Annotated in this window: 50 protein-coding genes and 1 riboswitch; of the genes, 27 read left to right on the top strand and 23 right to left on the bottom strand. The window is 67.8% G+C overall.

The window, feature by feature from the left end; translation table 11 throughout:
- Nucleotides 1–247: 247 nt before the first annotated feature.
- Nucleotides 248–2,425 (top strand): hypothetical protein, encoded by a 2,178-nt coding sequence (locus tag AB0H84_RS17040; protein ID WP_357604250.1) that lies wholly within the window; start codon nt 248–250, stop codon nt 2,423–2,425.
- A 188-nt stretch (nt 2,426–2,613) separates the two neighbouring features.
- Here the strand turns inward: AB0H84_RS17040 and AB0H84_RS17035 are convergent, their stop codons facing one another.
- The gene (locus AB0H84_RS17035) at nt 2,614–3,426 is read right to left on the bottom strand and encodes a methyltransferase domain-containing protein (RefSeq protein WP_357604248.1); all 813 of its coding nucleotides are present in this window, start codon (nt 3,424–3,426) and stop codon (nt 2,614–2,616) included.
- Nucleotides 3,427–3,487: 61 nt separating this feature from the next.
- A complete protein-coding gene (locus AB0H84_RS17030) occupies nt 3,488–4,360 on the bottom strand; it encodes an FkbM family methyltransferase (RefSeq protein ID WP_357604246.1) in 873 nt (290 codons plus the stop codon).
- A gap of 634 nt (nt 4,361–4,994) precedes the next feature.
- Here AB0H84_RS17030 and AB0H84_RS17025 point away from each other — a divergent pair.
- On the top strand, nt 4,995–5,885 hold the full coding sequence (locus AB0H84_RS17025) for a glycosyltransferase family A protein (RefSeq protein WP_357604244.1): 891 nt from the start codon (nt 4,995–4,997) through the stop codon (nt 5,883–5,885).
- Nucleotides 5,886–6,151: 266 nt separating this feature from the next.
- Nucleotides 6,152–7,429, top strand: coding sequence for a UDP-glucose/GDP-mannose dehydrogenase family protein (locus AB0H84_RS17020; protein ID WP_357604289.1), 1,278 nt, complete (start codon nt 6,152–6,154; stop codon nt 7,427–7,429).
- Here the strand turns inward: AB0H84_RS17020 and AB0H84_RS17015 are convergent.
- Entirely contained in the window at nt 7,417–8,451 is a 1,035-nt protein-coding gene (locus AB0H84_RS17015) for an NAD-dependent epimerase/dehydratase family protein (protein ID WP_357604242.1), read from the bottom strand. The genes AB0H84_RS17020 and AB0H84_RS17015 overlap by 13 nt on opposite strands.
- 321 nt (nt 8,452–8,772) lie before the next feature.
- Between AB0H84_RS17015 and AB0H84_RS17010 the strand changes: the two genes are divergently transcribed.
- From AB0H84_RS17010 to AB0H84_RS17000, 3 genes are all read left to right on the top strand, one after another.
- On the top strand, nt 8,773–9,930 hold the full coding sequence (locus AB0H84_RS17010) for a glycosyltransferase (RefSeq protein WP_357604240.1): 1,158 nt from the start codon (nt 8,773–8,775) through the stop codon (nt 9,928–9,930).
- Nucleotides 9,931–9,991: 61 nt separating this feature from the next.
- Complete coding sequence (gene asnB, locus AB0H84_RS17005) at nt 9,992–11,881, top strand: asparagine synthase (glutamine-hydrolyzing) (RefSeq protein ID WP_357604238.1); 1,890 nt, start codon at nt 9,992–9,994, stop codon at nt 11,879–11,881.
- Nucleotides 11,882–11,946: 65 nt separating this feature from the next.
- A complete protein-coding gene (locus AB0H84_RS17000) occupies nt 11,947–13,113 on the top strand; it encodes a polysaccharide biosynthesis C-terminal domain-containing protein (RefSeq protein WP_357604236.1) in 1,167 nt (388 codons plus the stop codon).
- Nucleotides 13,114–13,156: 43 nt separating this feature from the next.
- On the opposite strand, the gene AB0H84_RS16995 is transcribed toward AB0H84_RS17000, so the two are convergent.
- From AB0H84_RS16995 to AB0H84_RS16985, 3 genes are all read right to left on the bottom strand, one after another.
- Nucleotides 13,157–13,948, bottom strand: coding sequence for a formyl transferase (locus AB0H84_RS16995; RefSeq protein ID WP_357604234.1), 792 nt, complete (start codon nt 13,946–13,948; stop codon nt 13,157–13,159).
- Nucleotides 13,945–14,793 (bottom strand): polysaccharide deacetylase family protein, encoded by an 849-nt coding sequence (locus tag AB0H84_RS16990; RefSeq protein ID WP_357604232.1) that lies wholly within the window; start codon nt 14,791–14,793, stop codon nt 13,945–13,947. Before AB0H84_RS16990 ends, AB0H84_RS16995 begins: the two co-directional genes overlap by 4 nt.
- Before the next feature lie 138 nt (nt 14,794–14,931).
- On the bottom strand, nt 14,932–16,197 hold the full coding sequence (locus tag AB0H84_RS16985; protein ID WP_357604230.1) for a hypothetical protein: 1,266 nt from the start codon (nt 16,195–16,197) through the stop codon (nt 14,932–14,934).
- A gap of 369 nt (nt 16,198–16,566) precedes the next feature.
- Here AB0H84_RS16985 and AB0H84_RS16980 point away from each other — a divergent pair, with 369 nt between their 5' ends.
- The 6 genes from AB0H84_RS16980 to AB0H84_RS16955 all read left to right on the top strand — a co-directional run bounded on the left by AB0H84_RS16980 (nt 16,567) and on the right by AB0H84_RS16955 (nt 23,544).
- Nucleotides 16,567–17,739: a glycosyltransferase gene (locus tag AB0H84_RS16980; protein WP_357604228.1), complete on the top strand. Its 1,173-nt coding sequence runs from the start codon at nt 16,567–16,569 to the stop codon at nt 17,737–17,739.
- A gap of 222 nt (nt 17,740–17,961) precedes the next feature.
- Nucleotides 17,962–19,119 carry a glycosyltransferase gene (locus AB0H84_RS16975; protein WP_357604226.1) on the top strand — a complete coding sequence of 386 codons (1,158 nt, stop codon included), beginning with the start codon at nt 17,962–17,964 and terminating at the stop codon, nt 19,117–19,119.
- Entirely contained in the window at nt 19,116–20,069 is a 954-nt protein-coding gene (locus tag AB0H84_RS16970; protein WP_357604224.1) for an NAD-dependent epimerase/dehydratase family protein, read from the top strand. Before AB0H84_RS16975 ends, AB0H84_RS16970 begins: the two co-directional genes overlap by 4 nt.
- Before the next feature lie 46 nt (nt 20,070–20,115).
- The gene (locus tag AB0H84_RS16965; protein ID WP_357604221.1) at nt 20,116–21,105 is read left to right on the top strand and encodes a GDP-mannose 4,6-dehydratase; all 990 of its coding nucleotides are present in this window, start codon (nt 20,116–20,118) and stop codon (nt 21,103–21,105) included.
- Nucleotides 21,102–22,142 (top strand): MraY family glycosyltransferase, encoded by a 1,041-nt coding sequence (locus AB0H84_RS16960; protein WP_357604219.1) that lies wholly within the window; start codon nt 21,102–21,104, stop codon nt 22,140–22,142. The genes AB0H84_RS16965 and AB0H84_RS16960 overlap by 4 nt, the downstream gene beginning before the upstream one ends.
- Nucleotides 22,143–22,146: 4 nt before the next feature.
- The gene (locus tag AB0H84_RS16955; protein ID WP_357604217.1) at nt 22,147–23,544 is read left to right on the top strand and encodes a polysaccharide biosynthesis tyrosine autokinase; all 1,398 of its coding nucleotides are present in this window, start codon (nt 22,147–22,149) and stop codon (nt 23,542–23,544) included.
- Here AB0H84_RS16955 and AB0H84_RS16950 read toward each other — a convergent pair.
- From AB0H84_RS16950 to AB0H84_RS16940, 3 genes are read right to left on the bottom strand one after another with little or no spacing between them, the layout of a single operon-like run.
- Nucleotides 23,522–24,097, bottom strand: a complete 576-nt coding sequence (locus tag AB0H84_RS16950) for a hypothetical protein (protein ID WP_357604215.1) — start codon at nt 24,095–24,097, stop codon at nt 23,522–23,524. The genes AB0H84_RS16955 and AB0H84_RS16950 overlap by 23 nt on opposite strands.
- A 53-nt stretch (nt 24,098–24,150) precedes the next feature.
- Entirely contained in the window at nt 24,151–25,929 is a 1,779-nt protein-coding gene (locus tag AB0H84_RS16945) for a DUF4012 domain-containing protein (RefSeq protein ID WP_357604213.1), read from the bottom strand.
- On the bottom strand, nt 25,919–26,422 hold the full coding sequence (locus AB0H84_RS16940; RefSeq protein WP_357604211.1) for a hypothetical protein: 504 nt from the start codon (nt 26,420–26,422) through the stop codon (nt 25,919–25,921). Before AB0H84_RS16940 ends, AB0H84_RS16945 begins: the two co-directional genes overlap by 11 nt.
- A gap of 1,077 nt (nt 26,423–27,499) precedes the next feature.
- Here AB0H84_RS16940 and AB0H84_RS16935 point away from each other — a divergent pair.
- Complete coding sequence (locus tag AB0H84_RS16935; RefSeq protein WP_345001363.1) at nt 27,500–27,883, top strand: cell division protein SepF; 384 nt, start codon at nt 27,500–27,502, stop codon at nt 27,881–27,883.
- Nucleotides 27,884–27,909: 26 nt separating this feature from the next.
- Here the strand turns inward: AB0H84_RS16935 and AB0H84_RS16930 are convergent, their stop codons facing one another.
- The 5 genes from AB0H84_RS16930 to AB0H84_RS16910 all read right to left on the bottom strand — a co-directional run bounded on the left by AB0H84_RS16930 (nt 27,910) and on the right by AB0H84_RS16910 (nt 35,080).
- A complete protein-coding gene (locus tag AB0H84_RS16930) occupies nt 27,910–29,241 on the bottom strand; it encodes a hypothetical protein (RefSeq protein ID WP_357604209.1) in 1,332 nt (443 codons plus the stop codon).
- Nucleotides 29,242–29,354: 113 nt separating this feature from the next.
- On the bottom strand, nt 29,355–31,082 hold the full coding sequence (argS, locus tag AB0H84_RS16925) for an arginine--tRNA ligase (protein WP_357604208.1): 1,728 nt from the start codon (nt 31,080–31,082) through the stop codon (nt 29,355–29,357).
- On the bottom strand, nt 31,079–33,361 hold the full coding sequence (locus tag AB0H84_RS16920) for an HAD-IC family P-type ATPase (protein ID WP_357604206.1): 2,283 nt from the start codon (nt 33,359–33,361) through the stop codon (nt 31,079–31,081). Before AB0H84_RS16920 ends, argS begins: the two co-directional genes overlap by 4 nt.
- A gap of 52 nt (nt 33,362–33,413) precedes the next feature.
- The gene (plsX, locus tag AB0H84_RS16915; RefSeq protein WP_357604204.1) at nt 33,414–34,433 is read right to left on the bottom strand and encodes a phosphate acyltransferase PlsX; all 1,020 of its coding nucleotides are present in this window, start codon (nt 34,431–34,433) and stop codon (nt 33,414–33,416) included.
- 107 nt (nt 34,434–34,540) lie between these two features.
- The gene (locus AB0H84_RS16910; protein ID WP_357604202.1) at nt 34,541–35,080 is read right to left on the bottom strand and encodes a DUF1707 domain-containing protein; all 540 of its coding nucleotides are present in this window, start codon (nt 35,078–35,080) and stop codon (nt 34,541–34,543) included.
- A 196-nt stretch (nt 35,081–35,276) separates the two neighbouring features.
- Here AB0H84_RS16910 and AB0H84_RS16905 point away from each other — a divergent pair, with 196 nt between their 5' ends.
- Complete coding sequence (locus AB0H84_RS16905) at nt 35,277–36,593, top strand: lysine 2,3-aminomutase (RefSeq protein ID WP_357604200.1); 1,317 nt, start codon at nt 35,277–35,279, stop codon at nt 36,591–36,593.
- 330 nt (nt 36,594–36,923) lie between these two features.
- On the opposite strand, the gene AB0H84_RS16900 is transcribed toward AB0H84_RS16905, so the two are convergent.
- Nucleotides 36,924–37,340 (bottom strand): hypothetical protein, encoded by a 417-nt coding sequence (locus tag AB0H84_RS16900; protein ID WP_357604198.1) that lies wholly within the window; start codon nt 37,338–37,340, stop codon nt 36,924–36,926.
- 24 nt (nt 37,341–37,364) lie between these two features.
- Between AB0H84_RS16900 and AB0H84_RS16895 the strand changes: the two genes are divergently transcribed.
- Nucleotides 37,365–38,132, top strand: a complete 768-nt coding sequence (locus tag AB0H84_RS16895) for a hypothetical protein (protein WP_357604196.1) — start codon at nt 37,365–37,367, stop codon at nt 38,130–38,132.
- A gap of 767 nt (nt 38,133–38,899) precedes the next feature.
- Here the strand turns inward: AB0H84_RS16895 and AB0H84_RS16890 are convergent.
- The 3 genes from AB0H84_RS16890 to AB0H84_RS16880 form a co-directional block, all read right to left on the bottom strand.
- Nucleotides 38,900–39,055: a hypothetical protein gene (locus tag AB0H84_RS16890; RefSeq protein ID WP_345001379.1), complete on the bottom strand. Its 156-nt coding sequence runs from the start codon at nt 39,053–39,055 to the stop codon at nt 38,900–38,902.
- A 172-nt stretch (nt 39,056–39,227) separates the two neighbouring features.
- Entirely contained in the window at nt 39,228–40,094 is an 867-nt protein-coding gene (locus AB0H84_RS16885) for an ABC transporter ATP-binding protein (protein ID WP_357604194.1), read from the bottom strand.
- Nucleotides 40,087–41,022 carry an ABC transporter permease gene (locus AB0H84_RS16880; RefSeq protein ID WP_357604193.1) on the bottom strand — a complete coding sequence of 312 codons (936 nt, stop codon included), beginning with the start codon at nt 41,020–41,022 and terminating at the stop codon, nt 40,087–40,089. Before AB0H84_RS16880 ends, AB0H84_RS16885 begins: the two co-directional genes overlap by 8 nt.
- Before the next feature lie 472 nt (nt 41,023–41,494).
- Between AB0H84_RS16880 and AB0H84_RS16875 the strand changes: the two genes are divergently transcribed.
- From AB0H84_RS16875 to AB0H84_RS16855, 5 genes are all read left to right on the top strand, one after another.
- A complete protein-coding gene (locus tag AB0H84_RS16875; protein ID WP_357604191.1) occupies nt 41,495–43,132 on the top strand; it encodes an ABC transporter substrate-binding protein in 1,638 nt (545 codons plus the stop codon).
- Nucleotides 43,133–43,241: 109 nt separating this feature from the next.
- Entirely contained in the window at nt 43,242–44,204 is a 963-nt protein-coding gene (locus tag AB0H84_RS16870; protein WP_357604190.1) for an ABC transporter permease, read from the top strand.
- Nucleotides 44,197–45,171 (top strand): ABC transporter permease, encoded by a 975-nt coding sequence (locus tag AB0H84_RS16865; RefSeq protein WP_357604188.1) that lies wholly within the window; start codon nt 44,197–44,199, stop codon nt 45,169–45,171. Before AB0H84_RS16870 ends, AB0H84_RS16865 begins: the two co-directional genes overlap by 8 nt.
- Nucleotides 45,172–45,185: 14 nt before the next feature.
- Nucleotides 45,186–46,220 carry an ABC transporter ATP-binding protein gene (locus tag AB0H84_RS16860; protein WP_357604186.1) on the top strand — a complete coding sequence of 345 codons (1,035 nt, stop codon included), beginning with the start codon at nt 45,186–45,188 and terminating at the stop codon, nt 46,218–46,220.
- Complete coding sequence (locus tag AB0H84_RS16855) at nt 46,207–47,220, top strand: dipeptide ABC transporter ATP-binding protein (RefSeq protein WP_357604184.1); 1,014 nt, start codon at nt 46,207–46,209, stop codon at nt 47,218–47,220. Before AB0H84_RS16860 ends, AB0H84_RS16855 begins: the two co-directional genes overlap by 14 nt.
- A gap of 53 nt (nt 47,221–47,273) precedes the next feature.
- Here the strand turns inward: AB0H84_RS16855 and AB0H84_RS16850 are convergent, their stop codons facing one another.
- From AB0H84_RS16850 to AB0H84_RS16835, 4 genes are all read right to left on the bottom strand, one after another.
- Nucleotides 47,274–48,458 carry a lipid-transfer protein gene (locus tag AB0H84_RS16850; RefSeq protein WP_357604182.1) on the bottom strand — a complete coding sequence of 395 codons (1,185 nt, stop codon included), beginning with the start codon at nt 48,456–48,458 and terminating at the stop codon, nt 47,274–47,276.
- Nucleotides 48,455–48,859, bottom strand: a complete 405-nt coding sequence (locus AB0H84_RS16845; protein ID WP_357604180.1) for an OB-fold domain-containing protein — start codon at nt 48,857–48,859, stop codon at nt 48,455–48,457. The genes AB0H84_RS16850 and AB0H84_RS16845 overlap by 4 nt, the downstream gene beginning before the upstream one ends.
- A gap of 52 nt (nt 48,860–48,911) precedes the next feature.
- Complete coding sequence (locus tag AB0H84_RS16840; RefSeq protein ID WP_357604178.1) at nt 48,912–50,051, bottom strand: S8 family serine peptidase; 1,140 nt, start codon at nt 50,049–50,051, stop codon at nt 48,912–48,914.
- Nucleotides 50,052–50,233: 182 nt separating this feature from the next.
- Nucleotides 50,234–51,040: an SAM-dependent chlorinase/fluorinase gene (locus AB0H84_RS16835; protein WP_357604176.1), complete on the bottom strand. Its 807-nt coding sequence runs from the start codon at nt 51,038–51,040 to the stop codon at nt 50,234–50,236.
- Nucleotides 51,041–51,151: 111 nt separating this feature from the next.
- Between AB0H84_RS16835 and AB0H84_RS16830 the strand changes: the two genes are divergently transcribed.
- Genes AB0H84_RS16830 through AB0H84_RS16820 form a run of 3 tightly spaced genes read left to right on the top strand, consistent with a single transcriptional unit; the run spans nt 51,152 to nt 52,869 of the window.
- Nucleotides 51,152–51,451: a DUF3263 domain-containing protein gene (locus tag AB0H84_RS16830; protein ID WP_357604174.1), complete on the top strand. Its 300-nt coding sequence runs from the start codon at nt 51,152–51,154 to the stop codon at nt 51,449–51,451.
- Nucleotides 51,452–51,490: 39 nt separating this feature from the next.
- On the top strand, nt 51,491–52,261 hold the full coding sequence (gene otsB / locus AB0H84_RS16825) for a trehalose-phosphatase (RefSeq protein WP_357604172.1): 771 nt from the start codon (nt 51,491–51,493) through the stop codon (nt 52,259–52,261).
- 35 nt (nt 52,262–52,296) lie between these two features.
- Nucleotides 52,297–52,869 (top strand): hypothetical protein, encoded by a 573-nt coding sequence (locus AB0H84_RS16820; RefSeq protein ID WP_357604171.1) that lies wholly within the window; start codon nt 52,297–52,299, stop codon nt 52,867–52,869.
- A 6-nt stretch (nt 52,870–52,875) separates the two neighbouring features.
- Here the strand turns inward: AB0H84_RS16820 and AB0H84_RS16815 are convergent, their stop codons facing one another.
- Nucleotides 52,876–54,306: a trehalose-6-phosphate synthase gene (locus AB0H84_RS16815; protein WP_357604169.1), complete on the bottom strand. Its 1,431-nt coding sequence runs from the start codon at nt 54,304–54,306 to the stop codon at nt 52,876–52,878.
- Nucleotides 54,307–54,337: 31 nt separating this feature from the next.
- Here AB0H84_RS16815 and AB0H84_RS16810 point away from each other — a divergent pair, with 31 nt between their 5' ends.
- The 4 genes from AB0H84_RS16810 (at nt 54,338) to AB0H84_RS16795 (ending at nt 57,104) form a co-directional block, all read left to right on the top strand.
- Nucleotides 54,338–54,892, top strand: coding sequence for an RNA polymerase sigma factor (locus tag AB0H84_RS16810; RefSeq protein ID WP_237106268.1), 555 nt, complete (start codon nt 54,338–54,340; stop codon nt 54,890–54,892).
- A gap of 79 nt (nt 54,893–54,971) precedes the next feature.
- Nucleotides 54,972–55,113, top strand: a riboswitch (SAM riboswitch).
- Between the two features lie 13 nt (nt 55,114–55,126).
- Nucleotides 55,127–56,359, top strand: a complete 1,233-nt coding sequence (gene thrC / locus AB0H84_RS16805; protein ID WP_357604167.1) for a threonine synthase — start codon at nt 55,127–55,129, stop codon at nt 56,357–56,359.
- A gap of 24 nt (nt 56,360–56,383) precedes the next feature.
- Nucleotides 56,384–56,659, top strand: a complete 276-nt coding sequence (locus tag AB0H84_RS16800; RefSeq protein ID WP_357604165.1) for a MoaD/ThiS family protein — start codon at nt 56,384–56,386, stop codon at nt 56,657–56,659.
- Nucleotides 56,660–56,903: 244 nt separating this feature from the next.
- Nucleotides 56,904–57,104: a cold-shock protein gene (locus AB0H84_RS16795; protein ID WP_238503559.1), complete on the top strand. Its 201-nt coding sequence runs from the start codon at nt 56,904–56,906 to the stop codon at nt 57,102–57,104.
- The last annotated feature ends 315 nt before the right edge of the window (nt 57,105–57,419 follow it).

The raw sequence follows: 57,419 nt of genomic DNA, 5'->3' as shown, positions 1-57,419 counted from the left end.
ATGGCAAGGACTCACCCAGCGGCGGGGGTCCCGGACTCGTGATGATCCTTAGCGCGGACACACTCCATTCATGGCCACATCTCAACAAGGATCGCTAACAAACGTCCAACCCGCCTGGTTCCCAGGGCAGAGGAGACATTCCGTCCGCTCCGGGTGGGCACGGCGTGCCTTCGCCTGGTCGCCGGCGGTGCTCACGCTCGGCTTCACCGCGGCCGTGCTGAATCGCTATGGCGTTTCCTTCTCGGACATGGGTTTCTACAGTGCGTATCTTGCGCTGTGCGTCGCGCTTCCGGGCCTGCTCTTGATCCGTGCGCTCTATGGCGGCACGCGCACTCTGGCGGAGGAGATGGCGCTCGGCCTGGCGCTCGGACTCGCCGTGGAACTGGCGGTCTACATTCCGGCTCGGGCGGTGGGATTCCCGCTGCTCGTCGTGGTGTGGCCGATCGCCACGGTCCTCACCTTCCTCGTCGTCCCTAGGCTCCGCGCGCACTGGAAGGGCGGCCCCAGGCACTCCACACCACCGGTCTGGTGGCCATGGGCGCTCGCGCTGATCGTCTGCTATCTGGTGGCCGACAGCGCCTACGGTCACTTCAGCATCGAACCGCTCACCTGGCCGGGATTGGCGCAGTATTCCCCCGTTGACACCTCTTTTCACATGGGCCTTGTCGGTGAGTTGAAGCACCACATGCCGCCGATGAGCCCCGCGGTCGCCGGCGAGCCGCTCTTCTACCACTGGTTCGTGTACGTGCACTGGGCTGCCGCCAGCTGGATCAGCGGGGTGGAGCCGATGGTGCTGCTGCTTCGTCTGGGCGTGCTGCCCATGCTGGCCGCGTTCGTCATCCTGGTGGCGATGCTCGCCCGGCGGGTGATCGGCTCGTGGAAGGGTGGCGTGGTCGCTGTCGTGGCCACACTCGGCCTTGGCGCCCCCCGCTTGTTTCTCGGCTCATTCGCGGGATTCACCTGGGGCGGAATCCGTGATGCCGCATGGACCAGCCCCACGTTCACCTTCGGGGCGCTGCTGTTCGTGCCCGCCATCCTGATCTTGATCGAGCTGCTCGAGCGGCGCAGGCACGACCTTGTGTCATGGCTCCTCCTGGGCGTCTTCCTCATGGCGGTGATGGGCGCCAAAGCCACTTATCTGCCCATGCTCCTCGTGGGGCTCGTGATGGTGGCGGCGATGGCGTGGTGGAAGCGGCGCCGGCTGCCGCGGCCCGCGCTCGCCGCGCTCGGGATGACGGTCGCCTGCCTGCTCTTCGCGCAGTTCGTGCTCTACGGCGGGGCTCGGCAAGGAATGATCATCGCGCCCTTCTCCTACATGGGCGCCATGTGGCACGACCTGACCGGCACGTCAGCGGAGATCGACCCACCGCTGATGTCCTTGCTCGGCGTGATAGCGGTGTACCTGCTGGCGTGGGCCATCACCTGGAGTCCGGTTCTCGGGCTGCTGAGCCGGCCAAGGTTGCTCATCCGCTCCGATGTGGTGCTCATGCTCGGTATAGCCGCCGCGGGCCTCGGCGCGGCGGTGATGTTCGACCATCCGGGCAGGAGTCATTTGTACTTCCTGTGGGGGTCCTACCCCTACCTCGCGATCACCGCGGTGTTCGGGGCCTTCGTCATGCTGCGGGAAGCACGCGTGCCGCTCCGCATCGCCCTGTGCGCGATCGGGGCAGGACTGGCCGGCGCCTACTCCATCCCCCTCCTGTGGGGCATCCGGCCGCCGCTCGCTCCCGGCCAGCTGGACACCGTCCTTTACCTGCCATACGTCGCGCTGCTGGTCGTCGTGGGACTAGGGGCCACTGTCGTGGTGGCCACGAGGTCGGGACTCCGCGGATGGGCTCTCGTGATCTCGGCGGTGGCCGCACTTGGCCTGCCTGCTGCGTACCACGTGCGTGTTTTCACCTTCCTGTCACGCGGCGGCCAGCAGCGGCCGGCCTCCGTGGAGCAGGCGTCGGCGAACCCGCAAGGCGCTCTCGCAGCGGCACGCTGGATACGCGCCCACTCGGACCCCGATGATCTGGTCGCCACGAACGTGCACTGCCGGTGGGGCTTCGAGAACCCATGCGACGGCCGGCAGTTCTGGCCCTCCGCGCTGACCGAGCGGCACATGCTCGTCGAAGGATGGACGTACACGGTGAAGAACGTGGACCGCTGGAAGCCAGGGGAACTGGCGCGGTTCCAGCCCTTCTGGGATCGCGAACGACTGGAGGCGAACGAGGCGGCCTTCCTGTCGCCGTCATCGGCCACGATCCAGCGTCTGCGAGTGCAGTACGGCGTGCGGTGGCTCCTGGCGGACGAACGCCGTCTGCCCCCTGGATCCAGACTCGGGGAGTTCGCCGAGCTGCAGTACCGTGACGGCGACTACGCCGCTTACCGTCTTCCTGCGCCGAACGGCGCAGCCGTGCCTGAGCCCGGAGCCGCGACCTGATTTCTCGCGATCATTCTGTCCGATTCCTCGATGAGGACGGCTCTCGCTAGTAGAGTTCCGCGACCCGGGCGTGAGCGGCCTGCCACGCTCGGGTCGCGGTTTGTCCAGGGGTTTGTGGATCGTGGCGAGGGTGGCCGGCGGGCGACCGCTGCCGATTGTCAGGACAGAACGGTCCCCGCCTTCTCTCTTTACGATCGATCCGGCGCCTTGAACACGTACTCGTTGCAGCCCAGTCCACCAGCACACGTCGTAAGGTGCCGGAGCTCGAAATGACGCTCCCTGAGGAACGCGAACACCTGCTCCGGTTTCGCCACTTCGAAGGGGAAGCCCCCCATCCAGTCGATGAGATCGTGCCTCCTCGACATACCTCGGCGCGTGACCTCACGTGGGGGAGACCCTCCGGCCGCGACCCGTAGCAGGCGTCCCGTAAGGCCGCGGCTTCGGAAGTACGCGTCGCCGGACAGGATCAGGGACTTCCGCATCAGCGGTCCTGCCTGTACATATCGGCGCTTGAGCCGCCACCACAGCCGGCTGGCGGCACCTTGGTCGTTGTAGATCGCGATGTACAGCAGGCCCTCTGGCTTGACGAGGGAGGCGGCAGCGTCGATTGCCCGCCACATGTCTCCGGTGTGGTGCAGCACTCCCCAGGAGTACACAATGTCGTGGCGGCCGAGCGTCTGGATGTAGTCGTCGTCCAGGATCGAGCCCCGGTCCACCGTCCATTCGCTGACAGGAGCGAACTTCCGCCGCAGTTCCGCTGACGCGGCGACCGACATGGGATCGTAGTCGAACGCGCGGACTCTCGCACCGAGCCGGTGAGCGGCCAGCGAGAAGAGGCCGCTGCCGCAGCCGACGTCCAGGAACGACAGACCGGTGAGATCGTTGACGCCGAGCGCCCGGGTCAACGACTCCGTTGCGCGCCCGATGCGGGTATCGTCCACCAGCTTGACATAGGCCAGCCAGTTGTCGCCGAAGGCGAAGCGGTTCTCGTCGGGTTTCATGCAGCTCGTGGCCATCAGGTGATTCCGATCGTGCTCGATGTCGCCGCGCGACTGAAGAGATTTATGCATTGCTTTCCGGGATGCGCGGACGCGGGGTTATCAGGAAATTGTGATCCCCGCCCGGATGCTGATAGCCGTCGCCGGCCGGAACCAGGCGCCCGCCGCGCACGTGGTAGAAGAATTCGTAACCGAATTTCCTGGCCATCTCGGTGACCTCGTCCAGAGTGCGCTGGTTGAGGCACTCGGCGATTATGTGTGGCTGGTGCAGTTCGATGACGTTCGACATGCCCTCGAGCACGCGCGTCTCCAGACCTTCCACATCCATTTTGACCAGACCGACCGGCAGGCCTTCGAGAGCCTGGTCGCCGGTGGTCATCTCAATGCGGACGACGGCCTGGCCGGCCGCAACGGGAAGCAGGCTCGCTGCGCTGTTGTCGGAAGGGACGCTGAGTTCGGCGTGACCGCACGAAGAGGACAGTGCCTTGTTCACCACGGTCACCCGGTCGCCCAGACCGTTGGCGGCGATGTTCGCCATCAGGCTCGGGAGCATCTCCGGATTCGGCTCGAAGGCCACCACTTTCAGCCGGGGGTTCGCGATGCAGGCGAGAATCGAGTAGATCCCTGAATACGCCCCGACGTCGACGAAGACGTCAACGCCCCTGGCGAGGTCGAAGAGCAAACGCTGCGTCGACCGCTCCCAGTCCCGCATATCGGTCCATACGATGCTCCTGGCCAGGAGATCGGTGGTGGAGACGGAATGGTAGAGGAATGGCGTCCCATCGGGTGCGTGCATCTTCCAGATGCCGGAAGGATGCAGCCTTCGCCAAACGGTGGAGGGGATGTGGCCGCGAAGTGCGGCCTTGCGTACGAGCCGCTGAACAGGCGCTCTGAGGACAAGATGGCGCATTCCCAGAAGGAGCCGCTTCGACAGCATACATTTCCTCTGGTTGTATTACGAAAAGGAGTTTCTGCGTAGGAAGATACTCCAGCCAGAAGGCCGGACACCGTGCTCGCCGGTCAACGGCGGACGCGGCTTCAGTAAAGGATCGACGTACGCTGCGGCGCCTGGCGGGTGTATGCGGAGCTCACGCTGGTCGAGGCTGGAGGCCGGGACATGGCGCGATGGTCATGATGATGGCTCGTAACTCACGCCGGATGGCGGGCCGGGGGTGGGCGAAGAGCAGCGTGGTGTGCATCCGTGAACGTCGGCCCGATATGCCAGGACTTTCGTGCAAATATGGCTACGACCGTCCTCTCAGATCGTTCCCGGCTATTTAAGGTGCATATTACGGCCCGAAAGCCCTGCGCTTGGCACGGTGTGCCTTCGGGGCATCTGGGCCGAGAGGTGTTAGCTTGCTGGGCAAGGTCGCTGATGATAATTCTTCAGGACCATTCGGAAAACTTGCAGCCCCTTGCCGGCCGGATGTCGGCCCGTGCGAGGAAGCGAGCGGCACACAGGCTCGGAGCCTCGAATGGTGTTCGAGGCAAGCGTGACCGGCGGTGTCACTTGTGCCTGGGGTGTCTCGACGGGAGTCAATTGCTCTGAGGACCGATGACGGGAGCAGTGCATGCGTGTAACCGTTCTCACGCCCAGCTTCAACCGGGCAGATTACCTGCCGGAGCTGTATCGAAGTCTCATGTCCCAGGACGTTGATCTGGAGTGGCTGATCATCGATGATGGTTCGGAGGACGGCACCGGGGAGGTCGTCCGGGAGCTCGAAGCGCAGAGTCCGTTTCCGATTCGCTATCGCCACCAGCGCAACCTGGGTAAGCATTGGGCATTGAATCATGGGGTCGCGGTCGCCGAAGGCGAAGTGATCGCCCAGGTGGACTCGGACGATCTGATGTGCCCTGGGGCCCTGCGTCGGCTCCTCGAGCACTGGCATGACCTCTCCGACCCGCGCGTCATCGGGCTCCTGGGGCACTGCGTGGACGAATCGGGCCGTTTGATCGGAACCAGATTTCCCGCCGATCCGATCGACGCGAACTGGCAAGAGATGGCATATCGGTATGGGGTTAAAGGGGATAAGTCGGGAATTTTTAGAACTGATATCCTTCGATCCCATCCGTTTCCGGAAATTCCGGGCTATGTCGCCGAAAGTGTGGTCTGGAGGCGGATAGGGCAGAGATATCTGACGCGCCACGTCAACGAAGACATTGTCGTCTGCCGGGCGTCCGCGGCGAACCGCATCACCGGACGGCCTTTCGCGGAGATAGCTTCCGGAGCGAAGCTGCAGCATGGCATCACCCTGACTGACGACATGGCCTGGTTCCGCGCGCGGCCGGCGGCGTTCTACCGGGCCGCGGTTCACTACTCGCGAGCCTGTTTCCATCTGAAGGAGCCGGTGTGGTCCCGCGCCCGGGAATTCGACATCGCGATTTCCAAGGCTATGGTTCTCGGCGGCATGCCGCTCGGGTGGCTCCTCTACCAACGGGATGTACGGCGCTCCTCGCGTTGAAGCCGGCGACCCAGGCGGGCCCCGTATGAAGGGTCCGGGACGTGCTCGCATCGGCTTCCGCCTGCGGGCCGGACGGCAAACTCACGACCCTCGGTGAACGAGCGGCAAGAACACCGGCAGCACCGCTGCCGGGGACCGCTGTTCAAGAGGCTGACAGACATGGCGAAGAATCGATAGAGGGAGATACCTTGCAGCAGGACATCGCAACGAGTGCCCGAGCCGCGTCGTCGCAATCCCCAGAATCGCCGGGCTGCCTCCGTATAAGCATCATCGGCTGTGGATATCTGGGCACGAGCCACGCCGTGGGCATGGCTCAACTCGGCCACGACGTCATCGCCCTGGACATCGACGAGGACAAGATCGCCGCTCTGTCGGCGTGCGAGCTCCCCTTCTACGAGCCCGGTCTCGGCGAATTGCTACGCAAGAACGTGGAGTCCGGCCGGCTACGCTTCACCACCAGCTATGACGAGATCGCCGGCGCCGACGTCCATTTCGTATGCGTCGGAACACCACAGCTCGCCGGCTCGTTCAACGCGGATCTGCGATGGGTCGAATCGGCGTTCGCCGAGCTGGCGCGGCGGCTGACCGAACCGGCGGTCATCGTGGGCAGGTCAACGGTGCCCGTGGGAACAGCGCGGCGCATGGCGGACCTCGTGCGCGGCCACACGGGCCGCGTCGAGGTGGCGTGGAACCCGGAGTTCCTTCGCGAAGGACGCGCGGTCGAGGACACGCTCCAGCCTGCTCGCCTGGTCTTCGGCGTGGAGTCGCCGCAGGCCGAGCGGCTGCTCCGGGCCGTCTATCGGCCGATCATCGAGGACGGCTGTCCTGTCGTGGTCGGCGATTACGCCACCGCCGAGCTGGTCAAAGTTTCGGCGAACGCGTTTCTCGCGACGAAGATCTCGTTCATCAACGCCATAGCCCAGATATGCGAGGCGACAGGCGCTGACGTCCTGCGGATCGCTGAGGCACTCGGCCATGATGTGCGGATCGGCCGCGACTTTCTCGGTCCTGGACTCGGTTTCGGCGGCGGCTGCCTGCCCAAGGACATTCGAGCCCTGTACGCGTGTGCGGCAGATCTCGGCCTCGCCGACGTCGCGACGCTCATCAGGCAGATCGACGTCGTCAACACGAGCCGGAGGGAGCGCGCGTTCGCCGTCGGGCGGGAGCTTCTGGGTGGCTCCTATGCGGAGAAGCGGGTCTGCGTTCTCGGCGCCGCCTTCAAGCCGAACACAGATGACGTTCGAGACTCTCCCGCTCTCGCGGTGGCGGTCGCCGCTCATGAAGCGGGCGCGCGGGTCGTCGTGCATGACCCCGTCGCCATGGAGAGTGCGCGGCGAGTGCATCCCGAGATCGAGTACGCCGACACGGTCCTCATGGCCGCACGGGATGCCGATGTCATCATGCTGCTCACGGAGTGGACCGACTTCGCGGACATTGATCCCGTCCAGCTCAGCGGCGTCGTGCGCTGCCGGAACATGCTGGACGGGCGCAATGCCCTCACCCCAGAGCGCTGGCGTTCAGCGGGCTGGACCTACCGAGCCTGAGGGCCGTTCGAAGTCGCCGACATGACAGCCGCTCTGCTTCGAATGGCTGACTCCACCTGCCTCGCCAACCCGGTACGCAAGTCGATGGTGGGTTGATAGCCGATCAGGTCCTTCGCGTGAGAGACGTCGGCATGCGTTTCCCGCGCCTCACCGACCTGTGCCTGCGCGAAATTGAGGGATACCGGCCGGCCGACGATGTCCCCGACGAGGTCGGCCACCTCGAGCACCGATGTCGTGACACCTGTGCCGATGTTCAACACCTCGGCCTCGGCATCCGCCTCCATGGCCAGCAGGTTGGCCCGCACGATGTCCGCTACGAACGTCAGGTCCCTTCGCTGCTTCCCATCGCCCAGAACCGTGAAGGGTTTGCCGGACAGCGCCGATTCGATCAGCCTGCTTATCAGCATGTCACCGCGTTGCCTGGGACCATAGACCGTGAAGTAGCGCAGGGCCACGACCGTCGGCCCCGATGGTGTGCATCTGGCGTGGGCGAGGGCCAGCTGCTCCGCTGCGAGCTTCGTCACCCCGTACGGCGACAGGGGAGTGGGCAGGTCTTCTTCGGTGACCGCGCCATCGGGCGCACCACCGTACACGCTCGACGAGGACGACACCACGACACGGCGGACCCCGGAACGGGCAGCCGCTTCCATCAGGAGGTGGGTGGCGACGATGTTGCTCGTCGCATAGCTGGAGAACTCCGCCCCCCATGACGAGCGAACCCCGGGCCGAGCGGCGACGTGAAAGACGGTGTCGGCTCCCTCGAGTTGCGGCTCCAGAGATATGTCGGCGAGATCACCGCGAATCAAGGAGAAGAGCTCACTGTCCATGTTGGGCTGGAGGTTCCGCTCGGTGATCTCGGCCGGGTGCCCCTGGCAATGATCGATTCCCACCACCTGATGGCCGGCGTCCAGCAGCGTCCTCGTGATGTGTGAACCGATGAATCCGGCGGCCCCCGTAACCACAATGCGTTTCCCCGGCGCTGTCTTCGAAACGTCTACAGAGGCGGCCGTCGCGCGCGTCATGGAATTCCCTCCACTGTCCCGAGAATCTCTTGTCGGGGGGCCTGCTGATACTCTGCCAGGCAGTCGCGCCGAGAATGAGCGTAGCCGGCTTTCTCGCGGAGGCGTGTCGCGAGACGCTCGGACGGCAATCTCCAGGAATGCGCGTCACCGGAACAGGCACCGTCAACTCACCTTAATTATTTCGGCAAGATCGCTCGTTTTCGGCTTGCCGTTCCCGGTCCTCCGGGAGATTCCCGGTTCATCCTGTTCAGGTGGCGGAGCCGGCGCCGCTATTTCTGGTGCTGATTTCATGATGAGAGCAACAGGTCGAAAGGCTGAGTCATGCCGAAACAAGACCGTTCGGTTCTCCGCCGTGTCACACTTCTCATCGGGCAGTTGGGACGGGGCGGCGCCGAGACGCAGATAGTCCTGCTTGCTCAGGGCCTGCATGCCAGGGGCATCGAGGTCCACGTGGTGCTCATGTCCAAGGGGGGACCGCATGAAAGGACCCTCCGTGACGCCGGGATCAAGGTGCATCGTCTTGGTTTTGCCCGCAGGGCCAACGGAGCGCCTGATCTGCTGCGATGCTTGCGGGGTTTCGCGCGCCTCGTCCGCATCCTGCGGAACGTCCGCCCTCAGGTTCTGCACGCATACCTCTTCGAGTGCCGCCTTCTAGGGGCCCCCGCGGCTCGGCTGGCCGGCGTTCCGGTCATGGTCGCCGGCTGGCGCAACTCTGGTGAGCCACGGCGGCGGAGTGTGCTCGCGCTCGAGCGAGCAGCGGGCTGGATGGCCGATCATGTTGTGGCGAATGCCGTCGCCGTGGCCGAGGACGCGCGAACCGTCCTGAAGAGCCCAGCGCACAAACTGAGTGTGATCTACAACGGTCTCCGGCCCCGCGCGTTCGATGCGGCCGAGCCGCAGGTCGTCGACACCGATCTGCCTGTGGTGCTGTGCGTGGCGAGCCTGACGTCCCAGAAGGGGCACAGTTTCCTGCTCGAGGCTGCTGCATTGTTGCGGCGGCGCAGCCGGCCGTGCACGTTCGTGCTCATCGGTGAGGGCCCGGAACGTCGCTGCTTGAGTGAGCTGGCGCGCGAGTCGGGCGTGGACGCTCGATTCCTTGGGGAACGCTCGGATGTCCAACCGTTTCTGGCCCGTGCTGACGTGGTGGTTCTTCCTTCGCTGTGGGAAGGCATGAGCAACGCCGTCATGGAGGCGATGGCCATGGGGCGGCCGATCGTCGCCACCGCGGTAGGCGGCACACCGGAACTGCTGGAAGACCGCGGTGTCCTGGTGCCGGCCCGTGATGCTGGCGCCTTGGCCGACGGCATCGCCCGGGTGGTCGACGACCCGGACCTCGCGGCGGCGCTGGGACGCGCCGCCCGCGCCTGGGCGCGCAAGAACCTCGACGTCGATGCCATGGTCGATCAGCACATCGAACTGTATCGGCGGCTCGCGGACACGCGACTGCGACGAAGGGCTGGGGATGGTCGCCGAGCGTAACATCTCATGCATGATCCGTTAAGTGGTGAGTCGCCATGTCCCGACGATTTCTGGAGGCTTGATGTGCGGTATAGCGGGTGTCGTCTCCTCCGCAGGCGTCAACCCCGAGCTGGTGCGGGAGATGTGCGAGGTCATCACCCATCGTGGGCCGGACGGCGAGGGCTATCACGTGGAGCCCGCCGCCGCACTGGGCATGCGACGCTTGGCGATCATCGACGTTGACGGCGGACAGCAGCCCGTCTCGAACGAGGACGGCACTGTGGTCGCCGTCTTCAACGGCGAGATCTACAACTTCCCGGAGTTGCGCCGGGAACTCTTGTCGCGGGGGCATCGCCTGTCGTCGTCGGGTGACTCGGAGTGCCTGGTGCACCTCTACGAGGAGTACGGTGACGATCTCGTGCACCGGCTCAGGGGGATGTTCGCCTTCGCGATCTGGGATCGTCCCCGGCAGCGACTGCTCCTCGCCCGTGACCGCGTCGGGAAGAAGCCCCTTTACTGGCATGCGGATCACTCGTCGATCCGGTTCGCGTCGGAACTGAAGTCCCTCCTGCTCGATCCCGCAGTGCCCCGTGACGTCAATCTGGTCGCCCTGCACCACTACCTCACGTACCAGTATGTCCCGGCGCCCTGGTCGATCACGGAAGGCGTCCGCAAGCTCGCTCCCGGCCACCTGCTCGTGTGGGAAGGAGGCACCGCGGAGGTGCGCCGTTACTGGCAGCTGGACTCCACCCCGCGCCCCGTCGCCGACGAGCGGGCGGAGGAGGAGCGCCTTCGCGAACTGCTGCTGGAGGCGACCAGGATCCGGATGGTCAGCGAGCGCCCGCTCGGCGCGTTCCTCTCCGGCGGGATCGACTCGTCCGCCGTGGTGGCCGCCATGGCCATGCAGACCAGCGAGCGCATCAAAACCTTCAGCATCGGCTTCGAGGACCCCCGCTTCGACGAGCGCGGCTACGCTCGATCGCTCGCCAAACATTACGGCACCGACCATCACGAATTCGTGGTCTCGCCCGATCTCCTCGACATGCTTCCACGTCTCGCCTGGCACTTCGACGAGCCGTTCGCCGACTACAGCGCCATCCCCAGCTTCTACGTCGCCCAGCTCAGCCGCGAGCACGTGACGGTCGTGCTCAACGGTGACGGCGGCGACGAGTGTTTCGGCGGCTACCGGCGGTACGTCCTCGCCGCTCGGTCCGTGAGGATTCCCACGGCTCCGCCCTCCGTTGCGCCCGTGCTGGCCCGGCTAGGTGCCAGGCTTGCCCGGCGCCACTCGCAGCTCCTGCGACGGCGGGCAGGAAGAGCACTGCAATACCTGAGCCTGCCCACACCCCGGCGACACGCACAGCTCATGTCATCCTTCACTTCCGAGCAGAAGACCTGGCTTTACAGCGAGTCACTCCGCTCGCGGCTGCGCGAGATCGACAGCCACACCCTGCTCGACGACGCTTACCTGTCCTCGAAGGCCGGCACCGATCTGGCCCGCATCCTGGACGTCGACGTCAACACCTACCTTCCCGGGGACCTCCTCGTGAAGGTCGACACCACGACGATGGCTCACTCGCTCGAAGCGCGCTCGCCACTGCTCGACCACGAGCTCATGGAGTGGGCCGCCGGACTTCCTGTCGACCTCAAGGTCCGGGGAGGCGAAACCAAACGGATCTTCCGGCGAGCTGTCGCATCGTGGCTGCCGGACGAGCTCGTCACCCGGCCGAAACAGGGCTTCGGCATCCCACTCGCGGCGTGGCTCCGGGGCGAACTGCGCGAGCTGGCCTTCGACACCCTTACGGATCACACAGCGAGAACCAGGGGCTACTTCCGGCCCGAAGCCGTTCGTCAGCTGCTCGAGAGCCACCAGAAGGGCGCCTCCCACAGCGGCAGGATCTGGGCGCTCCTCCAGTTCGAACTGTGGCATCGGGCCCATGAGCACACGGCGGCCACGTGCTCCGCGCCGTGATCTCTTCGCATCTCTCACCTGCCACCTCATCACGAGCCTCCGACAAGGCGAAGGTCGCCTTGACCATGGCCACCCAGGTGCTCCGGCTGGTCCTGGGCATGGCCACCGGCGTGGTCCTCGCTCGAGCGCTCGAGCCGGAAGGCCGTGGCGTCTACGCCGTGATCACCACCACGGGGATGACCGCGATCATTATCGGCCATCTCTCTGTGCCGTACTCGCAGATCGCCTTCTGGAAGGAAGGCCTGCTGAACCGGGTTCTTGCGGCGAACGGCCTTCTTCTCGGCCTGCTCTCGGGTTCCGTGGCCATGATCGGGGCTCTTGCCCTGAGTCCGATCATCCTGCCGGGTGCGCCGGCTCTGGTCACGGCGGCAGTGACGGTGGTGCCCTTGGGCGTCGTCATCAGTAACCTGCGAGGCATCCTTCTCCTCCAGGGCCAGGTGAACCTGGTGAACCGGAGCAACCTCACCTCGGCCGCGATCCAGTGCGTGGGGGTGGCACTGCTGGCCGGGGTCGGTCACGTGCACATCGCCGCCGTGGTCGCTCTGTGGTGGGTGTTCACCGCGGCTCCGCTGTTCCTGTACGTTCGTGCGCTTCGCCCGCGCCTCGCTCATGCCGATCGAGGACTCGCGCTGCGCCAGCTCGGCTTGTCCGCCCGCTATCACGGTGGCCCGATCGCGGTGCACCTGCTGATCACGTGTGATGTCCTGCTGCTCAACGCCATGGTCTCGCCGTCGGAAACGGGGCTCTACACCGTGGCGGCCAGCGTGCTCGCGCTCGCCTATGTTCCCGCGGACGCCATAACCATGGTGGTGCTTCCACGGCAGGCCGGCGACGACCCGGCGGGCTCCAAATCCGCCACCGCCCGAGCGCTCTGGGTCACGCTCCTGTCATCCTCCGCCTGCGTGGGGTTGCTCGCCGCCGCGTCTCCCATCCTGGTTCCCTTCGTGTACGGCGACTCGTACGCGAAAAGCGTCACCTCCCTCTTGCTGCTGGCTCCGGGAGTGGTCGCGCTGTCCATGGTGAGGCTGACAGAGCAGTATCTGGTCCGGCTCCGCCGTCCCTTGGCGATGGCCGGAATCTGCACGGGGGCGCTCATCTTCAATGTCGCGCTCAACCTCTATCTGATCCCCCGCTGGGGAGCGCCCGGCGCCGCCGTATCGTCGACCCTGTCCTACGGTCTGCTGGCGCTCACCGAGTTCGTGTGGTTCCGTCGGACGCGCGGGACTTCCTGACGCCGGCGCCGCGACGGCCAGGACGCCGCGATCACGGCAGATGTCACAGTGCCGCAGCTTGCTGCTCCGGTTGCCGCAGCCTTCTCATCTCGCGCAGGAAGCGCAGGTACTCGGACGGTGTCGGGGAATACCACTGCTTGCTCTCGAGATCCGTGCGCTGGAAGGGTCGCGCGCGGCCGTCCAGGACCTCCCGCACAGCCCTCGCCATGGAGTCGAGAGCGCCCAGGTACTGCTTCACGGGCAGCGTGCGGTAGGTGTCCGTGAACGGATCGACGGCGATGGTGGCCTGCGCCAGCACCTCACCGGTGTCCACGCCGGGATCGACCAAGTGGATCGTGGTGCCGACGAGATCGGGCCGTCCCTCGTACACCGCCCAGAAACCACCGTGCACGCCTCGGTAGCGTGGCGTGATCCCGACATGGATGTTGACGAAGGCGGGCGCGCACGCAAGGATGCGCCGCGCGATGATGCCCGTCCCCGAGACGACGACCGCGCCGGGCCGCTTTTCGCGCAGCACCTCGGCTACTTCCGCACTGTTCACCGAATCCACGTCAAGCACGTCGATCTTGCTGTCGGGCGGACGGCAGTCGTGCCCGGCGAGCAGCGCCGCATTGCGGGCCCGCGAGCGTGGCTTGATCACCAACCGGTCGTAGCCGAGGAAGGCCAGCTGGGCGGCGACGGCGCGGGGACCCAGCTTCCGCAGCCGGTGCCGCAGCATCTTGCTCTGCCGCGGCCTCTCGAAAACGACCATCGACACGTCGAACCGCGCCGCCAGGTGGTTGATCAGCAGATACGACGTCTCGCTCCGGGTTGCCAGGATGACGAGCCCGCTCACTGGTGCTCTCCCGGCAGGCCGGCGCCGGCGAGGACATGATCGGCGGCCTGCGCCATGGTCATGACGGCCAGATCTTCCCTGTCACGGCGCAGGGAGACGTGACGCAGGATGCGCTCGAACGTGTCGAGCATCCTGGGGTCCCCGCCCAGGTTGAAGGGGTGGAACCACAGATGGTAGATCTCCCCGCGGCGGACCGCCCGATCGAGGCCGAGCCGGGCCTGCCTGATCCGTGACGAGTGGGGGATGAGTCTTCGCGGCCCGTTGCTGCCGATGAGAAATTGCGAAGCCGGCAGGTTGACCAGGCGGTCGCCCGCAAGCAGCGTGCGCGGAGCGTAGGTCGGCGCGGGAGTGCCCGCGGCGCGATCCAGGAAATGCAACGCGCCGAGTCGATGTCCGTACCAGTTCTGCTCGAGGCCCCGGTAGGCGATTATCCCGAAACTCGGGAGTAGATCGAGATAGGCAATCTGGTTGCGTGGGTAGACGATCGAGCGCATGAGAATGCCGAACTGCTCGCTCACCTCCGCGGCGGCCCGAAGCTCCTCCTTCCACACCTCGCGCGTGGTCGCCCTGTCGTGTGCGTAGACGTGCGAGAAGGTGTGCGTGCCGATCTCGTGGCCGGCCCGCGCGCCGCCCAGCCAGTCCAGCAGGTACGGCGCGCTGTACCAGCGCTCGGGTGTTCGGCCATGTCCGTTCGGCAGGAGCAGCCGGCCCACCACGGCCCAGGTGGCGGGGATTCGGTAGATGTCGAAAAGGTCGATTATCCGCCGTATGACCTGTGGTTCTTCGTCAAAAATTCGCGCCAGCGCGGGCAGGTCTTCTGCATTCGTTCCCCACGCGAGTTCCATGTCGATGGAGATTATGCATATTCCGGGCATGTGGCGAGGCTATCAAGCTGCCATTCCGGGATCGACGAGCCTCGGCCTGATTCGCGCGTGCATTTGGTTAAGTAATTGCCATGCACATGCGCATGCCGACGGTCCGGTTCACATGCTGGACCGGCTGAGGGGAATCCTCGCGGATGCGGCGGCATCCTCCGCCTCGGAGGCGAGGACCTGCGACCGCTCTCGAGGAATCCGGCTCCACGCCACCGCGGACAGCACACTGGTGGCGAGGACGATGGGGATGCGCTGGCGGAAGATCAGCCCCATGTTGGCCATGGTCGTGGCGTAGGCGATGGTGCCGGGCACGATGAAGAGCAGGAGCACCAGAAGCGCCCTGCGGCTATGGCGCCAGAGCCGGGAGGCACCGCGTGCCGCGTGGAAGAGCAGGAAATACCAGATGGCCACGTCGATCTTGCCCAGCTGCAGCGCGAGGCTGCCCGGTGTCCACGGGAACGGCGACAGGACCGTATAGACCAGCTTCGTCCCGAGCGCGCTCCAGGGATCGCCGCCGTCGTGGAAGGTGACCCCGGACCCTCCGTAGGCGTTGGCCCGGCGGACGACCTCCGACTGGCCGCCGTCCAGCTGGTGCTGCATCTGCTCGAGGGGCGTGTCGCCGAGGACGTCGCCGACGAAGAGCACGGCCACGGCAAGCAGCGCGCTGAAGGCGGAGAGCTTGCGAATGGACATGTTCGACCGGGAGATCGTCAGTCCGAAGAGCAACGGTATGGCGCACATGAAGACCATGTAGGGACGCACGTACCAGAGGCACCACAGCAACGGTGCCACCCACAGGAGCCTGCTCATTTTGAAACCCGTGGCGAGGGACGTGGCGATGCCGACGCAGGAAACCACGAGGAAGGCGTTGAACCCGTCCTTGTACGTGTCCGAGGTGTGCAGGAGGAACGCGGGCATGAAGGCGGTCAGAAGCAGGAGCCGAAACGCCGCACGCTCGTCGGCTCCCACCAGCCTGGCGAACCTGTAGACGACAACGCAGAGGGCGCAGGCGAGGAGTGCCACGACGGCTGTACAGGCCAACGGCGCGGGCCCGCCGCACAGATAGACAATCATGGCGAAGACATTGCAGGGCACGGCGACGGAACGAAGCAGAGCCATGTCGTCGGACGTGATGAACGAGACACCGTCGATCCGCCAGTGGTTCGCGATCTGCATGGACAGGGCCTCGTAGTCCAGGTTGTCGCCGCCGTAGTCGATGAGGCCCGCGCGAAGCACCAGGGTATGGACGATCAGCCGCACCGCGAAGGCGGCGAGCAGAGCCGGCAACACGCGCCTCGCCGTCACCACGTCCAGGTTCGCTTTGACCAGCAGAACGAGCGTCACAGCTGCGGCGGCGACGATGACATATTCCATGAGAGCGACCTTCTGGCACAAGTAACACGGCAACGACGACGCTAACGCCGAGGGTCGCTCCATAGCGCTTTCCGCAGACCGGCATGGCCCGCTGTATCACTCCGCTTTGTGAACTCTTTTCGACCAGGTCGCTTCCTGGTGACGCCCGACGATCATCTCCAGGTAGGCCACGGGAAAACATTTCACCACTCCCCGCGACGGCGTGGGCGGAACTGACCGATTCGCTGGATAGCTTCGCGGAAGTGGGCCGCGCCCATCGGCCGGACGACGTGCTCCCCGATGACACCGTACGCGGCAGGGCCGGTTGAGCCGGCGGCGGAATCCGCCTTTCTCCCGAGCTGATTAAGTGATTCAACGAAAGGTCCCGCAGTGCAGTCAGAAAAGGAATCCGGTCCTCGGCGTATCGCGCTCCTGATCGGCCAGATAGGTTTCGGCGGCACCGAGACGCAACTGTCACTCCTGGCGCGAGAACTGCACAACAGGGGCTTTGTCGTTGACGTGCTCGTCCTGTTCGAGGGCGGCGTTCATGAGCCGGCCCTGCGCGCAGCCGGCATAGGCGTTCACCACCTCGGCTTCTCCCGGCGGCCGTCAGGTCCGGCCGCGGCGCTCAAGACGCTACGAGCCTTCGTCCGCATGGTCGCGCTGTTGCGCAGGCTCCGGCCCGACGTGCTGCACGCGTTCCTCATGGCGAGCAATCTGGTCGGGGCGCTGGCCGCGCTGCTGGCCAGGGTTCCCGTCATGATCGCCGGTTTTCGCGTGCTGAGTGACGTCGGACATGGCAGACGTTCGCCGCATTGGCGGTTGGCGCTCGGAGGCGCGCTGACGCCGATCACGAATCACGTGGTCGGCAATGCGGTCGCCGTAGCCGACGACGCCAGGACCGCCTTCGGCATTCCGTCGCACAAGATCAGCGTCATTTATAATGGAATGCCGGACTCGGCGTTCGATTCCGTCGAACCGGAGGCCATCGAGACCGACCTGCCCGTGGTGGTGTGCCTGGCCCGCATGCGCCCGGAAAAAGGGCACGCTTTCCTGCTCGACGCCGCCGCCCTGCTCTCCAGGCAGGGCACGCCCTGCACGCTGGTGCTCGTCGGCGATGGCCCGGAAGAGAACAGGGTCAAGGAACACGCGAGCAGCCTGGACATCGACGTGCGGTTCGCGGGACCCGTCAAGGACCCCAGAGCCTGGCTGGCCCGCGCCGACATCGTCGTCCTCCCGTCGACCTCGGAAGCGCTGAGCAATGCCGTCATGGAGGCGATGGCTCAGGGCCGCCCCATCGTCGCCACGGCCGTCGGCGGGACGCCGGAACTCCTTGAGGACCGGGGCGTGCTCGTGGCCCCGGCGGATCCCGTGGCTCTTGGCCAGGGCATTTCCGGTCTCCTGCGTGATCCGGAGCTCGCTGCTCACTTCGGCGCCGTCGCCCGCGCTTGGGCCGTCAAGCATCTCGATGTGGCTTCCATGGTGGAGGCCCATGTCGAGCTCTACCGTCGCCTCCTGGAAGGTCGATACGCCAGATCGCGGCCACGGGTTATTGCCCACTGATTACTTCACCCTTGCGCATTCATTCCGTCCGGCCCTGCCACAGGTCTTGGGAAAGGTAAGCCGCGACTACCGACGATCATGTCCAGGTAGGGAGCGAGAAAACATTTCACAACCCACCGTGACGGCGTGAGTGGAATTGGCTGATTCCCTAGTTAGCTTCGCGTACGTGAGCCATGTCCATCACCGAGGAGCCACATGAAGCCGGACAGTCGGATTCGCGTCATGGAGATCATCGCCAGGATGAATGTCGGTGGTGTCGCTACCGAGGTGCTGGGACTCTCCGAACGGCTGAACAAGGCAGAATTCGTCCACCGCCTCTACACCGGCCACGTCGACGAGGACGAGGGCGACCACCTCGAGCTGAAGTGTTCCAGCCTGCAGGTTCAGCGTGTTCCCGGACTCGGCCGTTCCGTCAGGCCTCTCGACGACGGCCGCGCTCTCATCCGGTTGATCTCCGCGATGCGCTCCTTCCGTCCGCACATCGTGCACACGCGTACGGCCAAAGCAGGCGCGTTGGGGCGGGTGGCCGCGAAGTTGGCGGGTGTTGGATCCGCTCGGGTGCACGTTTTTCACGGCCACCTGCTCAATGGCTATTTCAACGGCGCGAAACGCGAGATTTATGTGCGCTCCGAGCGCCTTCTGGCGAGTATGGCGGACCGCCTGGTGACCGAGGGATCCGCGGTCCGCGACGATCTGCTCCGCGCCAGGATCGGGCGCCCTGAGCAGTATGTCGTGATCCATCCTGGCGTCCGGTTGGGTTCACTGCCGGACCGCGCGACCGCCCGCCAGGCTCTCGGCCTCCCGCCGGACGCGCCCGTGGTGACGTTCGTCGGCCGGCTCACCCAGATCAAGCGGCCCGACCGGTTCGTTGCCACGGCCAACAGGATCCTCGCGCGAGTGCCGGAGTGCCGCTTCGTCATCTGCGGCGGCGGCGACCTCCTCGCGCAGGTCGAGCAGGACATCGCGCCGGTACGGCAGGCTTTCCACCTGGTCGGCTGGCGCAACGACGTGGAGACAGTCTATGCCGCGGCCGACGTGCTCCTGCTGACTTCGGACAACGAAGGCATGCCCCTCACGCTGATCGAGGCGCAGATGGCCGGCATTCCCGTGGTCGCCACCCGCGTCGGCAGCGTCGCCGAGGTCGTCCAGAGCGGGCGCACCGGACTGCTCGCCTCCACGGATCCCGCCGAACTGGCGGAGCACACCGTACAACTCCTCACAGACCCCCTGCTCGCGCGCCGGATGGGCGAGGCCGCGCGCCACTGGTCAACCGCCTCGTTCGACGTGGACCGCCTGGTCGCGGACACAGAGGCCCTATATCGATCACTGGTCGAACCGCGCCGGGATCGTCGTGTCACCACAGGAGGGATCAACAGGTGAATGTACTCGTAACTGGCGGGGCCGGCTTCATCGGCGCGAACCTCTGCCGGGCGCTTGCCGCGCGGCCCGAGATCGAGAACGTCACGGTGCTGGACGACCTGAGCAGCGGAGACCTCGCCAACCTCGACGGCGTCGCGGTGAAGTTCGTCCGCGGCAGCATCCTGGACGCCGATCTGCTGGCCGACGTCGTCGCGGACGCCACGACGGTCGTGCACCTCGCGGCGCGGCCGTCGGTGCCGAAGTCGCTGGCGGATCCGATGGCCACGCACGACGTCAACGCCACGGGCACCCTGCGTGTCCTGGAGGCGTGCCGGGCGGGGAAGCCTCATGTGATCCTCGCATCGTCGTCATCCGTCTACGGCGACTACGCGGAGCCGTTCAAGCACGAGGACCTGCCGACCAGGCCGCTCAGCCCGTACGGCGTCAGCAAGCTCGCCACAGAAGGGTACGCGCTGGCGTACGCCGCCAGCTTCGGCCTGCCTGTCCTGCCGTTCCGCTTCTTCAACGTCTATGGACCGCTCCAACCGGCCGACCACGCCTATGCGGCCGTCATCCCGTCGTTCGTGTCCAAGGCGCTGGCAGGCGGCCCGGTGCCGATCTACGGTGACGGGCTCCAGGTACGCGACTTCACCTACGTGGGAACGGTCACGGAGGCCGTCTGCGACGCCGTCACCCGGCGCGTGACCAGCAGGAAGCCGGTCAATCTCGCGTTCGGCACCCGCATGTCCCTGCTTGAGCTGAAGGACGTCCTCGCCTCGGTGCTCGGCAAGCCCGTCGAGACCGAATTCCTTCCGCCGCGGCCCGGTGACATCCGCGAGTCCCAGGCCTCCCCCCACCTGCTCAAGGAGCTGTTCCCGGGCGTGCATCCGATGTCGATCGAGGACGGGCTCCGCCAGACGGTGGCCTGGTTCGAGACGGCAATGAACGCGACCGCCGGCGTACCCGCCTGAGTCCGCCGCCATCTCCGGCCACAGAACGCATTAGCGAGGGAACCCTGTGAGTAGAGCATCGCACGCCACATATCTCATTACGGGCGGCAGCGGATTCGTCGGATCCCACCTGACCGACGCCTTGATCGCCCGCGGTGACTCCGTCGTCATTCTCGACAACCTCTCGACCGGAAGGCTCGCCAACCTCCGGCCGCATCCCAACATGCGCTTCGTCCAAGGCTCCATCCTTGACGAGCTGATCGTGGACGAGCTCGTCCACCAATGCGACGTCGTCGTCCATCTCGCTGCGGCCGTTGGCGTCAAGCTGATCGTCGACCAGCCACTCAGATCGCTGACGACCAACATCCGCGGTTCGGAGATCGTCATCGAGGCGGCGCACCGGTACCGGAAGAAGATCCTGGTCGCCAGCACGAGCGAGGTCTACGGCAAGAACTCCACCGGGCCGCTCCAGGAGGACGCCGACCGCATCCTCGGCAGCACCGCCGTTGTCCGCTGGGCCTACAGCACCGCCAAGTCCGTGGACGAGATCCTGGCCAACGCCTACCACAAGGAGCGCGGCCTGCCGGCGATCATCGTGCGGCTCTTCAACACCGTGGGGCCGCGGCAGAGCCCGGCCTACGGCATGGTGATTCCCCGCCTGGTACGGCAGGCCCTGGCCGGCGAACCGCTCACCGTCTTCGGCGACGGCACGCAGACCCGTTGCTTCGCGCACGTCGCGGACGTGGTCGATGGCCTGACCCGGCTCCTTGACGACGAGGTGGCGATCGGGCAGACCTTCAACATCGGCGCGAGCGACGAGGTGAGCATTCTGGAGCTGGCCAAGCTGATCGTCGAGCGCACGGGCTCCACGTCAGGGATCGAACTGATCCCTTATCACGAGGCCTACAAGGAGGGCTTCGAGGACATGACCCGCAGGGTCCCGGACACCACCAAGATCCGCAAGCTCACCGGCTGGGCTCCACGACACACTCTCGACGACATCCTCACCGATATCGTCCAGGAGGCCCGCGAGGAGTTCGCGGCGGCCATGCGGTGAGCGGAACGGTGACGTGGGCCGCCGGCGCAGCCGCCTGCCTGCTGAGCGCCTCGGCGGCCATCCCGTTGAAGCGACTCGCGTTGAGATGGGGCCTGACGGACCGACCCGGCGGGCACAAGTCGCACGCCCGGCCGGTCCCGTACCTGGGCGGTATCGCGATCCTGGTGGCCACGGTCCTGATCACGGCCGCCGCCACGGGCCTCGCCGACTGGCGGCTCATCGCGATCCTGCTGGGCGGCACGGCGGTGGCCGCGCTCGGGCTCATCGACGACGTCGGGTCGCTGCCGGCCGTCACCAGACTGGTGGTGGAGACGGTGGTGACTACCGCCGTCGTGCTCTCAGGAATCAGGCTCACCGTGACAGGGGGATGGCCGGATATCCCGATCACGGTGATCTGGATCGTCCTGATCACCAACTCCTTCAACCTGCTGGACAACATGGACGCTTCGCTAGGAGCTGTCACCACCGTCACCGCCGCCTTCCTGGCTGCCATGGCGCTGCTGCAGGGCCGGCCGACCATGGGAGTCTTCCTGGCGGTGCTCTCCGGCGCCGCTCTCGGCTTCCTCGTGCACAACTGGCCGCCCGCGAAAATGTTCATGGGGGATTCGGGATCGCTGTTCATCGGTTTCGCGCTCACCTGCTCCGCGGTCGTCCTGATGGCCGGACCGGGCCCCGGCGCAGTGGCGGGAGGACTGCTCCTGTGCACCTTCGTGGCGACGGTCGACACCGGGGTGGTCGTCCTGTCCCGGATGCGGGCGGGCCGGCCGCCGCTGATGGGTGGCACCGACCACGTGTCGCACCGGCTACGCAAACTGGGCTTGAACGCGCGCGTGGTGGCGGTCGTGCTGAGCGTTGTCGCCGCGCTGACCTGCGCGTTGTGCATGGCGATGATCCTGGGGCGGGTGTCGCCGCTCACCGCGGCGCTGGTCGCGGGCGGGACCGCGATCACCTGCGTGTGCCTGCTGCAAGGCGTGCACGTCTATCCGCCACGCCGTTCACTCGAGAACCCTCCACGTATCCGCGAAAGGCGGCGATGACCAGTTGGACCTGCTCTACTCCATACGGCTGGCACGTAAGAACTGGGCGCTCATCCTGCTGTCGCTGATCATCTCGGTGGGCGCCGCGCTTGTCGTGACCTCCAACATGCCGCCCAAGTACGTGGCGACGATCACCATGCTGTTCTCCAGCTACGACAAGCGGGGCGCCTTCTCGACCGCCTACCAGGTGGGCACCCTGTCGCAAGGCGCGCAGTCCTACGCCAACCTGCTCACGAGCAGGAGCATGGTCAGCCAGATCACGACGCCTGAGGACGTTCCGCGCCTGCAGCAGAACATCGCCGCGGAGGTCGTGCCGGGAACGGTGCTGCTACGCGCGACGGTCAGCGACCAGAACGCGGCGCGCGCCGCCTCCCTGGCCAACGCCCTGGGAGCCAAGTTCGCGCTCCTCGTCGACCAAATCGAGCGGCCGACGCCCACCAGCCGGCCGACGGTCAAGGTCACCATCGTGGACCAGGCAGAGGTCCCCAAGGAGCCCGTCAGCCCCATGCCCATGGTGAACATCCTGGTCGCCATACTGATCGCGCTGGTCGTCGCGTTCAGCTCACTCATCCTGCGCGACCGGCTGGACACCACGATCAAGAGCCCCGATGAGCTGCAGCACCATTCGGACACCTCCACGCTGGGCATCATCGGCTACGAGCGCGCGGCCCGACGTCACCCGCTGATCCTGCGGCCGCACGGGCGGTCGAGCAGAGCCGAGGCGTTCCGCTCGCTCCGTACCAACCTGCAGTTCATCGGGATCGACAAGCAGCCCAAGTCGCTGGTGATCACCAGCTGCCTGCCGAACGAGGGCAAGTCCTCGACCTGCTCCAACCTTGCCATCACACTCACGCAGGCGGGCTGGCGAGTGCTGCTCGTGGACGCCGACCTGCGCCGTCCGCGCCTTCCCGACTACTTCGGGATCGAGGGCGCGGTCGGTCTGACGGACGTGCTCATCGGCAAGGCCATGCTGGGCGAGGTGATCCAGACGTGGGGCGAGCCGCGGCTCTCCCTGCTGCCCAGCGGCCAGATCCCGCCTAACCCGAGCGAGCTGCTCGGCTCCCGCATGATGCGCCAGCTGCTCGACCAGCTCACCGACAAGTATGACATCGTGATCATCGATGCGCCGCCGCTGCTGCCCGTCACCGACGCCGCCACTCTTGCGGCGGTCTGCGACGGCGTGCTGCTCGTCGCCAAGTACGGCAAGACGCGGCAGGAGCACATCCAGCGGGCCATGGAGCAGCTGAGGTCCGTCAAGGCCAGGATCGTCGGCACCGTGCTCAACTTCGTCCCGGCCAAGGCCGGCAAGTACGGGGGCTACGGATACGGCTATGGATATTACGAGTCGGAGCCGGCCAAGGAAGAGGCCAAGGACAGCGTCATGACGACGACGGCTGTGTGAGCAGTTCCAGCGGGACGGAGAGTGCCTTGGCGATTCTCCGTCCCGCCGCCTTGTGCGCCCAGCTCCAGCGGCCCATGGGATCGGGGATGTCCGGTCGGTCCACCTTGACCAGGCCACGCAGTGCCTGCGCCTGCTCGACCAGCGCGTGTGCGCGCCGTACGGCATCCCGGTGACGCGTGATCTCCTCGCGCTCCGCCGCCGCGGCGAGGGCGCCGAACTCGACCATCGTAAAGACGCGGGGCGCGGCCTGCAGGTGCGTCGTCACCGCCTGCGCCCGATGCTCCCTGGCGGCGGTCAGCACCAGATCGGCGCCGGCCAGCAGCTTCGCGGTCAGCGGCTGCGAGACGAACCCGGTCGGATCACCGCCGAGACGTATCAGGACCTGCCGGGCCCTCTCGGCCATCGCCACGCCGGGCTCGGCGTGGGTGCCCGCGCTCGTCACCAGGAACGGCGGGCCGAGGACCGACCGGGTCAGCCGCTCGGCCAGCGGAGAGCGGCACATGTTGCCCGTGCACACGAACAGGATGTGAAAGCGGGCCTCCCCTGACGTCATGGGCGTGACGATAGGAGGAGCAGGCCCGGTGGCCTGTGACGGCGCACCGGGCTTTACCTCTTCTGGCCCTCGGTGTCACGAACCACCGGGACGCAGGGCCCGCGGTTCTCCATGACTCTCGTCTGCTGCGGGCGGGCCAGCGGCTGCACGGGCACCACCGGCGGCGTGGCCGAGGTGGGTTCCAGCATGACGAACTCCAACGTCCGGGTCTGCCTTGGAGCGAACTGCAGGACGGTGGAGTAGACGGGGTGGGACCGCTCGACTTCCTGGATGACCGGGGCGGGCTTCCCGTCGATGTGCACGGCCTGCAGCTTGGCGCCGACCGCGCCGTAGAACGACACCCACACCAGATTGGACCCGACCGGGCGGGGTTTCGAGGTGTCGAGCCGGTCGGTGACGTACGAGGGCAGCTTCCTGCGCGGCACGTCATTGCCGAGCCGGATCCGCGCCCTCGTGACCCGCCGCCCGTCGGTGCGGCAGGCGTCCAGCTCATAGTGGAGCGAGCGGTCCAGGTAGTAGTCGAGCTTGGTGCCGGCGGAGTTGTTGATCACGAGCCCGGCGAACGGCCCGGGCTCGCTCGGCAGCACGCCGCCGAGCGGGGTCGCCTCCAGGCGTTCCTGTTCGGCGTCCCTGCGGCTCCAGACCTGGATCCTCCGCTCGTTCAGGAGTTTCGACAAGGTAGGGAGCGCCGCCATGAAATCCAGATGCTCTCTGGTCAGCGCTTCGCTCACCGCGACGGCGACCGTGATGAGGAACCTCTTGCGGTCGAGCGGGTCGGCGTAGCGGGCGTAGGCCGCTCCCTCGGTGAGAAAGACCACGTTGTCCGCGGTCACCGTCTCGCCGGTGGGCAGTTTGACGGGACCGATCAGCTTCAGCAGGTAGGACAGGCCGACCGGATCGGTCGCGATCGCGCCGTCCAGCTCCCGGCCGGTCTGCCGACGCCACAGCGCCGTCCAGGTCTCCGCCGCGTACGGGAAGTGCGGGGAGAGATTGGAATTGGACAGCAGGGAGACCGCGCTGGGTCCGTAGCGTGCGCTGAAGTCCGTGCCGTGATCCGCGACCTGGGCCGAGCCGGACTCCAGATCGTAGTTGGGGGAGAGCCGTTCGATGCTGATGCGGCCCTGGCCGGCCTTCAGAATGCCGAACGCGCCGACCAGCCCTCCGGTTCCGCGTGCTTCGGCGTTGGTCTGGAAGGCCAGGAAGTAGCGGCGTGTGCCATGTCCGCCCAACATCGGGGGCAGCAGGGCGGCGGCGTGGTCGGCGGCGCCGATCCAGCCGCTCAGGCGTTCGACTTCGTCCAGAGCGGCGGCACGGGCCTGGTCGATCTGGTCCGAGCCGGTGTCGCCAGGGGTGGCCGCCAGGCGGGACCACGTCCGATCGATGCGGTCGGAGGCGGCACGCAGGGCCGGCGCAGCGGCTTCCAGACCGGCCAGCAGGGACCCCATGTCGCCCATGGAGACCCCCTTGGCCGTCATCAGCCCCGCGCCGGCCTGCTGGGCGCCCGTCAGGGCACTCGTCAGCTCCGCCGCCGTCTCGGCCAGCCCGCGGATGGTCGTCGCGCCCTCTCCCACCACGGGAGCGTGGGTGAGCAACGACCAGTCCAGGCCGCTGGTGAGCCGGCGTGCCTCTTCCGCACGCCGTTTCGCGTTCGCGAGCGCCGCGGCCGATCCGGCCGGGTCACTCATGCGGAGCCGGACCAGCGCGTCCCTGGTCGCCTGCAGGTGATCCCGCACGCTCAGGCCGAGGTACGCCGACCAACTCGTGGCCAGCGCGAGGCCTGCCGAGGAGCAGAGCAGACCTGTGACGACGCGCCGGCGCTTCTTACTTGGCACCGGCAGCGCGGCGACGCCGTACGGCGATGATCGTGCCCGCGGCTCCGATGATCAGCAGGCCCGCGCCCGCCGCGGCCAAAGTCGACAGGGGCGCGCCGGTGAACGGCAGCTCCTCGCCGTGCTCCTCGGGACTGCGGAAGTTGTGGTGGAAGTCACGCGCACCGCGGTCATCGACCTCGACGTCCACGAACGACTGGTTGCGGTTGAACAGCGCGTCATCGTCCTCGTCACGGTCGCTCTCGAACTCCGTCTCCCGCGGGTCGATCTCGATCTCCTCCACCTCTGTCTTGGTGGCGGTGGGCGTAGGCGGGTACGCCGTGGTGGTGGTCGGCGAGATGGTTGTGGTAGGTGAGATCGTCGTGGTGGGTGCGCCCATCGGATACACCTGGTCGATCGGCGTCGCGGTCGCGAACGCCAGTCCGGCGCTCCCCAACGCGAGTCCGCCCCCGAGCACTGCCGCGACCAATACTGGTTTTGTGATCTTGTCTGGCATTTCGGTCTCCCGTAACGGTTCCTCGGCCAAGCGAACATTTCGCCCGGAATGCTGGCGACATGTTCGCTACGGAACGGTTATATGCGGTGAGCCCATGGATACTCCTTCCCCCGTACGTTTCTTGCCAAATGGTCACTGAAGGTTCTCCGTACTTTGACGATCGGAACCGATCTCGCCGCTTAGGCCCTTTGACGTGGGCTCTGACCAGGGAGAACGCCGATCGGGTGCGGCGGCGCGGGCCGTGGATCCTCATCGGTCGGGCGCGCGCTGCCGGGTGCCGCCATTCGATTCGCCCGCACACTCGGCAGGCCCTTTATGCCGTGAGTACGACGATTTCCTGCCACCCTCAGAAAAGAGTGGAAATTTCGCCCAAAAAGGGCCTATCGCGCACCTCGTCGAAGGGGGCGCGGTCGCCGTCGAGGTGACGTGGGCGGGGCCGGCTGCGTCCGCCGTCGCGCCGGACCGTCTCCGTGCCATCGAGTCGCTCCGTCCGGTGCGGGGTTCGCGGCGCGGCTCGCGGGCGCCCCCCGGGGGGCCTTTTCTGCTCATTCGGAGCTCCAACAGCAGGTCAAGGCGACTTTTTCGAGCCTGCCCGAGTGCTTTCTCCGGATGAGCGGCACGCACCGTCCTGGCCGCTGAATTCCGCCGTCCACCAGGCGATTCATGGCGGGCCAGCCACCTGCCGCCGGAATTCGAGCGGGCTCGCGGTCGCGTCCGTGGCATAAAGCGCGTGAGCTGGGTATGTCTTGGTGCCGGATCGCCGAGCCGGGCGGCGGTCCGGAAGATGTCGGACGCGGCTGCTACGGTCCCCGTCCAACGGTCAGTAACTCGAGAGTCCAGGGGGCAGACACCGGTGGGATAGGCGTGGAAAGCTGTGTCTGTGAAGACACCCACAGTGAACAGGCGCACCGACCAGCGCCATCCTGGGGGTCGGATATCCAGCTGCAAGCGGGCTGCAAGCCGTACAAAATGGAATTAGGGCTGGGCGTGTCGCGTGGCGAATGCGGAATCGTCGGTTACCGTCCAATGAGTAGGGACGTGCCGATTACGGTGAGTTCCTGAAGAAAGGACAAGCCGATGGGGGCAGTACGCAAGGTGGTGAGCTACCTTGGCCTGAGCGGGGTCGATCACTACGACGAGGGTTATGACGACGACGACGGCTACGAGGACGAGTATGTCCCCGCGACCGAGCGGGCCGCCCGGCGGTGGCGCGCGAACGTCGACGCCTCGCGCATCGTGATGATCCAGCCGCTCAAGTACAACGACGCGCCGTTGATCGGTCAGCACTTCCGTGAAGGCCAGACGGTGATCATGGACGTCTCGGGCATGGCGATGCCTGAGGCGACGAGGATGGTCGACTTCGCCGCCGGCCTGGCCTATGGGTGCGAGGGGCGGATCGAGCGCATCGCCGACCGCGTCTTCCTGCTCGCGCCCGCGCACGTGGAGATCGAGACCACCTGAGCCAGGCGCCGGCCTCGGCCGGCGAGCTATCCGGCGCGCGGGCCGCGACGGATCAGCCGGGTCAGCTCGGTTGCGTCCTCCGCGGCCTGTTTCGCGCGCGTGTCCGCCTCCCGCGCGTAGGCGTGCAGGGCCCACACCGCGCCCTCCGCCAGCTCTCTCAGCTCGTTGACCTGCGCGGCCGCGTACCGGGCGTCGGCCTCGACGAGCTTGCGGCGCTGCCAGAGCTGCCAGCCCCCCAGGCCGAGCATGGCCACCCCGGCGGCGGCGAGCAGGATGCTGGCGAACACCGCGCCGACGATGCAGGCGACCCCCGCCACGAGCAGCACCATGGCCGCCCACGGACGGGGGCGGGGAGCGAAGCCGTCCGCGATGATCGCGCTCTCGGCGACGGCGAGCGACGACGGCTCGGGCCCCTCAGGGCGGAGCTCGATGCGGTGGCCCAGCAGCGCCACGACGAGCGTGGCGGGCGGCGCGAGGCGGCTGTCGGCCTCGAGCTCTTCGGCCACGCCGCGCAGGACCGGCGCCGCCACATGCAGGGCGATGGCGGCGAGGTGCGGGTCGGCGCCGGGACGAAGGTCCTCGAGCAGGTACGTGCTGAGCGAGGCCATCGGCCCGGCCGGGCCGCCCGAGCCGATCAGGGAGCGGAGGACGGCCAGCGGTTCGTCCTCGGCCCAGGTCGTGGCCGGGCTGCCGGAGCTGTTGTCGAGCGGGGCGGAGATGTCGCGCTCGCCCTGCCGCGTCGAGGTGATCTCCGCGCACCGACCGCGCAGCCTGGCCAGCCGGGCGGCCGCCACCGCGGGCCTGGCCAGCTCGGGGATCTCCGCCATCTCCGGGAAGTCGACCAGCGAGGGCGGGACGACGACCGACGGCTCGCCCGGCGCGAGCGCCTGCACCCACTGATCAGGGTCGGTGTGCTCCTGCACGGCCAGGGCGTCGAGCTTGCGCAGCACGAAGATCTTGCCGGCGGGGCCGTACGCGCCCCTGGCGGCGGCCAGCCAGAGCGAGCGCTGGCCGTGGGAGACCGGCCGTTCGAGTGAGAGCTCGCCGAAGGCGGTGCCGAGCCAGGAGGCGTGGATGCGGCTGCCCTGCCCGGACACCGCGAGTGCCAGGCAGAGGAAGAGCGCGGTCTGCTGCTGGTCGCGGCCCGCGGCCTTGCTCAGCGGCTCCAGCGGGTCCTCGCCCGCGAGGATGGCGACGAGGGCTTCGACGGCCGGAGGCAGCCAATAACCAGGTACGTCGCGGAAACTTGGTGTGGCGGGAGGCGCGGCGCCCTTGGCGGCGAGGTGCGCAAGCAGTGCCTCGGCGTAGCGATGCACCTCCGCAGCCGCAGGGGGACTCGCAGACAGGTCAGTGCTCAAGGCAGAGAACTCCCCCATTTCGGCCTCTGTTCAGGACCGCGCAAAAGCCTAGCCGTTGGGGCGCGTCAACCAGGTGAAGACGCGCCCACGACGGATCTACGGACTTTGCGCAGTTACATACGTTCGGGGACAGGGACGCCCAGAAGGTCGAGCCCGGTCTCCAGCACCCGCAGGACCAGCGAGCAGAGGGCCAGTCGCCGCTGCCTGGTCTCCGGGTCGACGCCCTCCTTGACCACCGGGCACTCGTCGTAGAACGTGCTGAACAGGCTGGCGGTCTGGAAGAGGAAGGCGCACAGCCGGTGCGGCTCGGACGCGGCGGTGACCTGGGAGATCAGCTCGCCGAAGCCCAGCACGTGGAGGCCGAGGGCGCGCTCGGCGGGCGCGGCCAGCACGAGCGGCCCTGCCGCGTCGGCCGGGTCGACCCCCGCCTTGCGGAAGATGGAGCGGATCCGGGCCGTCGCGTACTGCATGTAGGGGCCGGTGTTGCCGGTGAAGGCGAGCATGCGGTCGAAGTCGAAGACGTACTCGCTGTCGTGGCTGACCGACAAATCGGCATATTTCACCGCGCCCATGCCGACGGCGTGGGCGATGTCCTTGGTCGTGGCCTCGTCGTAGCCCCGTTCGGCGATGGCCGCCGTGGCCCGGTCGACGGCCTCCTGCAGCAGGTCCATCAGCTTGACGGACTCGCCGGAGCGGGTCTTGAACCTGCGCCCGTCCTTGCCCAGCATCATGCCGATCTGGACGTGCTCGGGGGACACCGTGTCGGGCAGCCAGCCCGCCAGCCGCGCCGCGGCGAACACCATCCGGAAGTGCAGCGCCTGATCGGCGCCCACGACATAGAGGATGCGCTCGGCCTTCAGGTCGTGGACGCGGTAGCGGATCGCCGCCATGTCGGTGGTGGCGTAGCCGTAACCGCCGTCGCTCTTCCTGATGATGAGCGGCAGCGGCTTGTCGTCGGAGCCGGTGAAGCCGGGCGGGAACACGCAGAGCGCGCCCTCGCTGATCACCGCCGTCCCGGCCGCCTCCAGATCGTCGCACGTCTGCTGCAGCATGGGGTTGTACATGCTCTCGCCGGCGATGTCGGCGTCGGTGAGCGTCACGCCCAGCAGGGCGTAGATCTTGTTGAAGTAGCGGACGGTCGCGTCCATGAACACGTGCCAGAGCCGCAGCGTGTCGGGGTCGCCCGACTGCAGCGTGGTCACCCGCACCCGGGCACGCTGCCGGAACGCGTCGTCGGCGTCGAACTTGGCCCGCGCCGCCTGGTAGAACTCCGTGCCCTGGCCGGCCTCCAGCTGCGCGACCGCGGCCGCCTCGCCGATGTCGAGCAGGTGCTCGATGAGCATGCCGAACGGCGTGCCCCAGTCGCCCAGGTGGTTCTGCCTGATCACGGTGTTGCCGAGGTGCTCGTGCAGCCTGGCCAGCGAGTCGCCCACGATCGTGGTGCGCAGGTGGCCGACGTGCATCTCCTTGGCCGCGTTGGGCGCGGAGTAGTCGATCACCACGATCTGCGACGGCGTGATCGTGCCGACGCCGAGCCGCGGGTCGGCCAGCATCCGCGTGGCCTCGGACTCGATCCAGGACCCGTCGAGCGTGATGTTGAGGAAGCCGGGGCCGCTGACCTCGACCGTGCCGGGGAAGTCGGACAGCTCCGCCTTGATCGCCTCGGCGACCTCCCGCGGCGCCCGTCGCAGTCGCTTCGCCAGGCTCATCGCGACGTTCGCCTGGAAGTCGGCGAACTGGGACGGCCGGATCAGCGGGTCTGCGTCGGCGTGCTCGGAGCCGAACGCGCGGGCCAGCGCCTGCTGGACGCGCTCGGTGAGCATTATCTGCGGGTCGGTCATGTTCTAAGGGTACCGGCGACCTTGACAGCGACGCTTATCATTAGCGCCGCCACGACCGAGATGCCGACGGCGGTCAGATCGTCACTGAGGTCGCCGGGTTCGAGCGCGAAGAACCGCCTGACGAAGGGGATCGCCAGCCCGGTCGCGAACACCGCCGCCATGGCGCCGACCAGGGCGATCCGCCACCAGTTGAGCGGTCTGGCGATCAGCACCAGCACCCACCAGGTGGTGAGGAAGAGCGTGATCACCGCCGACGTCTGGTCCTCGACGAGGGTGGACGTGCCGCTGTGCGCGGCCCGGAACGACACCAGCACCGCCGCCGCGCACAGCACCCCGGCCGGTACGGCGAAGCGCAGCACCCTGCGGACGAAACCGGGCTTCGAGCGTTCGAGCGTGGGCGCGAGGGCGAGGAAGAGCGCGGGGACGCCGATGGTGAGGGCGTTCGTCAGGGTGGAGTGGCGGGGCGCGAACGGGAACATCACCCCGGCCACCCCCACGCACAGCGACAGCACGATGGCGTAGAAGGTCTTGGTGAGGAAGAGGTTGGAGACCCGTTCGATGTTGGCCAGCACCCGCCGGCCCTCGCCCACGACGTGCGGCAGCGTGGCGAACCTGTCGTCCAGCAGCACCACCTGAGCCACGGCCTTGGTGGCCGGGCTGCCCGCCCCCATCGCGATGCCCAGGTCGGCGTCCTTCAGCGCCAGCACGTCGTTGACGCCGTCGCCGGTCATGGCCACGGTGTGGCCCCGCGCCTGGAGCGCCCCGACGAACTCGCGCTTCTGCTGGGGGCTGACGCGGCCGAAGACGGTGTGGGATTCGAGCAGTTCGCCCAGCTTCTCCGGGTCGTCGTGGGGGAGGGTCCGCGCGTCCACGGAACGGTGGGCGTCCGGGATGTCCAGGCCGGCGGCGATGGCGGAGACGGCGACCGGGCTGTCGCCGGAGATGATCTTGACGGTGACGCCCTGTCCGGCGAAGTAACGCAGGGTCTCCCGGGCGTCGGGCCTGATGCGCTGCTTGAACGTGACGAGCGCCACCGGCTCCGCTCCCTCGCCCGCGGGGAGCGCGGCCACGCGGCAGAGCGCGAGCACCCGGGTGCCGGTGGCGGCCAGCTCGACGGCCCTGTCGTAGCCGTCCCCGCCGTCGAGCAGCACGTCGGGAGCTCCCAGCACCCACGCGCCCCGCTCGCCGAAGTCGGCCCCGCTCCACTTGCGCGCCGACGAGAACGGCACCGTCGTCGCGGCCGTCCACCCGTCTTCCGGGGCCGGGTAGCGGGCCCGTACGGCCTCGGCCGTGGCGTTCGGGTGGCGGTCGAGGTGGGCCAGGGCGGCCAGCGCGTCCTCGATCGGGTGGCCGTCACGCAGGGGCAGCACCCGGTCGAGGTCCATGCCGCCGGCGGTGAGCGTGCCCGTCTTGTCCAGGCAGAGCACGTCCACCCGGGCCAGGCCCTCGATCGCGGGCAGCTCCTGGACCAGGCACTTGTGCCGGCCGAGGCGTATGACGCCGACGGCGAACGCGATCGAGGTCATCAGCACCAGCCCCTCGGGGATCATGGTGACGATGCCCGCGACCGCGCCGGTGATCGCGGTGCCGAAGTCCGCCGAGTGCTTGAGCTGGCTGTAGATCAGCAGGGCGCCGATCGGGACGACCAGCCAGGTGATGTACTTGATGAAGTTCGCCACGCCCTCGCGCAGCTCGGAATGGGCGAGGTGGAATCTGCTCGCCTCTTCGGCCAGCTTCACGGCGTACGCGTCGGTGCCGACCCGCGTGGCCACGAACGCGCCCGCGCCCGCCACCGCGAAGCTGCCCGACAGCACCCGGTCGCCCGGCAGCTTGTGCACGGGATCGGCCTCGCCGGTCAGCAGCGACTCGTCCACCTCCAGCCCGTCGGACTCGACCATCTCGCCGTCGACCAGCAGGCGGTCACCCGGCCCCAGCAGGACGAGGTCGCCCAGCACCACCTGGTGCGGCTGGACCTGCCGCTCCGCGCCGTCGCGCCGTACCCTGACCGGCGTCTCGTTGATCACCGCGAGCTTGTCGAGCGTGCGCTTCGCCCGTAACTCCTGGACGATCCCGATCAGCACGTTGGCCACGATGACCAGCCCGAACAGGCTGTCCTGCCACTCGCCGAAGATCAGGACCAGCGCCCAGAGCACGCCGATGACGAGGTTGAACAGGGTGAAGACGTTCGCCCTGACGATCGCGCTCAGCGATCTGCTCGACCGCCGCGGCACGTGGTTGGCCTTCGCCCCCGCCGCCTGTGCCGAAGTGAGCCCATGCACCACTGACTCCACATAACCCCCTGTTTCTGTGGATCGGTGCCACCTTACGGGGTTACCAGAGCCTGTGGGAGCGATGCGTGGCGCCCAGCTTGTCGCCGATGCGGGAGACGATTCCGGCCGCGGACAGGTCCGCCGCGAGCTTGCAGGCCGCGCTGATGCCCTCGGCCCTGGACGAGCCGTGGGCGATGACGACGGTGCCGTTCAGGCCCAGCAGCACGGCGCCCCCGTACGCCTCGGGGTCGAGGCGGCGGCGCAGCTCGCGGATGCGCGAGCGCTGCATGGCGGCGCCCAGCCTGGCCAGCCGGCTCTCGCTGACGACCTCCTTGAGCTCGGAGAACGCGTAGCGGACCGCACCTTCCATGGTCTTCAGCGCCACGTTCCCGGTGAAACCGTCGGTGGTGATCACGTCCGCCTTGCCGGCCAGCAGGTCGTGGCCCTCGACGTTGCCGGTGAAGTTGACGCCGGGTGAGGTGAGGAGGAGTTCGTGGGCGCGTTTGACGAGCTTGTTGCCCTTCTCGGCCTCGCTGCCGATGGTGAGCAGGCCGACTCGGGGCGTCTCGATGTGGTAGGCCAGCTCGGCGTAGGCCGTTCCCAGATGCGCGAACTGCACCAGCATCTCCGGCTTGACCTCGGCGTTCGCGCCCGCGTCGATGAGCAGGGTGGGCTGGGGGAGGGTGGGGATGGGGACCGCTATGGCCGGTCTGAGCACGCCCTGCTGGCCTTTGAGCCGGAGCCTGCCGGTGGCCACGATCCCCGCCGTGGAGCCCGCGGACACCACGGCGCCGGCGTCGCCGCGGCGTACGAGGTGGCAGGCGACGGCCAGGCTGGAGCGGGGCCGGCGCAGGCTGGCCAGCGCGCCCTCGTCCATGGCCAGGGACTCCTCGGCCCGTACGATCGGGACTTCCGTGGTGGCGTCGTGGTCGGCGAGCGCCTCGTAGAGCACGCGCGGGGAGCCGACGAGCACGACGGACAGGCCGCGCTCGCGCACGGCGTGCACCGCTCCCGCCACGATCTCATGCGGTGCGTGGTCGCCGCCCATGGCGTCGAGCGCGATGGGCCTGCTGTCGGACAATGATCACCTCGTACGGCATCGAGCCCGCCGGCACGGCTGGGCCGGGACACGGGCTCGGGGTATGTCCGCATCGTAGGCAAGGCACTAGCCAGGTTAACCGGCGGGTATCAGTGGAGGTTCCAGTCGTCCATCCCGCGCGACACGATCACCTTGGAGAACTTCGACGACCCCGTGACCCGGATCATGGGCCCGTCGGCCTGCGAACCGCCCGTGACGTTGCGCTTGCCGAAGACCGAGCTGCCCTCGTCGATCACATAGGCGTTGTCGGGAACGCGCACGATCAGCTTGCTGAACCACGCGTTCGTCTCGATGGTGATCTCACGTCCGGGCAGCACCGCGTCCGAGAGGTCGACGATGAGGGCGCCGAACCGGGCCGACAGCCGGGTGTTGCGGGAGGCCACCCACCGCCCCTTGCGGACGATCTTGCTGAACTTCGAGTCGATGACCTGCTGCTCGATGGTGGCGGGCACGTTGGACGCGGACACCTCGGGAAGGTCCCGGGTGAGGGGGACGAGCTCGCTCATCGTCTTCGCCGCGTAGGCGACGTCGAGGCGGTCGGCGTGCTCGACGCTGGTGAGTCTTCCTGTCGCGAGCGCCTCGGCCAGGACCGCGGCCACGCGGTCGCGATCGGCGTCTGAGGCGCGCATGTCCGGATCGTGGGTCACGAGATATCAGTGTATGCGGAATCGCGATATGTCGCGAGTGCTCGCGATCCTGAAGGAAAACTTGGAGCCCAGCGGAACCGCTGACGCCGCTGACAGCGTCCGGGTATTAAGAACCGTAGACGCGCGACAGGGTCGTGAGGTTTACACCCGATCGAACAAAAAAGATGGGAACGGCCTAGTGATCTTGAACCAGGCAGGCACGCGACGCTTCAAGGCGTACACGTCCAAGCACCTTGACGAGCTTCTGAAGCGAGCGGGGCTCGACGACGACGAGCGGCTGAAAGTCCGCGCCGTCGCCACGGTGCTGCCGTTCCGGACCAATGCCTACGTCGTCGACGAACTCATAGATTGGTCGGCCGCACCCGACGACCCGATGTACCGGCTCGTCTTCCCCCAGGCCGACATGCTGCCCGCCGCCGACGTCGCGCGGCTGGCCGACCTGCTCAAGGCCGAGGCGCCGAACGCCGAGATCCAGGCCGAGGCCAACCGCGTACGCGCACAGCTCAACCCGCACCCCGCCGGCCAGAAGGAGCTCAACGTCCCCAAGCTGGGCGACGAGCCGGTGCCCGGCATGCAGCACAAGTACGCAGAGACCGTGCTGATCTTCCCCAAGCAGGGGCAGACCTGTCACGCGTACTGCACCTACTGCTTCCGATGGGCGCAGTTCGTCGGTGACGCGGACCTGAAGTTCGCCTCCGACGACATCGACCAGATGGTGGCCTACATTCGCCGGCATCCCGAGGTCACCAGCGTCCTGATCACCGGCGGCGACGCGATGATCATGGGCGAACCCGTCATCAGACGATATATCGAGCCATTGCTGGATCTGGAGCAGGTGGAGTCGATCAGGATCGGCACCAAGGCGCTGGCCTACTGGCCGCAGCGCTTCACCACCGACCCCGATGCCGACGCCACGCTGGGGCTGTTCGAGGAGGTGGTGAAGGCGGGCAAGAACCTCGCGTTCATGGCCCACTTCTCGCACCCGCGCGAGCTGGAGTCGCCGCTGGTCGAGTCGGCGGTCAAGCGCATCCTCGGCAGCGGCGCCACGATCAGGACCCAGGCGCCGCTGATCAGGTCCATCAACGACGATCCCGCCGTGTGGTCGCAGATGTGGCGGCGGCAGCTGCGGATGGGGTTGATCCCCTATTACATGTTCGTCGAGCGTGACACCGGGCCGCAGGACTACTTCGCGGTGCCGCTGGCGCGCGCGTACGAGATCTTCAGGGACGCCTACTCGAGCGTCTCGGGGCTCTGCCGCACGGTCCGCGGGCCGTCGATGTCGGCCACGCCGGGCAAGGTGTGCGTCGACGGCGTCACCGAGATCGCGGGGGAGCAGGTGTTCATGCTCCACTTCATCCAGGCGCGCGACCCGTCCCTGGTCGGGCGGCCGTTCTTCGCCCGTTACGACCCGGCCGCGGTGTGGCTGACGGACCTGCGCCCGGCCTTCGCCGACCGTTTCCCGTTCGAGCCGGCGGGCGCGCTGCTGCCCGCCTGACCGGCTGCCCGTCCACCGAGAAATCCGCCCTCCCGGCCCGTGGCACTCGTTCTCGCCACCCCTCTTCTTCACGGGCCGCCGGGGGCGGATTTTTCCTGTGTACGCCCTCCTGCACTCGGTAACCGGCCTGCAAACCCCGGTTACATGGGCATTCATGCGCCTGCGGCCGATCATGGCCGGTGATAGAACTGCTCGCGTAGCTCAGCCGTGACGGTACGTAGCATGTGGTGCCCATAGCGCGCCCGCCACGGCATTCGGGGGTTATCGATTCGCATTTCCACCTCATTCGAGAGCGATCGATCACGAGCCGGGAAGGCAATCATGAATCGACTAGTCAAGACGGCGGCAGCCGTCACAGCATTCGGCCTGGCCGCGGCTCTCGCCGTGCCGGCCCAGGCGGACACCGCCAGATACGCGCGGCAGGTCGGGGGCACCGCCGCGGGAGTCCCGATCAGCGGCCTGCTCGGCGGCGTGGTCGGCGGGCGCCTGCTGAACGGCCTGCTGCAGGGAGCCGCCCAGCCCAAGCCCGGCGCTCGCCCGGTGAACCGGAAGCCGGCGGCCGAGCCGGCCGCCGTACCCGCGAACCGCCAGGGCGGCGCGCACGCGACTCGCCAGGATGGCGCGCACGCGGCCCGCCAGGATGGCGCGCACGTGGCCCGCCAGGATGGCGCGCACGTGGCCCGCCAGGATGGCGCGCACGTGGCCCGCCAGGATGGCGCGCACGTGGCCCGCCAGGATGGCGCGCATGCGACTCGCCAGGATGGCGCGCACGTGGCCCGCCAGGATGGCGCGCACGCGGCCCGGCAGGACGGCGCGCACGCGAACCGTCGGAAGCGTGTCGTCACGCCGACCGCGGCCGAGGACATCTCCCGGCGGAGCGGTCCGCTGCCCGAGCTGTCGTCGATCGCGAGCGGGCTCCCGCTCGGCGGCGGTGGCCTGACCGAGGCGCTCCCCGTGCCCGTCCTGCCGGACGCGGCACGGCTGACGCAGCCGGCGGCGCCCTCGGTGAAGGCGGGCCGGAACGGCGGCGGCCAGGCCGTGAGCGGAGGCACGACGACGGCCGGCGCCTACGACGCGCTGACCGGCCTCCTCCGCACGCCCACCGGGGACGTGGTGAACCAGGTCAACAGCGCCACCTTTCTGCCGGCCGCCGGCTCCAGTGTCGCGGACGTGAGCCGTACCGCGGCCAGGGCCATGAACAGCACCACCAAGGGCGCCGAATCCCTGTCGGCCGACGGCGTCGTGACCGGCCTCAGCCAGGCGGCCAGGCGCGCGCTGCCGCACGCCAGGAGCGGCCGGCTGTCGCCCGTGATCGGGCAGGTCGCGCCGTCCGAGATGGCGCCGGTCATCGAGGCGCTGCCGGGTGCCACGCACGCCGCCTCCGCGGACGGCCTCACGCCGCTCGCCGAGGACGCCTCCAGCTTCGTCTCCACCAATGCGACCAAGGCCGCCGGCACGTACAGCGACGTGCTGACCGCGCTTGGATGGACCACCGACGCGCTGACGAGCTCGGTGCGGGACTCCTGGATCCGTAACTAGACACGGATGCAGGCGCCAGAGCGGCGGCTCGCCGAGAGCCGGTGTGACGGTTCGCGGGTGTCCCAGGTGCCGACGCCCGGGTACCGGCCATGCCGGCGACAACGCGGCCCCGTTCGCGCGCCCCAGCTGTCCTTTTCGACGTCCTTTCCCCTTCCCGGGCCCGGCGCCGGCGTCCCGGTGCGGCGATCTGTGCGCGGCCGTCTGTACGGCGGTCAGCACCCGTCCGCCGGCACGACGGTCCGCGCGGTGATCTGTGCGGGTCTGTCCGCACGGTGGTCTGCATGCGTCAGTTAGGCGCGCGCCGGCCTGCATGCGCCTGTGGTGCGCGGCAGGCCTGACGCGGCAGGCCGCATGCCGTTGCCGTGGCGCGGCGGTCGATGTGCCGCCGCTCCGGCCAGGCAGGCCGTAAGCCCGTTGCCGGAGCGCGGCGGCCCGAGTGCCGTTCGTTCTGGTGCCGGAGGCCCGGTGCCGCCGTTTCTGGTGCGGCAGGTCGGCGGGGCCGATGGGGAGACGGCGTCACACCGACGCGACAGGCCGACGGGCGCTCACCGGTGCCGGACGCGCCCGAGGCTCTGACGCGCGTGGGTTGAGACCCCGCGAAAGCAGGCGGTCTCATGACGGGCCTGGGCGGACGCGCCCACGCCCTGGCTCGTGCACCGCGCCGCTTACTGCAGGGCGGCGGCGCCGCCCGAGCCTCGCCGCCGGTCCCACCCTTGGGGCCGGCGGCCTTTTCCTGCCGCTGGGGTCTGCAACGACGACCCGGCTGACTATGGCAGGCGGACGCCGGTGCGGCGGGCTATCTGGGCCTGCAGCCTGGCCATCTGCCAGTGCAGCTCCAGCAGCTGCTCGGCGAGCTGCATCCGGGGAATCTCGGACACGTCCTCGGTGGCCAGGTGGTCGATCGCGGTCGAAAGCTCCACCATCGCGCGCTCCCACTCCATCAGCGACCCTCGGATCGAATTGACGTTCGAATTCTATCGGAACGGCAGGCTCGCTGTCAGTCTTTTGTCACATGGGTCGCCGGCGTTTCGCACGCAAGATCGAACATGCCAGTAGAGCGCCACCCCCAAGGGCGGCGCTGGAGGACAGGCGGGGTCAGCCCTTGTTGTAGGCGGCGATGACTTCCTTCGGGTCGCCGTCCATCTTGATCTTGCCCTTGTGCAGCCAGATGACGCGGTTGCAGGTCTCCTCGATGACCTTGAGGTCGTGGGCCACGAGGAAGACCGTGCCGGCGGACTCGCGGATCTGGCGGATGCGCTCCTCGCTCTTCTTGCGGAACTCGCGGTCGCCCGTGGCCAGGGCCTCGTCGATGAGGAGGACGTCGTGGGTCTTGGCCGAGGAGATGGCGAAGCGGAGCCGGGCGCCCATGCCGGAGGAGTAGGTGGACATGGGCAGCTGGACGAACTCGTCGATGCCGGAGAAGTCGACGATCTCCTGGTATTTCTCGCGGACCTCGGCGGGCGTCATGCCCATGGCGTAACACCCGAGGATGATGTTGCGCTCGCCGGTCAGCTCGCGCATGAGGGCCGCGTTGACGCCGAGCAGCGAGGGCTGGCCGTCGGTGTAGACGGCGCCTTTGTGCGGGGGGAGCAGGCCCGCGATGGCCCGCAGCAGCGTGGACTTGCCCGAGCCGTTGCGGCCCACGATGCCGATGGCGTCGCCGTGGTAGGCCACGAACGTGACGCCCTTGACCGCGTGGACCTCTTTCATCTGCGGCCGGCCCTGGCGCTTGAGGAGGCGCGTGAGGGCGTTGACCGCGTTGCCCTTCTCGGCGTCCGAGGCCGCGCCGTAGACGCGGTAGACGATGTGGAGGTCGTCGACGATGACGGTCGGAGTGCCCGTGGGGACGTCGATCGGCGACTTGCCCTGGGGCTCCGGATTGGGATGCACCCTCACATCCTTGCCGGGGACGGCGGGCTTCTCGCCCTTCACCTGTGACAGCTCCTTGGTCAGTTCAGCCACGCCCGTACCTCTCCTCGGCTCGCCAGAAGTACCAGAAGCCAAAGCCAAGCGTGAACACCGCCCAGAATACGCAAGACACCAGCACCATCGTCGGCGGGTGGTGGCCGAATTGCGGGTTGTGGGTCGAGATGAGGATCTCCCGCATCCATTCGATGAAGGACGCGGTGGGGTTGAAATACATCACGTCGGCCACCCACTGGGGCAGCTTGGCGGAGTCCACCACCTTGGCCTGGATGGAGAAGAAGACGCCCGAGGCGTAGAGCCAGAAGCGGGTGATGAACGGCAGCAACTGGTTGAGATCGCGCATCTGGGCGCCCAGCCGGGCGACGACCAGGCCGACACCCACGTTGAACATCGTCTGGAGCAGCAGCACCACCGGGACCATGAGCCAGAACACGGTGGGCCATTCGCCGGTGAGCGTCACGATCACGAGGAGCACGCCCATGGAGATGGCGAGCTGCTGCAGCTCCTGGATCGTGTAGGCAAGGGGCAGCGACGCCCTGGGGAAGTGCAGGGCCCGGATCATCGAGAGGTTGCCCGAGATCGACTTGGCGCCCGCGGTGACGGTCCGCTGCGTGTAGGTGAAGACGAACATCCCGGTCAGGAGGAAGGCCGGGTAGTTTTGAATGCCGTTCTTGCCACCGAGGATGACGCCGAACATCACGTAGTAGATCGCCGCGTTGAGCAGGGGCGTCAGCACCTGCCACAGCTGGCCCAGCGCCGAGCTCGAGTATTTCGAGACGTTGCGCGAGGTCGCGTACGTGAGGATGAAGTGACGCCGCTCCCAGAGCTGGCGCATGTAGACGGGGAACCTCGGCCGCGCGATGGCACGGCGAAGCCCGTATCTCTTGGCGAGCTTGGCCAGCGGCTCCTGCCCGCTTCGGCCGCCCGCCTGGGCGTCCGCGACAGCGGATTCCGGCTGGCTCATGGCAAGGACTCTATTGGATCCAGGTCGGTGGGGTGCCTGTCGCGCGGGTTGGCGACAGTCAGTTGGACGGAGTCTCGCGACGCCCGGTTCCCAAAGCGCCGTCAAGACCTGCTCAACCGTAGCCCAGCGAGCCGAGGTGTGGTGGCAAGGGCGCGACCACTCTCCGGTAGGGGGTAATTTTCATCGACTGTTCACGTCCAGGCTGTGCCGGTTGCATGATCTTTGTACGGTTTACCGCTTCCTGCACTGAATGTCTGTGACGCTGGATTGGCACACGTGTGACCGAACTGCAACGCGCCAGAGACTCCCTGGTGGCAAGTAGTAAGGGATAGTCGCGATCGACTGGCAGGGCGTCGGCTGGTTTGACCATGTCAGCCAAACCCGGGGGGATACCAGGACCCCCCGTCAGGCTGCTCACGATCACCGCAGCTCAGCGCTTACGCCCACCTGTAGAGGGAGGAATTCTTTCACCATGCGTGTTACTAAGGGCGCACAGATCGTCGCCGGTACCGCGCTGCTCGCCCTCGCGGTTGCCGCGTGTGGCGGCGGTGCCTCTGACGGAGGCGGCACTGCCGCAGGCGGCGGCGAAACGCCGGTCCGCATGGAAGTCGGTGAGCCCCAGGAGCTCCTGAACCCCCAGAACACGACGGAGACCGAGGGTTCCGAGGTTCTCGCCGCGATCTTCTCGCCGCTTGTCCGCTACGACGAGAACAAGCAGCCAGTCGAGGAGGCTGCCGAGTCGATCACCACGTCGGACAGCAAGGTCTGGACGATCAAGCTCAAGTCCGGCTACACGTGGCACGACGGCACGCCGGTGACCGCCGCGGACTACGCCCGCGCGTGGAACTACGCCGCCTACCAGGACAACGCCATGGCGTCGTCCTACTTCTTCGGCCGCGTCGACGGCTACAACGACGTGCACCCGGGTGAGGGCAAGACGCCGACGGCCAAGGAGATGAAGGGTCTCAAGGCCGTCGACGACCTCACGCTCGAGGTCACGCTCTCGGCGCCGTTCTCGCAGTTCAAGACGATGCTCGGCTACACCGCCTTCTACCCGCTGCCGAAGGCGGCCTTCGGGAGCGACGGCAAGGTGACTCAGGCCTACGGCGAGCAGCCGATCGGCCAGGGCCTGTTCAAGGTGGACAAGCCCTACAAGAAGGGCACCGACCAGACCATCGACCTGACGGTCTACGACAAGTTCCCTGGCGCCAAGCCGAAGAACTGGAAGAAGCTCCAGTTCAAGATCTACACCAGCGCCGAGACCGCCTACAACGACCTGCAGGCCGAGAACCTCGACGTCGACGACTCGCTGCCCGCCTCCGCGATCGCCAGCGCCAAGGCCGCGCTGGGTGACCGCTACTTCGACGAGCCCGACGCCGCCGTCGGCTACATCGGCGTGCCGCTGAAGTACAACCCGGACTTCAAGAACCCGGACGTCCGCAAGGCCATCTCGATGGCCATCGACAGGAAGACCATCACCGAGACGGTCTTCTCCGGCACCCGCGCGCCCGCCGACGACTTCATCAACCCGGCCATCCCCGGCTACCGCCAGGGCGCGTGCACCTCGTGCACGTACAACCCGGCCGAGGCCAAGAAGCTGTACGACTCGGCCGGCGGCCCGAAGAAGATCGAGCTGGGCTACAACGCCGACGGTGGCCACAAGGAGTGGATCGAGGCTGTCGCCAACAACCTCCGCGCCAACCTGAACATCGAGGTCACGCCGAAGCCGTTCGAGAAGTTCCAGGGCATCCTGGACGCTCTCGACGCCAAGGAGTACAAGGGCCTGTTCCGCATGGGCTGGTCCATCGACTACCCCTCGGCCGAGAACTACCTGACCCCGATCTTCGGCACCGGCTCCATCGGCACCGGTTCGAACTACGGTGGCTACTCCAACAAGGACTTCGACGAGCTGGTGGCCAAGGGCGACCAGGCCGCCGACCCCGCCGAGGGCCTGAAGCTCTACCAGCAGGCGGACGACATCCTGCTCAAGGATCTGCCGTACATCCCGGTCTACTTCTACCGGAGCAACTTCGGTCACTCCACCAAGGTCAAGAACGTCAAGCTCAACCTGCTCAACCAGGTTCAGTGGGCGGACATCGAGAAGGCCTGACGTCATTCGCGGGGTGGGCGGTCCTTGCCGCCCACCCGTCGAAGGGCTGAGCTTGGAGGCAGCCACCCGGGCCGGGTGAACCACGTGCTCCGGGGGCTGCCTCCAAGTCATGTACCGGAGGGCTTCAATGGGACGTTATGTCATAAGGCGTCTGATTCAGGCGATACCCGTCCTGCTCGGCGCCACCCTACTCATCTTTGTGATCGTCTTCGCGCTGCCCGGGGATCCCATCGCGGCGCTCTTCGGAGACAAGCGCCCGGACGCCGCGGTGGCCGCGGTCCTGCGCGAGCAGTATCACCTCAACGATCCGCTGCTGCTGCAGTACTGGTACTACATCAGCGGTGTGCTCTTCCGCGGCGACTTCGGCGTGAACTTCGCCGACGTGCCCGTGTCCCAGCTCATGGCCGGCAAGTTCCAGGTCACCCTGAACCTCGCCTTGACCGCCCTGGTCATGGAGGCGGCCATCGGCGTCGGTCTCGGACTGTGGGCGGCGCTGCGCCGGGGCAAGGCCGTCGACACCGCGATCCTCGCCTCCACGCTGCTGCTGATCTCGGTGCCCACGCTGGTGACCGGCTTCGTGCTCCAGCTCGTCCTGGGCGTGAAGCTCAAGCAGTGGACAGGGATGGACATATTCCCGGTCGCGGGCACGTTCGCGGGCTACCGCAGCTACCTGCTGCCGGGCTTCGTGCTCGCGGGAACGTCGATCGCGTACCTGACCAGGCTCACCAGGACCAGCCTGGCGGAGACGCTGAGAGCGGACTACATCCGCACGGCCACGGCCAAGGGCCTGTCGAGACGGCGCGTCATCGGCAGACACGGGTTGCGTAACGCGCTGATCCCGCTGGTCACCTATCTGGGCGCCGACCTCGGCAACCTGATGGGCGGCGCGGTGATCACCGAGACGATCTTCAACCTGCCCGGGATCGGCAACCAGCTCTTCCAGTCGGTCTACTTGCGAGAACAGTCAGTTGTCGTGGGTGTCATCACCGTCCTGGTGCTGATCTACATCCTGGCCAACCTGGTCGTCGACCTGTTGTACGCCGTGCTCGACCCGAGGATCCGCTATGAGTAACCCAACCCCGCCGCTGGGGCCCGGACTCCCGGAGACGCAGAGCCTGGTCACCGACACGGTCACCGCCCCGGCACCGCAACAGCAGGGCAAGAAGGCCAAGGAAGGCAAGCCGGCCAGCCTGTGGACCGACGCCTGGTACGACCTCAGGCGCCGGCCGATGTTCATCATCTCGATGCTCATCATCGTGATCCTGCTGGTGATGTCGTTCTTCCCGTCGCTGTTCACCTCGATCGACCCGTTCAACGCGAGGACCTGCGACCTGGCCACGGCCAGGCAGGTACCGAGCGCCGGCCACCTGTTCGGCCGGGACAACCTGGGCTGTGACGTCTACGCCAAGACTATCTACGGCGCCCGCAACTCGATCTTGATCGGCGTGTTCACCACGATCATCACGACGATCATCGGCGGCCTGCTCGGCATCGTGGCCGGCTACCGCAGCGGCGTGGTGGACACCGTGTCCTCGCGGGTCACCGAGATCTTCTTCGCCATCCCCCCGATCCTCGGCGCGCTGCTCATCGGCGCGACCTTCCGCGGCAAGGTCAACAGCATCGTGCTGGTCATCCTCGCGCTGGCGGTGCTCGGCTGGCCGATGACGTTCCGCATCATGCGGGCGGCCGTGATCACCGCGAAGAGCCAGGACTTCGTGGTCGCGGCCAGGGCGCTGGGAGCCGGAGCGGGGCGGATCATGTTCCGCCACCTGCTGCCGAACTCGCTGGCCCCGGTCATCGTCGTGGCCACGATCAACCTGGGCGGCTTCATCGCGGCCGAGGCCGCGCTGTCGTTCCTGGGCGTCGGCGTGGTGTCGCCGGACATCTCCTGGGGCCTCATGATCGCCGACGCGCGAACCAGGTTCCTGGAGGCGCCGCTGCCGCTGGTCTTCCCGGCGGTGTTCCTCTGCATCACGGTGCTCGCCTTCATCATGATGGGCGACGCCGTACGCGACGCTCTCGATCCGAAGCTCAGGTAGAAGGGGGGATCAAAGTGAAGAAGACGTCAACGGATGTGTTGCCCGCCGAGGGAGGGTTGGGCGACGAGCCGCTGCTCGCGGTCGACAACCTGCACGTGGAGTTCCGCACGCGCCAGGGAGTCGTCCACGCGGTGAACGGCGTGAGCTACACGGTCGCCCCCGGTGAGACGCTCGCCGTGCTGGGCGAGTCGGGTTCGGGCAAGTCCGTGACCGCCCAGGCGATCATGGGCATCCTGGACGTGCCGCCGGCGGTCATCCCCAGGGGGGAGATCCGCTTCAGGGGCACCGACCTGCTCAGGCTGTCGGAAGAGGCACGTGCGCAGGTGCGCGGCCAGCGCATCGCGATGATCTTCCAGGACGCGCTGTCCGCGCTCAACCCGGTGTTCACCGTGGGCTGGCAGATCAGCGAGATGTTCCGGGTGCACCGGGGCATGTCCAAGGGCGACGCCATGAAGAAGGCCGTCGAGCTGATGGACCGGGTGCGCATCCCGGCCGCCAGGCAGCGCGTGAACGACTATCCGCACCAGTTCTCCGGGGGCATGCGGCAGCGCATCATGATCGCCATGTCGATCGCGCTGGACCCCGAGGTGCTGATCGCGGACGAGCCGACCACGGCGCTCGACGTGACCGTCCAGGCGCAGATCATGGAACTGCTGGCCGAGCTGCAGCGCGAGAGCCAGATGGGCCTGATCCTGATCACGCACGACCTCGGCGTCGTGGCCGACGTGGCCGACAAGATCGCCGTCATGTACGCGGGGCGCATCGTGGAGAACGCCCCGGTGCACGACATCTACAAGGCGCCCGCCCACCCGTACACGAAGGGCCTGCTCGAGTCGATCCCCCGGGTCGACCACAAGGGCCAGGACCTGTACGCGATCAAGGGCCTGCCGCCCAACCTGCTGAACCTGCCGAGCGGTTGCGCGTTCCATCCCCGGTGCCCGTACCGGCAGGACGACTGCGTGACCGACGTCCCCCCGCTCCACGAGATCAGCGGCACCCGAGGCAGCGCGTGCCACTACTGGAGGGAGGTCCTCGATGGCGATCGGTGAGCGCATCCTCGAGGTACGGGACCTGGTCAAGCACTTCCCGCTGACCCAGGGCATCGTCTTCAAGCGGCAGATCGGCGCGATCAAGGCCGTCGACGGCGTCTCGTTCGACCTGCACAAGGGCGAGACGCTGGGCATCGTGGGCGAGTCGGGCTGCGGCAAGTCCACCCTGGCCAAGGTGCTGATGGCGCTGGAGCGGCCCACCTCCGGCTCCGTGCAGATCAACGGCCGCGACATCGGCAAGGCCAAGGGCGGCGAGCTCAAGCGGATGCGCCGCAACATCCAGATGGTGATGCAGGACCCGTACACCTCGCTGAACCCCCGGATGACCGTCGGCGACATCATCGGCGAGCCGTACGAGATCCACACCGAGGTGGCGCCCCGGGGCGACCGCCGCAAGAAGGTGCAGGAGCTCCTGGAGGTCGTCGGGCTCAACCCCGACCACATCAACCGCTACCCGCACCAGTTCTCCGGAGGGCAGCGGCAGCGCATCGGCATCGCCCGAGGGCTGGCGCTCCAGCCGGAGATCATCGTCTGTGACGAGCCGGTGTCGGCCCTGGACGTGTCCATCCAGGCGCAGGTGATCAACCTGCTCGAGCGGCTGCAGAACGAGTTCAACCTGGCGTACATCTTCATCGCCCATGACCTGTCGGTGGTGCGGCACATCTCCGACCGGGTGGGCGTGATGTACCTCGGCAAGTTCGTGGAGCTCGGCAAGGACACCGAGATCTACGACCGGCCGGCGCACCCGTACACGCAGGCGCTGCTGTCTGCGGTGCCGGTGCCGGACCCGGACGGACGGGAGCAGCGGGAGCGGATCATCCTGCAGGGCGACCCGCCCTCCCCGGCCAACCCGCCGTCGGGGTGCCGCTTCCGTACCCGGTGCTGGAAGGCGCAGGAGATCTGCGCCCAGGAGGAGCCGCTGCTGCAGGTGCGGCCGGGGACCGGGCACGAGAGCGCCTGCCACTTCGCGGAGACGCACGACGTGGTGCACGCGGGCTGACCTTTTGTGACGCGAAGGCCCTCCGAGGGATGTCTCCTCGGAGGGCCTTCGCGTCACGTGGTGACGATCAGGGCGGAGCCGTGGCCGAAGAGGCCCTGGTTGGCGGCGAGCCCGACGCGGGCGTTCGCGACCTGGCGCGGGCCCGCCGCGCCCCGCAGCTGGAGGGTCAGCTCGCAGAGCTGGGCGATCGCCTGGGCGGGGATCGCCTCGCCGAAGGAGGCCAGGCCGCCCGAGGGGTTGACCGGGATCCGGCCGCCCAGCCCCGTCTCCCCGTCGTGCAGGAGCTTGGTGGACTCGCCGGGTGGACAGAGGCCGACGTCCTCCATCCAGTCGAGCTCCAGCGCCGTGGACAGGTCGTACACCTCCGCGAGAGAGACCTCCTCCGGCCCGATCCCCGCCTCCTCGTAGGCCGCGTGCGCGATCGCGGCTCTGAAGGGCCTTTCAGGGGCGGGCACGGCGACGCAGGAGTCGGTGGCGAAGTTCGGGAGCTCCAGGACCGTGTTGGGGAAGGTCGGGGTGACGGTGGACACGGCGGCCACGCGTACCGGGTGGGACAGGCCCCGCCGGCGCGCGTACGCCTCGGAAGCCAGCACCACGGCCGCGCCCCCGTCCGAGGTGGCGCAGATGTCCATCAGGCGCAGGGGGTCGGCGACCATGGGGGAGGCCAGCACCTCCTCGGCCGTGACGGTCCTGCGGTAGCGGGCCATGGGGTTGAGCGATCCGGCCAGCGCGTTCTTGACCTTGACGGCGGCGAAGTCGGCGGGCGTCGAGCCGTACAGGGCCATGCGCCGGCGGGCGTAGAGGGCGAAGTACGCGGGATTCGTGGCGCCCAGCAGCCGGAAGCGCTGCCAGTCGGGGTCGTCCGGGCGCTCCCCGCCGACCGGCTTGAAGAAGCCCTTCGGGGTCGAGTCCGCCCCCACCACCAGCGCCACGTCGCACAGTCCCGCCAGGATGCGGGTACGGGCGATCTCGACCGCCTGGGCGCCCGAGGCGCAGGCCGCGTAGCAGGACGCGACCCTGGCGCCCGACCAGCCCAGCGCCTGGGCGTACGAGGCTCCGGCGATGAAGCCCGGGTAGCCGTTCCTGATGGTGTCCGCCCCGACCACGAACTCCACGTCGGTCCATGCCACCCCAGCGTCGCGCAGGGCCGCGCGGGCCGCCGCCACCCCGTACTCCAGGAAGGGCCGGCCCCACTTGCCCCACGGATGCATCCCCACGCCCAGCACCACGACGCTCATGAGGCCCGCCCCCACATCCACACCAGCGGCCCGTCGGCCAGCGGCCCGGAGGTGAGCTCCAGCTCCATGCCCACCTCGAGCTCGGCCGCCGTGAGGCCCTTGACCTGACCGAGCACAACGATCCCCACCTCGTCGAGCTCCACCGCCGCCAGCGTCACCGGCACGTACGGCTCCGCCGCGACGTAGGGCGCCGGGGGTGGATAGCAGGCGTTCGTGTACGACCACACCCTCCCGCGACGGGGCAGCCGGACCGTCTCCATCGACGTCTCCTCGCAGCGGGGGTTGGGGCAGAGGGCGGCTCGGGGCGGGAAGCAGACGGTCCCGCAGGCGGCGCACCTGGCGCCCAGGAGGAAGACGCCGTCTTCGTCGACGGCGAACCAGCCCTCGATCGCAAACGTCATAGTCCGGAGTATCGCACAAGCGCTTGCTAGGGCGGGAGGGTCTGTCCGCGGGTCACGTGCGGCGTCTGCGGTGGCGGGCGATGACGTGTGCCGACATCGCCGCCATGATCAGCAGCATGCCCCCCACCACCGGCCCCCTGGAGGCGGGTGACGGGACGTCGCCGAGGTGCGGGCCGGGGCGGGGGAGGGGCGGCGCGGGCACGTCCAGGAGGGCGGCCTCCCGCAGGGCGAGCAGCGCGTCGGCCACCCCGTGCCCGTAGGCGCGGCTGTAGCCGTCCGAGGGGCGCCTGCGGGTGCCGAGCTCGATGGCCATCCGCACGTCGTACGGCGACATGTCCGGATGCGCCGCCTTGATCAGGGCCGCGATGCCCGCCACCATGGCCGCCGCCGAGCTGGTGCCGTCGCTCACCACGTACGAGTCGTCGCCGTCGGCGGTGACGATCTCCGCGCCGGGGGCGACCACCGAGAGGTAGTCCTGGCGGTTGGAGAACCGGGCCACGTTGAGTGACCGGTCCACCGCCCCCACGGCGATCACCCCGGGGTAGGCGGCGGGGAAGTTCTTCCTGTTGGCCGATGCGCCGTCGTTGCCCGACGACGCCACCAGCACCGCGCCCTTGGCGATCGCGTACCGGACGGCCTCCTCCTCCAGCGCCGAGCCCTCCCAGGCGCCGCTGCCGCCGCCCAGCGACATGCTGATCACGTCGGCGCCGTGGTCGGCCGCGTACCGGATGCCCCTGGCCAGCGCGTCGTGCCCGCGAGAGCGCTGCTGTACGCGGAGCGGGTCGCCGTTCTCCAGCGTGACCCTGATGGACAGCACCTTGGCGGCGGGCGCCACCCCGATGACGCCGCCCCTGCGCTCGTCGCCGTGCCCGCGGCCGGCGATCAGGCCGGCCATGGCGGTGCCGTGCCGCCCCCACAGGCCTTTGGCGGCGCCGGTCAGGTCGGGGCCCTCGATCACGGCGCCCCGCAGGTCGGGATGGCGGCCGTTCACGCCGGTGTCGAGCACGGCCACGAGCACGCCCTCGCCCCTGCTCGACCGCCACGCCTCGGGCAGCCGCAGCGCGGCGAGCTGCCACTGCCCGGCCCGCGCGGCCACGCCCACGTCGTCGAAGCCCACGTCGTCGGAGGCGCTCGCCGGGGCGATCCCGACCACCAGCGCGGCCACCAGGACGGGCACGATGAGCCGGCTCATGGGGTCGGCGCCCGGGTCATGGACAGTATGGAGAGCAGCACAACGGACAGCTGGTACACGTCGACCTCGAGCGGGAGATCTCGGGAGGGGAGGTTGCCCGCGTGTGCATTCTGACACGTGTCCGGGGGTCATTTGGTGAACAGACCGATACGCGGAGTAATTCCGATCTGCGTAGTTTCCCGCTAAGGAGTGGGAGAAAGACGGACATGCGCTCCAGGTGGGAGCCCCAGCCGCTGCGCCGCGTCGCCCGCATTGATGGCGATCGCGATCAGCCCCGCCGCGTCCGCGAACGCCACCAGGTCCCCGGGCGGCACCGCCGCGAACGTCTCCCGATATGGCAGCGCGAGCTGCCGCCTGCCCAGCCACACCCCGAGCGTGTCGCCCACCCGCACGCCCAGCGCGTGCAGGTCGCCGGCCGCGATCGAGAGCTGGGTGTTGCCGTAGCGGTCGACCGAGACCACCTCGCCCTCCACCGAGCCGTCCCGCAGCAGCGAGGTCGGCACGGGCAGTGAGACCAGCCGGCCGACCGGCACCTCCGGCCCCAGCTCGGAAGGTCTCAGCCCGCCGAACAGCCGCCCCGCGACCGGCGAGAACACGTCGCGCCCGTGGAAGGTCGGGGAGACCGGCCGCAGGAAGTGCTCCTCGTTGCTGATCTCGTACGCCGCCTCGGCGCCGCCGCTGGCGCGCACCGCCCACGACAGCAGCCCGTTGTCGGGACCGATGAACACCCGGCCGCCCGCCTCGACGGCCACCGCGCGCCTGGCGCCGCCCGCGCTCGGATCCACCGCCCCGATGTGGATGCCCTGGGGGAGGTACGGAATGGTCTGGGCGAGAATCGCCGCGCCGCGCCGTACGTCTCCCGAGGGGACCAGGTGACACACGTCGATCACGCGCGCCTCGGGCGCGATCCCGGCGATCACACCGTGACACGCCGCCACATAACCGTCGTCGAGCCCGTAGTCGGTGAGGAGTGTGATGACTGAGGTCACATTTCGTGACTGTACGTCTCTCAATCCGCCGTGAACAGCCGCACTCGGCACATTACGATTGGGACGGGCCGCATGCGTGCATCGACCCAAGCCCCTTTCGAGGAGGACACCATGGGAGCACCGCTCAGCGGTGACAATGCTGCCCAGGAACCGTCCCGACAACCACTCTCAGAACGCGACATCGAGCTCCTCGCCTTCGAGCGCCAGTGGTGGCGTTACGCGGGCGCCAAGGAGCATGCCATCAAGGAGAGCTTCGGGTTCTCCGCCACGCGCTATTACCAGTTGCTCGGTGAATTGATCGACAGGCCGGAGGCGCTCGAGCACGATCCCATGCTGGTCAAGAGGCTGCGCAGGTTACGGTCCAGCCGTCAGCGTGAGCGTGCGGCCAGGAGGCTCGGCATGCGTCCCTGACCGGCTGGGTACGGCAGCCGCGTGAAGAACATCCCTGGAATGGAAGCGATCTTGAGCGATCCGGCGGGCGCCGTGATCGGGCTCGACTTCGACGGGACCCTGTCGCCGATCGTGCCCGACCCCGCCAAGGCCGTGATCCACCCGAAGGCCCCCGAGGTGCTCGCCGAACTGGGCGCCCACGTCCTGGCGGTGGCCATCGTGACCGGCAGGCCGCCGGCCACCGCGCTGGAGCTCGGACCCGGCCTGGCCGACGTGCCCGGGCTGGTCGTGCTCGGGCACTACGGCTTCGAACGCTGGGAGAACGGCCGGATCTCGGGGCCCCCGCCCCCTGCGGGCGTGCTCCGGGCAGAGGCCGAGCTTCCGCTGCTGCTCGACAAGCTCGCCCTGGAGGGCGTGACCGTGGAGGACAAGGTCCGCGCCGTGGCCGTGCACACCAGGCGCGGTCCCGATCCCGAGGGGGCGCTGGCCAGGCTCCGGGAGCCGCTGGCCGAGCTGGCCGGGAAGCACGGCCTGGTGGTCGAGCCCGGGCGCTTCGTGCTGGAGTTGCGGCCGCCCGGCATGGACAAGGGGCAGGCGCTCAGCCTGTTCCTGGCGGAGCGGGCCGCGAGGTCCGTCATGTTCGTCGGCGACGACCTGGGCGACCTGGCCGCGTTCGCGGCCGTACGCGCGTCCGGGCTGCCCGGCGTGACCGTGTGCAGCGGCTCGGCCGAGGTCACCGCCCTGGCCGAGCAGGCCGACATCGTGGTGGACGGGCCCGACGGAGTGGTGGCCCTCTTGCAGGAGCTCGCGTCCGCTTTCAGCCGTTCGTGATTGGTCTGCAAGTCTCGATCCCTAGGGTCGGGCCCATGTTGAAGCGATACCTCGCCGCCTCGGCCGTGGCCGCGGCCACCCTCCTCGCCGCCTCCGTGCCCGCTGACGCCGCGACCGCCCAGCCGCTCAAGCTGCGCAACGGTCTGACCCTCTACATCCCCATCCAGTGGAGGGTCTACGGCACCGGCACCGACGCGGTCCAGGTGGTGACCGGCAAGTGCGCCAAGCCTCAGGGCTGGGGCTCGTCCAAGTGCGACGCGTTCTACGTCTTCGGCCCCTCGTACATCAAGCGCGGCGCCGAGGGGTTCGGGCCCTACACCGGCAAGAACCCCTTCTACACGGCGAGCGACGTCCAGCCCTGCCCGTTCAACCCGAAGTGGGGCGAGATCATCGGCCCGGAGGTGACGAGGGGCCTGCGCCAGGTCGGCGAGGGGCACAAGGCCGCGTACAACGCCTGGCGGTCCACGTGCCGCTCCTACTCCGGCAACAAGGTGCACGCCCGCTTCACGCAGCGCGAGTGGTACCTGCCGAAGAGCAGGATCCTGGTCGTCGACCAGTGGAACACGCCGGGCCTGGCCGACACGCTCAAGAACGCCGACTGGAACTGAGCACTCCTAGATCTCGGCGAGGGCGTCGAGCTGGGCCGCGAGCCACTTCTGCGGCGGCAGGGCGGTGGCCGCCGCGTGCAGCTTGTCGCGCCGCATCCGGCGCTCGTCCTCCGGCATGACGAGCGCCTGGTGCAGCGCGGCGGCCGTGCCGCTGATGTCGTACGGGTTCACCAGCAGCGCGTGCGGGCCCAGCTCGGCCGCCGCCCCCGCCTCGCGCGAGAGCACCAGCGCGCAGCGCGGCGACAGGATCGGGCCCTCCTTGGCGACCAGGTTCATCCCGTCGCGGATGGGGTTGACCAGCAGCACGTCGGCCATCCGGTACGCGGCCAGCGAGCGCGGGTAGTCGTCGTTGACGTTGAGGATCAGCGGGTCCCAGTCTTCGGTGGCGTACTCGTCCTCGATCTCCTGGGCGCAGCGCTGCACCGACGCGGTGTACTCCCGGTATTCGGGCAGGTCGTGCCGGCTCGGGTAGGCGAACGCCAGATGCACCACCTTCCCGTGCCACTCGGGGTGCGCGGCGAGGAACTCGCGGTAGGAGATCAGGCCGCGCACGATGTTCTTCGACAGCTCGGTGCGGTCGATGCGGACGATCAGCCGCCGGTCGCCCACCTCCTCCCTGAGCGCGGCCATGTGCGACTCGACGTCGGGCTCGCAGGCCCGCTCCCACAGCGCCTCGCCGTCCACGCCCAGGCTGTGCACGCCGATGCGGGTGGTCCGGCCCTCGTAGGTGACGCTGCGGGCGGCGCGGTCGGCCTCCGCGCCCAGGAGCGCCTCACAGCAGTCCATGAACGCCTGCGCCCACCTGTCGGTGAGGAACCCGGCGTGATCGGCGCCCAGGATGCCCTCCAGGACCTCTCCGGCCACTTCGTCGGGCAGCAGGGAGAAGTATTCGGGCGGCGCCCAGGGGGTGTGGCTGAAGTGGGCGATGCGCAGGTCCGGCCGTTCGGCGCGGAGCATCGCCGGGGTCAGCGTCAGGTGGTAGTCCTGCACCATCACGCGGGCGCCGTGGCCGGCCTCCTCGGCCAGCGCCAGCGCGAACGCGCCGTTGTAGTCGCGGTACGACTCCCACTCGCGCTCGAACCTCGTGCCGAAGTTGGGCGAGTTGGGGATGTCGTAGAGCAGGTGGTTGACGAACCACAGGGTGGAGTTGGCCACGGAGTTGTAGGCCCGGTGGAAGACGGCGGGCGGGATGTCGAGCATGCGGAGCGGGCCGGTGTCGTAGCCGGCCTGGTCGATCCGGCCGCCGGGGGCCAGGCGGACGGCGCTGCGGTCGCCGTCGGACAGCGCCGCGCACACCCACAGCACGCCGTCCTTCCTGGCCACCCCGGACAGCCCGGACACCAGGCCGCCGCCACCGCGTTTCATGGTCAGCTCGCCGTCGTCGGAGACGGTGAACGAGACGGGTCCTCTGTTGGAGGCCACCAGAACGCTGTTCATCTAGGCTCCCTTCGCCCATAGGATCCCAGCTATGGCGCTTGATGAGCTAACCGAGGAACTCGCACGTTCCGCCGCAGCCGGAGATCATCGCGCACTTGGCGAACTTCTGGCTCGGATCGAGCCCGATGTGATGCGTCACTGCGCCCGGATCTTGCCCTACCACCAGGACGCCGAGGAGGCCTCGCAGGACACGTTGCTGGCCGTGGCCCGCAACATCGGGCGGTTCGAGGGCAGGGCCAGGTTCAGCACCTGGCTCCACATCGTGACGGCCAACTGCGCGCGCACCACATACCGGTCGCTGAAGCGCAGGGCGGCCGAGCAGAGCTCCGACGAGCTGCCCATGCAGAAGCCCGACGTGCGGCGGGTGAGCGTGATCGCCGGATCGCGGCTCGACCTGCTGGACGCCATGGAGGCGCTGGAGGCCGACAAGCCCGACCTGGCGCAGGCGCTGGTGCTGCGCGACATCGTCCAGCTCGACTACAACGAGGTGGCCGAGCAGCTCGGCATCCCGCTCGGCACCGCCAAGTCACGCATTCACCAGGCGCGGAAATACGTGCAGGGAGTGCTGGGGGAGGACTATCGTTGAGACATCGCATCTCACCTGATGAGACAAGTGGCCATTTGGGCCCCTTGGCCAGGTAGAGTCCTTTTCAACAACTGAATATTGCTCATCCAGAGGGGTGGAGGGACCGGCCCTGCGAAGCCCCGGCAACCCTCCCGGCTTGAGGCTCGCGACCTGGCGAGGCCGACCGGGACAAGGTGCCAATTCCGGTCTGCGGTCAAGGTGGCCGCGGGCGAAGATGAGGGAAGGCCTCGCTTCATGTCGCTCGACTTTGGTCCTGCTGTCGGTCTGTCCTGCCGCGAATGCGGTACGCGTTACCCCCTCGGTCCCAGCTTCGCGTGTCTGGAGTGTTTCGGGCCGCTCGAAGCGGCCTATTCCTTCGGCACCGTGACTCGCGCGGACATCGAGTCGGGTCCGAGCAACATCTGGCGTTACCGGTCGTTGCTCCCCGTTCCTGTCGATGTCGCCAGTAAGCCCAACATGAACCCGGGATGGACCAAACTGGTCAAGGCCGGAAACCTCGGGCGCGCGCTCGGTCTCAAGTCCCTGTACGTGAAGGACGACTCGGGCAACCCCACTCATTCATTCAAGGACCGCGTGGTCGCCATCGCCGTCGAGGCGGCGCGTAACTTCGGCTTCCACACGCTTTCCTGTTCCTCCACCGGCAATCTCGCGGGCGCGGTCACCGCCGCGGCGGCGCGGGCCGGGCTCGAGGCGTGCGTGTTCATCCCCGCCGATCTCGAGGCTGCCAAGATCGCCATGGCCCGGGTGTTCGGCGGCAAGCTGATCGGCATCGACGGCACGTACGACGAGGTCAACAGGTTCTGCTCCGAGCTGATCGGTGACCCGCTGGGCGACAAGTGGGGGTTCGTCAACGTCAACCTGCGGCCGTACTACGCCGAGGGCTCCAAGACGCTCGCGTACGAGATCGCCGAGCAGCTCGGGTGGCGGCTGCCCCAGCAGATCGTCATCCCGATCGCCTCGGGCTCGCAGCTGACCAAGATCGACAAGGGCTTCCGTGAGCTGGTGCAGCTGGGCCTGGTCGAGGACACGCCGTACAAGATCTTCGGGGCGCAGGCGGCCGGGTGCTCGCCGGTCTCCACCGCGTACAAGGCGGGGCACGACGTCGTCCAGCCGGTCAAGCCTGACACCATCGCCAAGTCCCTGGCCATCGGCAACCCGGCCGACGGGCCCTACGTGCTGGACATCGCCCGGCGCACCGGCGGAGCCGTCGAGGACGTCACCGACGCCGAGATCGTGGCCGCGATCAAGCTGCTGGCCTCGACCGAGGGCGTGTTCGCCGAGACGGCGGGCGGGGTGACCGTGGGCGTGCTGAAGAAGCTCGCCGAGAGCGGGCGGCTCGATCCCGAGGCCGAGACCGTGGTGCTCAACACCGGCGACGGACTCAAGACGCTCGACGCGATCAGCGACGACGCCAAGCCCACGGCCGTGATCCGGCCCTCCCTCGACGCGTTCCGCGCGGCTGTCTGACAACCAGGAAAGGCGAGTTTAACCATGAGCGTTACTGTGCGGATTCCCACCATTCTGCGCACGTACACCGGGGGTAACGCGGAAGTCAGTGGCGAGGGCGCGACTCTTCGTGACGTCCTCATCAAGCTTGACTCCGACTACCCGGGGATCGGCGCGAGAATTCTGGATGAATCGGGCAAGATTCGTCGTTTCGTCAACGTTTACGTTGGGGAAGAGGACGTCCGATTCGCCGAGGGCCTCGACACTGCAGCCCCTGACGGCACTCAGATCTCTATCATCCCGGCGGTCGCCGGCGGCTGAGTGCTATAGATCACATCTTGGAAGGCGCCCCTTGTGGGCGCCTTCTGCTTTTCCAGGGCAAATGAACGTTTCATGGAGCTGCGATGCGCGGAAATGCTTCTTTTGTGGATTGACTCTGTTGCCAAACCCCGTGCCACAGGTATGGTCGAGGGCGATCGTCTGGCTGATTTTCCCTTATGTCAGTCGATTACGGGTCTCGCGGAGGAATGGGCGAGATCTGTGGGCCCAGTAAGAGGAGTCGGAAGTGGCGCAGGGCACCGTCAAGTGGTTCAACGCGGACAAGGGCTACGGCTTCATCGCGGTAGACGGTGGTAAGGATGTATTCGTCCATTACTCAGCGATACTGATGGACGGGTACAGAGCTCTCGAACAGGGGCAGCGCGTCGAGTTCGAGATCACGCAAGGCCAGAAGGGTCCCCAGGCAGAGGCCGTTCGCGCGGTCTGAGAAGCCCCACCTGGTATGCACCGGCAGGATCGCGCGGCAGCGCAGTCCGTGCGAGCCTGCCACCTTTCTTTCGTCGACTCAGGTGCGGCGAGCCGCATGGGGCAGCTCGCCGTGTCCTGCTTACGGCCTCCACTCCCTCAGGCGTCGGCGCACTCCCACCTGGGAAGGAACACCCGGTGGATGGCCTCTCGCTTGCACTCGGCAGGGTAGAGTGCTAAACAGTTCGTTGGCACTCTCTGATGCAGAGTGCCAGCGATTCGGATCGGGACGATGGGGTCTGCCGAAGGAGACGCCGACCCATGCCGTCGCGGGCGT

It is taken from the genome of Nonomuraea sp. NPDC050786 (assembly GCF_040654115.1).
In the GTDB taxonomy this organism is placed as follows: Bacteria; Actinomycetota; Actinomycetes; order Streptosporangiales; family Streptosporangiaceae; genus Nonomuraea.
Note: the sequence above shows the minus strand (reverse complement) of the source record. Positions and strands in the feature narration are given on the sequence as shown.

Excerpts from the sequence above, each read along its gene's own strand:
- AB0H84_RS17040 (WP_357604250.1), top strand. The coding sequence starts at position 248 with ATGGGTTTCTACAGTGCGTATCTTGCGCTGTGCGTCGCGCTTCCGGGC.
- AB0H84_RS17035 (WP_357604248.1), bottom strand. The coding sequence starts at position 3,426 with ATGAAACCCGACGAGAACCGCTTCGCCTTCGGCGACAACTGGCTGGCC.
- AB0H84_RS17030 (WP_357604246.1), bottom strand. The coding sequence starts at position 4,360 with ATGCTGTCGAAGCGGCTCCTTCTGGGAATGCGCCATCTTGTCCTCAGA.
- AB0H84_RS17025 (WP_357604244.1), top strand. The coding sequence starts at position 4,995 with ATGCGTGTAACCGTTCTCACGCCCAGCTTCAACCGGGCAGATTACCTG.
- AB0H84_RS17015 (WP_357604242.1), bottom strand. The coding sequence starts at position 8,451 with ATGACGCGCGCGACGGCCGCCTCTGTAGACGTTTCGAAGACAGCGCCG.
- AB0H84_RS17010 (WP_357604240.1), top strand. The coding sequence starts at position 8,773 with ATGCCGAAACAAGACCGTTCGGTTCTCCGCCGTGTCACACTTCTCATC.
- asnB (WP_357604238.1), top strand. The coding sequence starts at position 9,992 with ATGTGCGGTATAGCGGGTGTCGTCTCCTCCGCAGGCGTCAACCCCGAG.
- AB0H84_RS17000 (WP_357604236.1), top strand. The coding sequence starts at position 11,947 with ATGGCCACCCAGGTGCTCCGGCTGGTCCTGGGCATGGCCACCGGCGTG.
- AB0H84_RS16990 (WP_357604232.1), bottom strand. The coding sequence starts at position 14,793 with ATGGAACTCGCGTGGGGAACGAATGCAGAAGACCTGCCCGCGCTGGCG.
- AB0H84_RS16985 (WP_357604230.1), bottom strand. The coding sequence starts at position 16,197 with ATGGAATATGTCATCGTCGCCGCCGCAGCTGTGACGCTCGTTCTGCTG.
- AB0H84_RS16975 (WP_357604226.1), top strand. The coding sequence starts at position 17,962 with ATGGAGATCATCGCCAGGATGAATGTCGGTGGTGTCGCTACCGAGGTG.
- AB0H84_RS16950 (WP_357604215.1), bottom strand. The coding sequence starts at position 24,097 with ATGACGTCAGGGGAGGCCCGCTTTCACATCCTGTTCGTGTGCACGGGC.
- AB0H84_RS16940 (WP_357604211.1), bottom strand. The coding sequence starts at position 26,422 with ATGCCAGACAAGATCACAAAACCAGTATTGGTCGCGGCAGTGCTCGGG.
- AB0H84_RS16935 (WP_345001363.1), top strand. The coding sequence starts at position 27,500 with ATGGGGGCAGTACGCAAGGTGGTGAGCTACCTTGGCCTGAGCGGGGTC.
- argS (WP_357604208.1), bottom strand. The coding sequence starts at position 31,082 with ATGACCGACCCGCAGATAATGCTCACCGAGCGCGTCCAGCAGGCGCTG.
- AB0H84_RS16910 (WP_357604202.1), bottom strand. The coding sequence starts at position 35,080 with ATGCGCGCCTCAGACGCCGATCGCGACCGCGTGGCCGCGGTCCTGGCC.
- AB0H84_RS16900 (WP_357604198.1), bottom strand. The coding sequence starts at position 37,340 with ATGCGCGCCATCCTGGCGGGCCACGTGCGCGCCATCCTGGCGGGCCAC.
- AB0H84_RS16890 (WP_345001379.1), bottom strand. The coding sequence starts at position 39,055 with ATGGTGGAGCTTTCGACCGCGATCGACCACCTGGCCACCGAGGACGTG.
- AB0H84_RS16880 (WP_357604193.1), bottom strand. The coding sequence starts at position 41,022 with ATGAGCCAGCCGGAATCCGCTGTCGCGGACGCCCAGGCGGGCGGCCGA.
- AB0H84_RS16875 (WP_357604191.1), top strand. The coding sequence starts at position 41,495 with ATGCGTGTTACTAAGGGCGCACAGATCGTCGCCGGTACCGCGCTGCTC.
- AB0H84_RS16870 (WP_357604190.1), top strand. The coding sequence starts at position 43,242 with ATGTACCGGAGGGCTTCAATGGGACGTTATGTCATAAGGCGTCTGATT.
- AB0H84_RS16865 (WP_357604188.1), top strand. The coding sequence starts at position 44,197 with ATGAGTAACCCAACCCCGCCGCTGGGGCCCGGACTCCCGGAGACGCAG.
- AB0H84_RS16855 (WP_357604184.1), top strand. The coding sequence starts at position 46,207 with ATGGCGATCGGTGAGCGCATCCTCGAGGTACGGGACCTGGTCAAGCAC.
- AB0H84_RS16850 (WP_357604182.1), bottom strand. The coding sequence starts at position 48,458 with ATGAGCGTCGTGGTGCTGGGCGTGGGGATGCATCCGTGGGGCAAGTGG.
- AB0H84_RS16845 (WP_357604180.1), bottom strand. The coding sequence starts at position 48,859 with ATGACGTTTGCGATCGAGGGCTGGTTCGCCGTCGACGAAGACGGCGTC.
- AB0H84_RS16840 (WP_357604178.1), bottom strand. The coding sequence starts at position 50,051 with ATGAGCCGGCTCATCGTGCCCGTCCTGGTGGCCGCGCTGGTGGTCGGG.
- AB0H84_RS16830 (WP_357604174.1), top strand. The coding sequence starts at position 51,152 with ATGGGAGCACCGCTCAGCGGTGACAATGCTGCCCAGGAACCGTCCCGA.
- otsB (WP_357604172.1), top strand. The coding sequence starts at position 51,491 with ATGGAAGCGATCTTGAGCGATCCGGCGGGCGCCGTGATCGGGCTCGAC.
- AB0H84_RS16820 (WP_357604171.1), top strand. The coding sequence starts at position 52,297 with ATGTTGAAGCGATACCTCGCCGCCTCGGCCGTGGCCGCGGCCACCCTC.
- AB0H84_RS16815 (WP_357604169.1), bottom strand. The coding sequence starts at position 54,306 with ATGAACAGCGTTCTGGTGGCCTCCAACAGAGGACCCGTCTCGTTCACC.
- AB0H84_RS16810 (WP_237106268.1), top strand. The coding sequence starts at position 54,338 with ATGGCGCTTGATGAGCTAACCGAGGAACTCGCACGTTCCGCCGCAGCC.
- thrC (WP_357604167.1), top strand. The coding sequence starts at position 55,127 with ATGTCGCTCGACTTTGGTCCTGCTGTCGGTCTGTCCTGCCGCGAATGC.
- AB0H84_RS16800 (WP_357604165.1), top strand. The coding sequence starts at position 56,384 with ATGAGCGTTACTGTGCGGATTCCCACCATTCTGCGCACGTACACCGGG.